The organism is Dokdonia ponticola (assembly GCF_042653865.1).
In the GTDB taxonomy this organism is placed as follows: domain Bacteria; phylum Bacteroidota; class Bacteroidia; order Flavobacteriales; family Flavobacteriaceae; genus Dokdonia; species Dokdonia ponticola.
Genome location: NZ_JBHSFV010000011.1, coordinates 173,014 through 225,816, shown reverse-complemented (window position 1 = coordinate 225,816; position 52,803 = coordinate 173,014). Strand labels below are relative to the sequence as shown.

General features: G+C 37.3%; 44 protein-coding genes and 1 rRNA gene (1 of these 45 only partly in view). 24 read left to right on the top strand and 21 right to left on the bottom strand.

The features are described 5' to 3' along the window. Positions 1-102: ribosomal RNA gene (gene rrf, locus ACFO3O_RS17320) — 5S ribosomal RNA — on the top strand; the annotation flags it as partial. 532 nt (positions 103-634) lie between these two features. On the opposite strand, the gene ACFO3O_RS17315 is transcribed toward rrf, so the two are convergent. From ACFO3O_RS17315 to ACFO3O_RS17305, 3 genes are all read right to left on the bottom strand, one after another. Continuing rightward, positions 635-1,063, bottom strand: coding sequence for a DUF4268 domain-containing protein (locus tag ACFO3O_RS17315; protein WP_379981133.1), 429 nt, complete (start codon positions 1,061-1,063; stop codon positions 635-637). Between the two features lie 93 nt (positions 1,064-1,156). Continuing rightward, a complete protein-coding gene (locus tag ACFO3O_RS17310) occupies positions 1,157-2,119 on the bottom strand; it encodes a hypothetical protein (RefSeq protein WP_379981131.1) in 963 nt (320 codons plus the stop codon). A gap of 117 nt (positions 2,120-2,236) precedes the next feature. Further along, entirely contained in the window at positions 2,237-2,905 is a 669-nt protein-coding gene (locus ACFO3O_RS17305) for a ZIP family metal transporter (RefSeq protein ID WP_379981129.1), read from the bottom strand. An 81-nt stretch (positions 2,906-2,986) separates the two neighbouring features. On the opposite strand from ACFO3O_RS17305, the gene ACFO3O_RS17300 reads away from it, so the two are divergent. Together ACFO3O_RS17300 and ACFO3O_RS17295 are read left to right on the top strand one after the other, a co-directional pair. Further along, a complete protein-coding gene (locus ACFO3O_RS17300) occupies positions 2,987-4,129 on the top strand; it encodes a THUMP domain-containing class I SAM-dependent RNA methyltransferase (protein ID WP_379981127.1) in 1,143 nt (380 codons plus the stop codon). Positions 4,130-4,153: 24 nt separating this feature from the next. After that, entirely contained in the window at positions 4,154-4,999 is an 846-nt protein-coding gene (locus ACFO3O_RS17295) for an FkbM family methyltransferase (RefSeq protein WP_379981125.1), read from the top strand. A 333-nt stretch (positions 5,000-5,332) separates the two neighbouring features. Here the strand turns inward: ACFO3O_RS17295 and ACFO3O_RS17290 are convergent, their stop codons facing one another. From ACFO3O_RS17290 to rlmD, 4 genes are read right to left on the bottom strand one after another with little or no spacing between them, the layout of a single operon-like run. Further along, positions 5,333-5,998, bottom strand: coding sequence for a DUF6048 family protein (locus tag ACFO3O_RS17290; RefSeq protein ID WP_379981123.1), 666 nt, complete (start codon positions 5,996-5,998; stop codon positions 5,333-5,335). 19 nt (positions 5,999-6,017) lie between these two features. Further along, positions 6,018-6,518, bottom strand: coding sequence for a DUF6452 family protein (locus tag ACFO3O_RS17285; RefSeq protein WP_379981121.1), 501 nt, complete (start codon positions 6,516-6,518; stop codon positions 6,018-6,020). Further along, positions 6,518-8,011 carry a TlpA family protein disulfide reductase gene (locus ACFO3O_RS17280; RefSeq protein ID WP_379981119.1) on the bottom strand — a complete coding sequence of 498 codons (1,494 nt, stop codon included), beginning with the start codon at positions 8,009-8,011 and terminating at the stop codon, positions 6,518-6,520. Before ACFO3O_RS17280 ends, ACFO3O_RS17285 begins: the two co-directional genes overlap by 1 nt. 9 nt (positions 8,012-8,020) lie before the next feature. Continuing rightward, positions 8,021-9,433, bottom strand: a complete 1,413-nt coding sequence (gene rlmD / locus ACFO3O_RS17275) for a 23S rRNA (uracil(1939)-C(5))-methyltransferase RlmD (protein ID WP_379981117.1) — start codon at positions 9,431-9,433, stop codon at positions 8,021-8,023. A gap of 107 nt (positions 9,434-9,540) precedes the next feature. Between rlmD and ACFO3O_RS17270 the strand changes: the two genes are divergently transcribed. The 3 genes from ACFO3O_RS17270 to rocD all read left to right on the top strand — a co-directional run bounded on the left by ACFO3O_RS17270 (position 9,541) and on the right by rocD (position 11,899). Then, positions 9,541-10,086, top strand: coding sequence for an RNA polymerase sigma factor (locus ACFO3O_RS17270; protein WP_379981115.1), 546 nt, complete (start codon positions 9,541-9,543; stop codon positions 10,084-10,086). Between the two features lie 8 nt (positions 10,087-10,094). Further along, positions 10,095-10,481, top strand: a complete 387-nt coding sequence (locus ACFO3O_RS17265) for a DUF6768 family protein (protein WP_379981113.1) — start codon at positions 10,095-10,097, stop codon at positions 10,479-10,481. A 137-nt stretch (positions 10,482-10,618) separates the two neighbouring features. Beyond that, positions 10,619-11,899: an ornithine--oxo-acid transaminase gene (gene rocD / locus ACFO3O_RS17260; protein ID WP_379981111.1), complete on the top strand. Its 1,281-nt coding sequence runs from the start codon at positions 10,619-10,621 to the stop codon at positions 11,897-11,899. A 156-nt stretch (positions 11,900-12,055) separates the two neighbouring features. Here the strand turns inward: rocD and ACFO3O_RS17255 are convergent, their stop codons facing one another. From ACFO3O_RS17255 to ACFO3O_RS17235, 5 genes are all read right to left on the bottom strand, one after another. Continuing rightward, positions 12,056-12,436 (bottom strand): DUF2752 domain-containing protein, encoded by a 381-nt coding sequence (locus ACFO3O_RS17255; protein WP_379981109.1) that lies wholly within the window; start codon positions 12,434-12,436, stop codon positions 12,056-12,058. 43 nt (positions 12,437-12,479) lie between these two features. After that, entirely contained in the window at positions 12,480-12,788 is a 309-nt protein-coding gene (locus tag ACFO3O_RS17250) for a CD225/dispanin family protein (RefSeq protein ID WP_379981107.1), read from the bottom strand. 119 nt (positions 12,789-12,907) lie between these two features. Then, positions 12,908-13,228, bottom strand: coding sequence for a CCC motif membrane protein (locus ACFO3O_RS17245; protein WP_379981105.1), 321 nt, complete (start codon positions 13,226-13,228; stop codon positions 12,908-12,910). 21 nt (positions 13,229-13,249) lie between these two features. Continuing rightward, positions 13,250-13,525 carry a DUF2752 domain-containing protein gene (locus ACFO3O_RS17240; RefSeq protein WP_379981103.1) on the bottom strand — a complete coding sequence of 92 codons (276 nt, stop codon included), beginning with the start codon at positions 13,523-13,525 and terminating at the stop codon, positions 13,250-13,252. A 10-nt stretch (positions 13,526-13,535) separates the two neighbouring features. Next, positions 13,536-15,677 (bottom strand): T9SS type A sorting domain-containing protein, encoded by a 2,142-nt coding sequence (locus ACFO3O_RS17235; protein WP_379981101.1) that lies wholly within the window; start codon positions 15,675-15,677, stop codon positions 13,536-13,538. 113 nt (positions 15,678-15,790) lie between these two features. On the opposite strand from ACFO3O_RS17235, the gene ACFO3O_RS17230 reads away from it, so the two are divergent. Further along, a complete protein-coding gene (locus ACFO3O_RS17230; protein WP_379981099.1) occupies positions 15,791-16,351 on the top strand; it encodes a Smr/MutS family protein in 561 nt (186 codons plus the stop codon). Position 16,352: 1 nt separating this feature from the next. Here the strand turns inward: ACFO3O_RS17230 and ACFO3O_RS17225 are convergent, their stop codons facing one another. Beyond that, positions 16,353-17,282 (bottom strand): hypothetical protein, encoded by a 930-nt coding sequence (locus ACFO3O_RS17225; protein ID WP_379981097.1) that lies wholly within the window; start codon positions 17,280-17,282, stop codon positions 16,353-16,355. A gap of 103 nt (positions 17,283-17,385) precedes the next feature. Here ACFO3O_RS17225 and ACFO3O_RS17220 point away from each other — a divergent pair, with 103 nt between their 5' ends. Together ACFO3O_RS17220 and ACFO3O_RS17215 are read left to right on the top strand one after the other, a co-directional pair. Next, on the top strand, positions 17,386-18,549 hold the full coding sequence (locus tag ACFO3O_RS17220) for a cysteine desulfurase family protein (protein ID WP_379981145.1): 1,164 nt from the start codon (positions 17,386-17,388) through the stop codon (positions 18,547-18,549). A gap of 43 nt (positions 18,550-18,592) precedes the next feature. Continuing rightward, positions 18,593-19,129, top strand: coding sequence for a GNAT family N-acetyltransferase (locus ACFO3O_RS17215; protein WP_379981095.1), 537 nt, complete (start codon positions 18,593-18,595; stop codon positions 19,127-19,129). A gap of 24 nt (positions 19,130-19,153) precedes the next feature. Here the strand turns inward: ACFO3O_RS17215 and ACFO3O_RS17210 are convergent, their stop codons facing one another. From ACFO3O_RS17210 to ACFO3O_RS17200, 3 genes are all read right to left on the bottom strand, one after another. Continuing rightward, on the bottom strand, positions 19,154-21,625 hold the full coding sequence (locus tag ACFO3O_RS17210; RefSeq protein ID WP_379981093.1) for a carboxypeptidase-like regulatory domain-containing protein: 2,472 nt from the start codon (positions 21,623-21,625) through the stop codon (positions 19,154-19,156). Positions 21,626-21,629: 4 nt separating this feature from the next. Then, positions 21,630-23,333 (bottom strand): M23 family metallopeptidase, encoded by a 1,704-nt coding sequence (locus ACFO3O_RS17205; RefSeq protein ID WP_379981091.1) that lies wholly within the window; start codon positions 23,331-23,333, stop codon positions 21,630-21,632. 173 nt (positions 23,334-23,506) lie between these two features. Next, positions 23,507-25,135 (bottom strand): acyl-CoA carboxylase subunit beta, encoded by a 1,629-nt coding sequence (locus tag ACFO3O_RS17200; protein WP_379981089.1) that lies wholly within the window; start codon positions 25,133-25,135, stop codon positions 23,507-23,509. Between the two features lie 290 nt (positions 25,136-25,425). Here ACFO3O_RS17200 and ACFO3O_RS17195 point away from each other — a divergent pair, with 290 nt between their 5' ends. The 5 genes from ACFO3O_RS17195 to ACFO3O_RS17175 all read left to right on the top strand — a co-directional run bounded on the left by ACFO3O_RS17195 (position 25,426) and on the right by ACFO3O_RS17175 (position 34,874). After that, complete coding sequence (locus tag ACFO3O_RS17195; RefSeq protein WP_379981087.1) at positions 25,426-25,608, top strand: CAL67264 family membrane protein; 183 nt, start codon at positions 25,426-25,428, stop codon at positions 25,606-25,608. 11 nt (positions 25,609-25,619) lie between these two features. Next, complete coding sequence (tilS, locus tag ACFO3O_RS17190) at positions 25,620-26,960, top strand: tRNA lysidine(34) synthetase TilS (protein ID WP_379981085.1); 1,341 nt, start codon at positions 25,620-25,622, stop codon at positions 26,958-26,960. 563 nt (positions 26,961-27,523) lie between these two features. After that, complete coding sequence (locus ACFO3O_RS17185; RefSeq protein ID WP_379981143.1) at positions 27,524-29,458, top strand: protein-disulfide reductase DsbD family protein; 1,935 nt, start codon at positions 27,524-27,526, stop codon at positions 29,456-29,458. Between the two features lie 6 nt (positions 29,459-29,464). Further along, the gene (locus ACFO3O_RS17180) at positions 29,465-31,303 is read left to right on the top strand and encodes a CocE/NonD family hydrolase (protein ID WP_379981141.1); all 1,839 of its coding nucleotides are present in this window, start codon (positions 29,465-29,467) and stop codon (positions 31,301-31,303) included. Between the two features lie 904 nt (positions 31,304-32,207). Beyond that, positions 32,208-34,874, top strand: a complete 2,667-nt coding sequence (locus tag ACFO3O_RS17175) for an alpha-amylase family glycosyl hydrolase (protein ID WP_379981083.1) — start codon at positions 32,208-32,210, stop codon at positions 34,872-34,874. 131 nt (positions 34,875-35,005) lie between these two features. Here the strand turns inward: ACFO3O_RS17175 and ACFO3O_RS17170 are convergent, their stop codons facing one another. Continuing rightward, positions 35,006-35,617, bottom strand: coding sequence for an outer membrane beta-barrel protein (locus tag ACFO3O_RS17170; RefSeq protein WP_379981081.1), 612 nt, complete (start codon positions 35,615-35,617; stop codon positions 35,006-35,008). 652 nt (positions 35,618-36,269) lie between these two features. Between ACFO3O_RS17170 and ACFO3O_RS17165 the strand changes: the two genes are divergently transcribed. After that, complete coding sequence (locus tag ACFO3O_RS17165; protein ID WP_379981079.1) at positions 36,270-37,808, top strand: YifB family Mg chelatase-like AAA ATPase; 1,539 nt, start codon at positions 36,270-36,272, stop codon at positions 37,806-37,808. Between the two features lie 226 nt (positions 37,809-38,034). On the opposite strand, the gene ACFO3O_RS17160 is transcribed toward ACFO3O_RS17165, so the two are convergent. Both ACFO3O_RS17160 and ACFO3O_RS17155 read right to left on the bottom strand, forming a co-directional pair. After that, positions 38,035-39,816, bottom strand: a complete 1,782-nt coding sequence (locus tag ACFO3O_RS17160) for a YfiR/HmsC family protein (RefSeq protein ID WP_379981077.1) — start codon at positions 39,814-39,816, stop codon at positions 38,035-38,037. Positions 39,817-39,881: 65 nt separating this feature from the next. After that, complete coding sequence (locus tag ACFO3O_RS17155; protein WP_379981075.1) at positions 39,882-42,617, bottom strand: TonB-dependent receptor; 2,736 nt, start codon at positions 42,615-42,617, stop codon at positions 39,882-39,884. A gap of 962 nt (positions 42,618-43,579) precedes the next feature. On the opposite strand from ACFO3O_RS17155, the gene ACFO3O_RS17150 reads away from it, so the two are divergent. The 6 genes from ACFO3O_RS17150 (at position 43,580) to ACFO3O_RS17125 (ending at position 48,765) form a co-directional block, all read left to right on the top strand. Further along, a complete protein-coding gene (locus ACFO3O_RS17150) occupies positions 43,580-43,810 on the top strand; it encodes a hypothetical protein (RefSeq protein ID WP_379981073.1) in 231 nt (76 codons plus the stop codon). Positions 43,811-44,105: 295 nt separating this feature from the next. Beyond that, positions 44,106-45,092: an SH3 domain-containing protein gene (locus ACFO3O_RS17145; protein WP_379981071.1), complete on the top strand. Its 987-nt coding sequence runs from the start codon at positions 44,106-44,108 to the stop codon at positions 45,090-45,092. Positions 45,093-45,217: 125 nt separating this feature from the next. After that, positions 45,218-46,441: an Nramp family divalent metal transporter gene (locus tag ACFO3O_RS17140; RefSeq protein ID WP_379981069.1), complete on the top strand. Its 1,224-nt coding sequence runs from the start codon at positions 45,218-45,220 to the stop codon at positions 46,439-46,441. Positions 46,442-46,449: 8 nt separating this feature from the next. After that, on the top strand, positions 46,450-47,181 hold the full coding sequence (gene pxpA / locus ACFO3O_RS17135; RefSeq protein WP_379981067.1) for a 5-oxoprolinase subunit PxpA: 732 nt from the start codon (positions 46,450-46,452) through the stop codon (positions 47,179-47,181). Further along, positions 47,181-47,906 carry a 5-oxoprolinase subunit PxpB gene (gene pxpB / locus ACFO3O_RS17130; protein WP_379981065.1) on the top strand — a complete coding sequence of 242 codons (726 nt, stop codon included), beginning with the start codon at positions 47,181-47,183 and terminating at the stop codon, positions 47,904-47,906. The genes pxpA and pxpB overlap by 1 nt, the downstream gene beginning before the upstream one ends. Next, a complete protein-coding gene (locus ACFO3O_RS17125) occupies positions 47,896-48,765 on the top strand; it encodes a 5-oxoprolinase subunit C family protein (RefSeq protein WP_379981063.1) in 870 nt (289 codons plus the stop codon). The genes pxpB and ACFO3O_RS17125 overlap by 11 nt, the downstream gene beginning before the upstream one ends. 77 nt (positions 48,766-48,842) lie before the next feature. On the opposite strand, the gene ACFO3O_RS17120 is transcribed toward ACFO3O_RS17125, so the two are convergent. Continuing rightward, positions 48,843-49,148: a hypothetical protein gene (locus ACFO3O_RS17120; protein ID WP_379981061.1), complete on the bottom strand. Its 306-nt coding sequence runs from the start codon at positions 49,146-49,148 to the stop codon at positions 48,843-48,845. A gap of 171 nt (positions 49,149-49,319) precedes the next feature. On the opposite strand from ACFO3O_RS17120, the gene ACFO3O_RS17115 reads away from it, so the two are divergent. The 3 genes from ACFO3O_RS17115 (at position 49,320) to ACFO3O_RS17105 (ending at position 51,854) form a co-directional block, all read left to right on the top strand. Then, positions 49,320-49,682, top strand: a complete 363-nt coding sequence (locus ACFO3O_RS17115; protein WP_379981059.1) for a hypothetical protein — start codon at positions 49,320-49,322, stop codon at positions 49,680-49,682. 704 nt (positions 49,683-50,386) lie between these two features. After that, a complete protein-coding gene (locus ACFO3O_RS17110) occupies positions 50,387-51,190 on the top strand; it encodes a sensor histidine kinase (RefSeq protein ID WP_379981057.1) in 804 nt (267 codons plus the stop codon). Further along, complete coding sequence (locus tag ACFO3O_RS17105) at positions 51,177-51,854, top strand: response regulator (RefSeq protein WP_379981056.1); 678 nt, start codon at positions 51,177-51,179, stop codon at positions 51,852-51,854. The genes ACFO3O_RS17110 and ACFO3O_RS17105 overlap by 14 nt, the downstream gene beginning before the upstream one ends. On the opposite strand, the gene ACFO3O_RS17100 is transcribed toward ACFO3O_RS17105, so the two are convergent. Then, positions 51,849-52,803, bottom strand: the 3' portion of a protein-coding gene (locus ACFO3O_RS17100; protein WP_379981054.1) for an aldehyde dehydrogenase. Its footprint extends 419 nt past the window's final position; 955 of the gene's 1,374 nt are visible here — the last part of the coding sequence; the start codon falls outside the window, past its right edge; its stop codon occupies positions 51,849-51,851. The two genes, ACFO3O_RS17105 and ACFO3O_RS17100, sit on opposite strands and share 6 nt — an antisense overlap.

Below are 52,803 nucleotides of genomic sequence, written 5' to 3'. Positions count from 1 at the left end.
GGTTATAGCGACGGGGCTCACCTCTTCCCATTCCGAACAGAGAAGTTAAGCCCGCCAGCGCCGATGGTACTACAATCGTGGGAGAGTAGGTCGCCGCCTTTTTACGCTGAATTTAATTCAGTGTTTAAGGTTTGATACAGCAATGTGTCAGACCTTTTTTTATGGGGTAAAGTGAAATAGAGTCACGCTTATAGCGTGATTACTTCCTGTAGCTGTGCTATCTGCGTTATACTTGATATCACAGATAGTCAGTAATAGGTCGCCGCTTTGCCTGTCGGTAAGCAGGCTCTTTACGCTGAATTTAATTCAGTGTTTAAGGTATGATACAGCAATGATCAGCTCTTTTTTTATCAGGTAAAGTGAGCCAAAGTTATCTGTTAACGGTTAACAGTGAATAGTGAACTGTGTAAAATGGGAAATATATCACAAATGAGTCACCCTTGTAGCATGATTCATTTCTATGGCTGTGCAATCTGTGTTAGATGGAAATCTTTAATTTGGTTTATAAGGCAGTTCTTCTTTATGTAGATAATTAAACTCTAATAGATGCTTCTAACTACTAGCGAGGCAGGTTTCGCGAAAGCGAAAAAATCTTCAGTAGAGAGTATAAAAAGTAAGTCCGTTTGAAGTCGTATTAAGCCTCTATGTAGTCCTTGTATTCTATAAAAAAGGCTTCTGTCTTACTCATATAAATGTTGAAAAAATCAAATACCTCAGGCCACGTATTCTTGTTATGAATACTCACGTTTTCTAGTATTAGGTAGCAACGAGAGACTATTTTACCACTAGGGAGTAGATAATGTTCATCAAAAATGAGCTCTGAAGAAATATCTTGCAGAAGTAAGTTTTTAAGACTGATGAGTTTATCAAAATAATAAGCTCTATCAATTTCATCAGAAGTAGCACTTTCTATGGCAACGATTGCTTTTTTAGTGTCAAAGTCAAATTTTAGTGAAAAGTCTTTAATACCTGTGTTGTATAAAATCCACTTTCTTGGATATCGTTTTCCGAAAAATATCCAGAATTGTTGCCGTATTTCTTTAGATTGTTCTTTACTAAACATGGCTAATGTGGTATAAGTGTAAAAAAAAATGAGGATTCATTATGTGTGAATCCTCATTTTGAGATAAGTTATGAAACTAGATTAGTGTGTAATTTATAATGCTAGTGTAGTTCCTGTTCTTCCATTCCAAGTCCAAGTTCCAGACATAGTAGGATTGCAACTATCATCTACGTACGCTTCAGGTTGACCTATGAGAGGAATAGGTGTTGTATAGTTAAAACTCCATGTAGCTTCAATACCATTAATCATAGAGGTCTGTCCTCCTGCACTTATTGCGTTTCCAATAATTCCTATAAATGGAACTACAAGCTCTATAATTACAGGTTCTGTTGTTGGTATGGTAACTCCATCTGGAGCACAAGCAACTGCTATATTTGTATCAAAATCTTCTGGAGTATTTACAATTGCAGGATTCATAGAGCCAGCATGGCTTACTGACATGGTTACAATCTCTTGTGTAATTGCAGTTCCGGAAACACCCATAAGTGTTACGGGAGTAGCTATGCTTGTTGCAGGATTTGTAATAAGATCCCAATTTCCAAAGAATGATGGATCAGAATTATCAACATAAGTACCGAGTATTATAAATGGAGAAGCTCCACTTGTTTCTTTAGTTAACACCATGTAGGCTTCAGTATCTGCACTATCCATGATTACGTTAGTCGCTTCTGGATTTGTATAGTCTGCGAAATTTATATCAAAATTTCCACTTTCTCCTTCAAAATGAATAAGATCAGGATTGCTTCTAGATTGTTGTACGCCTGTAAAACTTAATTTTTCTCCATTTACGAGCTCTATAAGTGCTGTGTATCGAGTATCAGCACCTGCATTGATGTATATCTTGCCGTGTAAGTCTTGATTTAAGTGATGTCCAAAGATCCCTACATATTTTCCCTGCGGGGTTTCATCAAATTCTGTTGCAGGTACAAATCCTACCAAGTCTACAATTTCTGGAATGCTCTCGTCTATTGTTATTGTTTGCGTATCACTGGTATCTGTGCTACAACTCATAATGCATATAGCTGCAAAAGCTGCGATAATAATTTTTCTACCCATTTTTTTGTTTTTATTAGTGAGTTTTCAAATTTAGCTTATAATTTAAGATTTACAAATTATATGACGTTTAATTTAAGTATGTAAAAGTGGGGAAATACAGAGTTTCAAGGTACTTTTTTATAAATAATAAGCAATAATGAAACCCAATAAAATAACGCCTAGTTTTGATGCGTTAAATTGATGATTTTTGGAACTTTCAAAGAGGATGGTAGTCGATACGTGTAAAAGGACTCCTACCACAAATGCATTGATAGGTGTTTTATAAGACTCAAGAATAAAAGCTTGTTGATTGATGAAGCTCCCTAGTGGTGTCATTGACGCGAAGACAAGTATAAATATAATAGACTGCCATAACTTCATTTTAGATAGTAACAGAAAGGATGAAATAATAATAGCAATCGGGATTTTATGTACCACGATGCCATACAAAATATGTTCGTTTTCAGAAACAGGGAACCCTTCTATCAAGGCATGAATACATAAACTTACAAAAAGCAGCCAGGGGAACGTTTTAGAATCTTTTTGATGTATGTGTCCATGTTCAGCGCCTTTGGATCCAAATTCGAGTATAATTTGAATAAGCAACCCTGCGATGATATAGATGCCTATTTCTTTATTTTGAACAGCATATATTTCTGGAAGAAATTCAAAAATAGTAGTCGATAATAAAAAGGCACCACTAAAGGAGAGTAATAGCTTAATACCACTGTTGACAGTTGGTTTGAATATGATTGCTATTAAAAATCCAATTAGAACAGCAAAAATAGGTAACAGTAATGCAGTCAAAGGTTATGTGTTTTGTGAGGTTGTGTGGGTAAAATTAATGTATTTTTGCGGTATATGAGTGAACACAGTCAAAACTTTAAGATGGTAGCCAAAACATTTTTTGGTTTCGAAAAGATTTTAGCGAATGAGTTACGTAATCTAGGTGCAGGAAATGTAGAGATAGGGGTGCGTAATGTTTCTTTTGAAGGCGATAAAGGGTTTATGTATAAAGCAAATCTTTGTTGTCGTACGGCTATTAAAATCCTGAAACCTATCGCTGAGTTTCGAGCGATGAATGAAGACGAATTATATCGTCGTGTTCAAAAAATGAATTTACGGGCTTTTATGAATGTCAAGACTACCTTTGCGATTAATGCAACGGTAAGCGGCGACATATTTACACATTCTCAATATGTTGCTTTTAAAGTAAAGGATGCGATTGTAGATAAATTCAGGAAAGAAGAAGATGTACGCCCTGATGTAGATGTAAAGCATCCTGATGTTCGTATTAATGTTCACATACAAGGCTATTGGTGTACCATCTCTTTGGATAGTAGTGGGGCCTCTTTACATCATAGAGGATATAGAACACAAACCAATATTGCACCTATTAATGAGGCACTTGCTGCAGGCTTACTACTTATGAGTGGTTGGGAAGGACAAAGTGATTTATTAGATCCTATGTGTGGGAGTGGCACGATGCTCATAGAAGCAGCTATGATTGCAGCCAATGTGCCTGCCAATTTGAATAGAAAGGAATTTGCCTTTGAGAAATGGGACGATTGGGATCCAGATTTGTATGAGCTTATAGAATCGTCAGCCTTAAAAAAAGTGAGAGACTTTAAATATAAAATTACAGGGTACGACAAAGCTCCTTCTGTGATTAGTAAAGCAAGGGATAATATTAAAAATGCACAACTAGAGGATTTCATCACCGTTGAAGAAGCCAACTTTTTTGAATCCAAAAAAGAAGGAAATGATTTTTTACAATTGGTTTTTAACCCACCTTACGGAGAGCGTTTACCTATTGCTATGGAAGAATTTTATGCTCAAATAGGGGATACGCTTAAAACGAGTTACCCAGGATCTCACGCATGGTTTATTACCTCTAATATGGAAGCCTTAAAACACGTAGGCTTACGACCAAGTCGAAAGATAAAATTATACAATGGAAGCTTAGAAAGCCGCTTTGTCAAATACGAAATGTACGAAGGGAGTCGAAAAGCAAAACATCAAGATTCTTAAAAAAAGCTTATACAGACTATCATCATGAAAAAACTAAAAGTAAAGAAACGCCAATTTAAGATAAAGTTACGTAAAAAGGTATTGGGGCATCATGCTAAGGGGGTTATCTATGATACCGAAAACGGAATGATTCTAGCGCCTATTGATGATTATACGATCGGAAGATATTTAGGGTTTAAAGGCGGATGGAATATTTCTGAGATCAAAGAATTATTAACGTATATCCAAAAAGACGACACCGTGTATGTGTTAGGAACGCACATAGGCACCTTATTGATTCCTATAGGTAAACAATGTAAGACTATCGTTGGGTACGAAGCAAATCCAGATACGTTTGGATATGTTTCAAAAAATGTTCTCATCAACGATTTAGATAACGCAACGCTGTTTAATTATGCAGTGGGTGACGAAGAGAAGAAAATATCATTCCTTAAGAATACACTTAATAGTGGTGGTAGCAAGATCAAACCAAAGACAGATAGTTATCTCTATTCTCATGATAACCCTGATACGATAGAAGTAGATATGATTCGGTTGGATACGCATATTAAAAAAGAAAACCTTCCCGCTCCAGATTGTATCATTGTAGATATAGAAGGAGCTGAATATTATGCATTACAAGGTATGCAGGACATTCTTGCAGGCGCAAAGATGTTGTATATAGAGTATGTGCCACATCATCTTAAAAACGTATCAGGTGTTTCTAACAAAGATTTTATAGATCTTATCGTGCCTCATTTTGACAAGGTGCGCTTTGTAGGAAAGAAAAAAGAAATGAATATAAGTGATTCCCATGAGGAGTTTTTGACCTATTTAGATGCTCTTTTTGCAGGAGAAACCGCTGATGATTTATTGTTTACGAAAGGATAAATATCCTAGCATCGGATTCCGTTTTTTGTAGGTTTTGTTCGCTTTCGCGAAAGCGTACTCCTAATGGATCTCTTTTGCTGAATAATCCAGATGTAATGGCTCCAAAGCTTGGATCGAAATCAAATAATTTCTTTAAGACGAAGCCTTGCAGACTTGCCCCTAGGGTAGTTTATACCATTTACCAATTGAATTTACTGTAATAAAACACCCTTTTTTCCTTTCTATTTCACAAGAAAAAAGAAATCGTAGCTTAGGCTATGCTTTAGTTTTCTTTCTCATATAAAGAAAAAAATTATCCTTTTCTTTTCCAGTAAATTCAATTAATAACTGGTATTACTTTTTAAATATCGGAATGAGATACGAGATGGTATATCCATAGCCTACGCCAAATTTACTAGCATCTGTCGTTTTGCCAAACCCTGGAATGTATACATTTTCAAATCCATCTGGACCTGTTTCGGCGACCCTGTTTTTTATTTGAACATTAAGTCCTAGATACAAATTACTGAATAGCTCTGTCTGAATTCCTAACTGAAATTCTAACCAGGCTGCATTCAACCCTGTAAATTCTCTAGTGTCAGTACGCAGGTCTTCTTCAAAAAAAGTATTTGAAGTAGAAATTGTATAAGAGGTAAGCTCTTGGGTAAATGTAGAAAAACCAGCACGTACTCCTGCGTATATAAGATTGTTCATCCCAAGCCAGTTATTATAGGCATTGTAATTAAAACCAGCTTTGATGTAGGAACCTTTGGAAGTCACATCAATATTAGTAAAGTCATCAACCGTTCGGTTTTCATTGCCTAGCTCGGCAGCGATGTAATAGTTGTTACTAATTCTAAAATCTCCTACAAGTTCAAGACCACTATAATTATCGTCGAGAAAGCTACGTATAGGTTTAGAGAGGTCGATACCTACGCGTAACCCATATTTTTCTTTTTGACTGGAGGTGTCAATTACTGTTGTTTTTTCATTTTCCTGAGCACACATAATAGTACTCATACAAATCATGAGTAATACACTAGAAAAAAATCTGAATATGTGCTGAAGTCTCATCTTCTACCGTCGTGTTTGTTATTAATACTTCTTGGATCCAAAAGTCATCATTTTGAGAACTTGGCGTAGCGTCTAGGGCGTTATAAGTAACTCTAAATCCACATGCTTTACTTATGTATTCTTCTGTACGCACGTATGTAATGGTAAGTCCGTCTATGTTCTCTGGGTTTTCTTCACTTTCATTGTTTGCATTGAGTACAAATAGGAAATCAGTTTGATCTACATTTGTTCGCAATGGGATGGAGATGGTAGACGTGTTAAAGGATAGTCCCACAGTTTCTCCATTCTCTACGACAATTAAGTCGGTGGGTATTTTGGGTTCTGTGGTATTTTCGATATCAAAAAAATCAATCACTAGTAGGGGTGTGACAGGCGTTGCCTCAGCACAGATGTCATCTCGCTCACAAGAGGAGAGGAGTGTACCTATGAAAAGTAGGCTTCCTATTATAGAAAAACGTTTTGTCATTATTCTGCTATTAATCCTGTTAGAATTTCTGAAGTGATTGCTTCACTGGGGCGGTATTCAAATCCAGATGTTACAATCTCTCCTTTTTTATTAATGATGGTATAGGTAGGAAACCCTTGTAAATTTATTTGTTTAAATATAGGTTTACTTTCTTCTTGAGAAAGGAAGTAGTGTTTTCCAGTTACTTTATATTCTGCTATGGATGGTTTCCATAGTTTTTCTTCAGATTGATGGCATAGGTATATGAACTCTACATCTTTTTGGAATTTTTCCTTTAGTTGTGGCGTGCTATTTTTGAACTCATGTTTACAAGGGCCACACCATGTTGCCCAATTATCAATATAAATTACTTTACCTTGAGCATTGGCGATAATCTCATCAAGGTACGCTTCTGGACTTTCACTTTGGAACGTTAATAATTCTGTATCTTCTGGTAATACGGGATTGTCCAGCATATTTTTAACGTTAGTGTAGCGAGATTTTAATGCTATTCCCATAATAGATTCCCCGTATAATGAGTCTAGTATGGGTTGTATGCTTTCATAGTATTCAAGTTGCTGTTGTTCTAAAGTGGTATGGGTCCAATTATTTATCATAAGCTGAGCAAATAACCTATTATTTCTGTTACGATTTAAAATTTCTTTTGTAAAATAAGGGTAAAAATCTTTCCAACTATTTGAGGCATCTGGATATTTTTTATTGGTTTCTTGTCTGATAAAACTTGTATAATCTCTACCAAAATCATAAGAAAGATGTGTATTGATTAGCATCTCTTCTGTAATAGTATTTATGGGTTCTATTACATCGTAGTAATTAGAAGGTAATACAGGATTTTTTTGAGTATACATTCGATATAGTCCCTCATAACTTAATATCCTTGATTTGCTACTCACTATTTTTTCTGCCTTTAGCCAATTTTTTAAAGCTGGTTTTGTTTCTGAATCTACTATGTAGGTGTCAATAAGGTGATCCTTTGCCGTATTGATACTATCGAGATAGGCTCTAAAGGTTTCCGTTGATTTTTCAGATATATTTTTTTGAAAGATTTGATACTCTGGTAATACTTGGGACTGATATTCTAGGAATTGCTGGTTTACTTGCGCATGTGTTCCTTCAATTTTGGTGGCTGTAAGATGGTCTTTTTCATCAGGTATCGATGCATCAAATTGAGTTGTAAATCGATCTCCAGGATGGACAATGAGGCTCATGCTCTTCCCATTATACAGGAAGATGTCTGTAGGGTAGTCAACTGTAAATTCTAGAGTATAATTCCCTAAAGAATCAATAGGAAAATTATATTCAGGTCGTTTCCCAGTAATATAATTAGGGAGTACATATACGCCTTCCTTTGTCCATTTTTCGGGCGAGTAGTTGTCAATTTTTCCTTTGATAATTACGGTATTGTTAGTTTCTTTGGCTGCTTCTGTTGTGGATGTATCAGTAGTACATCCAATGAAGATTAACGCCAAAAGCATCCAGATACTATTTTTCATACTTGCAATTTACCTTTTTTCTAGCAGTACCACATTTTCTACGTGATGCGTCTGCGGAAACATATCTACAGGTTGTACTCTCGTTACTTTGTAGATTTCATCTAGTAACGCAAGATCACGTGCTTGTGTTGCACTGTTGCAACTTACGTAAACTACTTTTTGTGGCGCAATGTTTAAGATTTGTTTAACCACATCTGCATGCATCCCATCTCTTGGAGGATCTGTAATAATCACATCTGGAATTCCGTGGGTAGTAATGAATTGGTCATTAAAGACTTTTTTCATGTCCCCTACAAAGAACTCAACATTCTCAATCTGGTTGCGTTCTGCATTTTCCTTAGCAGCTTCTATCGCATCAGGTACAGACTCTACGCCAATGACTTTCTTTGCTTTTTTTGCCACAAATTGGGCGATGGTTCCAGTACCTGTATATAAATCATATACGAGTTCGTCTCCCGTTAATCCTGCAAAATCTCTAGTGATTTTGTACAATTCGTAGGCTTGTGCAGAATTTGTTTGGTAAAAAGATTTGGCATTAATCTTAAATTGTAAGCCTTCCATCTCTTCAAAAATATGATCTCTGCCATGATAGCAAATCACTTCCTGATCATAGATGGTGTCATTCCCTTTGGAATTAATTACATATAGTAATGAAGTAATTTCTGGGAATTCATCTTTTAAATAATCGAGTAGGAGGGTGCGCTTGGCTACATCTTCTTTAAAAAATTGAACCAACACCATTAATTCCCCGGTAGAAGACGTACGGATCATAAGGGTACGCAACAACCCTTCTTGGTTTCGGGCATTATAAAATGCCATGTCGTTTTGTGTCGCAAAGGCTTTAATTCCGTTGCGTATAGCATTGCTTGGATCTTGTTGAAGGTGACATTTTTCAATATCTAGTATTTTATCCCACATGCCTGCGATATGAAATCCTAGAGCATTTCGGTCTTCGATAACTTCATCGCTTCTTATTTGCTCTAGCGTAAGCCATTTGCTATCAGAAAACCCAAATTCCATTTTATTGCGGTAAAAATATTGGGAAGCACTTCCTGCAATAGGTGTAATTTCAGGTAGTTCTATTTTTCCGATACGCGTCAGATGATTAACAACTTCTTGTTGTTTGTATTCTAGTTGGTATGTGTAGTCCATGTGTTGCCACTTGCAACCGCCGCACACTTCAAAATGTTGGCATTGGGGCTGGGTACGCTTTCGCGAAAGCGTATGCACATGTATCGCCGTTCCTTCGTAATACGACTTACGTTTTTTGGTGGTCTGTACATCGACTACATCACCGGGTACGGCATTATTGATAAAAACGACTTTTCCGTCGGGAGCGTGAGCGATTGCTTTTCCTTTGGCACCTGCATCGGTGACTTCAAGTTCTGTAAAAACTTTGCGGTTTTGTTTTCTTCTAGACATCACGCAAAAATAATAATAGCAATACTATTTCTTACCTTACTATGAAAATAACTTCGTTTTAAAATGAACCTATTTCAAAATTGATCGTCTACATTATAGAAAGCGATATGAAACGATCTAAAAAAATGGAAGATTCCTGGCTGGTAACTCAGTATTGTAATGGTCATCAAAAAGCCATGGCAGTACTCGTAAAAAGGTGGCACCTTCGGTTTTGCAAGCAAGCGTATACATATACTTATGATGCTGACATTGCAAAAGATATCGCCCAAGATACTTGGGTGACTATATTAAAGAACATCCATAGCATAGAGCAACCAGATAAGTTTGGCGCTTGGGGACTCACGATTGTGACTAAAAAATCAATCGATTGGTACCGAAAAAGCAAACGAGTTCAAGAAAAGCAACAGGAAATCCTTTCAGAAAAAGAGACCTTCAATATTGAGGAGATGGATGTTTCAGGAAATCAATTAGAAAAAGAAAAATTGAAAAGAGCCATCGCATCGCTTTCTAAAGAACAACAAAGCGTACTAACCTTATTTTATGTAGAATCGTATGGAATCTCAGAAATAAGTGAGATTTTGAAAATTTCAAAGGGTACTGTAAAATCAAGACTGTATTACGCAAGAGAAAAATTAAAAACAATACGTAAATAGTAGAAATTATGAGAAAAGAATTTGAAGAAGTAGACTTGTTAATAAAAGAAGCATTAACAGAAGAAGAGGCTAAGTTTTATGATGCATTAGATGAACAAAATTTGCTTCAGATGTTTGGGGGAATCTTTGATGGGAAAAACAAATGGATAGTTGTCATGATGAATATTGTGAATGTCACTGTACTTGGACTTTTTGTGTACTGTATTGTGCAATTTTTCAGTACAGAGGTGACCAATGAGCTTATCAAATGGTCTGTTGCAGGTGTGATTTGTATTCTCATCTTATCAATGCTCAAACTATACATGTGGATGCAAATGGATAAAAACAGCATCATTAGGGAGTTAAAACGGTTAGAATTACAAGTTTCTGTCATGTCTTCAAAAGTGTCAGAATGATTTTTTCTCGACATTTAATTTTAGTAACTTGCAATCTCTAGGGATGATTTCTCTCCCCCGCTGAATTTTCGAGCTTTCGAAAGGATAAAGGTACAGTAGGAATTGCATTTTATTAAATTTATTAAACTTTTTAGATTATGGCGACTGTTGATCAACTGACATCAAAAGAAGCAATTGCATTAGAAGACAAGTATGGAGCGCACAATTACCATCCATTACCTGTTGTATTGAGTAGAGGAGAAGGCGTATATGTTTGGGATGCAGAAGGGAAAAAATATTTTGATTTTTTATCTGCATATTCTGCAGTAAATCAAGGACACTGTCATCCTCGCATCGTAAACGCAATGACAGCGCAAGCAAAAACATTGACACTTACTTCACGTGCATTTTATAACGATACCTTAGGTCCTTATGAAAAATATGTCACTGAGTACTTTGGATTTGATAAAGTACTTCCTATGAATACGGGAGCAGAGGCTGTTGAAACGGCTATTAAGCTTGCGCGAAAGTGGGCGTATGAGAAAAAAGGTGTTGCTGAACATGAAGCTCAAATTATTGTATGTGATAACAACTTTCATGGCCGTACTACGACCATTATCTCATTTTCTAATGATGAAGGTGCGCGTAAAAACTTTGGACCTTATACCCCAGGATTTATTAAAATCGCTTACAATGATGTAGATGCTTTAGAAGAAGCATTAAAATCAAGTAAGAATATCGCTGGTTTTCTAGTAGAACCTATACAAGGAGAAGCAGGGGTTTATACACCAGATGATGATTATATGCGTAAGGCAAAAGCATTATGTAATGCACATGATGTTTTGTTTATAGCCGATGAGATTCAAACAGGAATTGCACGTACAGGTGCCTTACTAGCGGTATGTGGTAACTGTACCTGTGAAGGGCATTGTGAGCAACAACAAACCTACGCACGACCTGATGTATTGATTTTAGGAAAAGCCCTTTCTGGAGGTGCTTACCCAGTATCTGCAGTGCTGGCAGATAACGCCATTATGGAGGTGATAAAACCTGGACAACACGGAAGTACTTTTGGAGGTAACCCCATCGCAGGTGCTGTCGCTACTGAAGCATTAGAAGTCGTAAGAGATGAACATCTCGCTCAGAATGCTAGAAAGCTAGGAAATCTCTTCAGAAAGAAAATGAATGAGTACATTGCTGGTAGTACGATCGTCAATCTTGTGCGAGGGAGAGGATTACTGAATGCAATTCTTATCAATGATACAGAAGATAGCTCTACCGCATGGGATATTTGTATCGCATTACGTGATAATGGATTATTAGCAAAACCTACGCATGGAAATATTATTCGTTTTGCGCCACCACTGGTAATGAATGAAAAAGAATTACTAGAATGTGTGGCTATTATTACAAAAACACTTAAAGCATTTGAGAAGTAGTGAGCTGATATAGCTTGCTTTTTTTAATACCAAATAACCGCCTTAGCTATATTAGTTTTAGGTGGTTTTCTTTTTTTATACTGTATATTTTATATGGGTGATTTCTATGTTAAATTTTAGAATGTATGAATATACGCTTTCGCGAAAGCGTATAAATTAAGGAGCTAGGTAGGTAAACGGAGCATACGGGATATTACGCAAAATCCAGTATAGGAAAACAATAATAAGAACTCCGTATGTGAAATAGGATTTATGGCCCAAATTATAATAATAGTTTGGGGCATATTTTTTTGTGAAAATCGCATACGCCTTTGAAATCAGGAGAATGGCAAGGATCACAATGACAATATTATGTTGTAGCGCTTTACCTAAACGAAGGTGTAATAAATCATGCGTTGCTCGCTGACTTCCACAACCTGGGCAGTGTAGTCCTGTGGCTAGATGAAAGAAACATCTTGGAAAAAAACCTTCGCCTTTTGCTGCTTCAGGGTCGTTATAATAATAATATTTAGCTACAAAAAATATAGGTATTACCATAAGGAAATACCCATATTTTACATATCTGTATTTTGTTGTAATCTTAATAACTGTAACTGCTAGCTCCAGAACCTAGAGCAGCAAAAAGTGCTGCGCCATAAATTAACATCGTAAGCCCGATAAGTACAAAACCACCTATAAGCCCAATAAGTCCCCAAAGCTTTGCATTTTTAGAATCGCTTATAGCGCCTTCATAATTTCCGCCTTCCCATTTTGCATTTACCTGGGCTGCATATATAATACTGACCACTCCTGTGATGTTACAGCATAAAAATGTAGTAACAATAGCTAGAATAAGGTAATTGTTTGGTCTCTCTGGTATAGTAGCAGAGGTTGTTGGTTGGTTTTCCATGGTTGTTTTTGTGTTAGTGATAAAAAAATCCTAATTTAAAGTAATATTTTGACTCTAAAAAGGATAGTAAGAAAAAAGCGCCCTAAAGGCGCTTTTTGTATGTGTGGCTACATTTGATATTACATACCTAATTGTTCTTGCATTTGCCTAGATTGTTCCATGATTTCGTCCCATCCTACAGTTGCAATGCGATAAACTGTCCAGATTAAATAAAGAATATTAATTATGAGAGCTACTAATGCAAGAATTTTTGCTGTTTTTATTTGACTATGATTATCATATTGGTCTGGATTTTCAAGTCCCATTTTTTCAGACTTATTAGCCAAGAAGTATGCAATTCCAGCTGGTATGAATCCTATACCTCCAATACAACAACATAGCAATGATACAATACTTAATATAATTGCTAGTACTCCGTTAGGTAATTTTTGTTGTTCCATAATTAGTGTTTAGTTAGTTTATTAGTTTAAAATTTTGATCAAATAACTTACAATGATCGTTGAGACTGTCAATATAGCTAAAAAAATAATAGTTTTATTAGCGTATTTTATAGTTATAAATTGATTGACAAGTAAAAAACCCAGTAAAGCTATCAAAGGATAGATTCCTGGGTACATATAAAATGCGTCTATAAATTCACCTTTAAGGAGTAATGCTGCAGATCGTTGTATCCCACAGCCCATACATTCAAATCCTAAATATTTTTTATTTAGACAAGGAAGCATGTATTCCTCCATAAGGAATAGGTTATCTGTTAGTAATACTTATTTTACGGGACTTTTTCAAGCCTACTTCAGTCATAAAAGAGACTACGTATACGCCAGTGCTTAAGTTGCGTGTAGAGAATGTATAAATATCTTTATTTCCTAAATCTTCACCTGCTAAAACCTCTTTTCCAGTCATGTCATAGAGCATCACATTTGTGATCTCAATGCCATTAGGATTTCTAATTTCTAATTGTCCTGCATTGTTATTCTGAAAGATACTATACGATTCTAAAATACTTTCTGGGATCGTTACACTTAATGATTCTTCTTCTTCCCATGTGGTGTCTTCCTCCCATTCTGTTTCTTCTTCAGTAGTTTCTTCTTCCTCGGTGGTTTCTTCTTCCTCTTCTTCCTCTTCTTCGGAGGTACCTTCTTCTATTTCTCTTGTGAAGCGGATTTCAAATCTTTTTGGATATTCTCCAGCGGGTAACAAGATAATGACACTTTCATTTTGAATATCATGATAGATTTCTGTAGTTGTGTCAAATAAATAAACACCTTCGTAGTTAAAATTTTTGATTTCTCTTGCTCTGAACTGGAATTCAGAAGTTGTGGCAGCTTTTATGGATAATGTCAATGCCTGATACTCGTCGTTTGGCACTGCATTAATGACATACTCATCTTTTTCGTTTATAGAAAAGGTAACGTCATTACTTTGTGTTCCCGCACCTTTTGCATCCATTGCAGGATCGTAGCCTCTGGTTGCATGATCAAGAATTCCCACACCAAGTTCACGCCCGTAGGTGTCATTAATGTTAACTCCTATTTTAAATTGAGAAAAGGAAGTAAAGTTAGTAATGTCTTCATAGTACGTGCCGACTCCCATAGCTTCTACAGGCTCATCTTCTTCATTATTTCTAAAGTCAGAATTGTTTCCTTCTTTTACAAATATTCTCATGTCATTTGTAAAAGTAAATGTGTCGTTACCAGGTGCTTGTGTGTCAGATCCTATGACCATAAATCCTTGGCCTATGGGAGAGAATCTTCTTTCTAAAGTTGCATCACCGTTTCCAATGGGACCCCCTATCTGATTTCCAGCTTCATCATACATAAAGTATTGAGCAGCAACATACATGCCGTCTGAGGCTAATAGTCCCATAGGAGAGTAGACACCATACCCCGCTTGATATTCTTCTATAAAATGTGTTTGAGCCGTTGGGTCACTTTCCCAAAAATAGGCCGTACCGTCTGTGATATCAGAACCTGTAAAGCTTACTGTTTCTCCGTTAGGAAGCGTCGTGTTAAAGGTTCCAGAATTAGAATTCAGTAATAAAAAATAGTTTAAATCTAATGCTGATGGATATGGATTTCCAGTTATCGTTTGTGTATCTGGAAGTACTGTTGCAGTAATAGTACCACTATTAGGTCTTCCTCTAAAGTCAATACGCTGTCCAAGACCATCACCTGCAACACCTAAGTTATTTGGGATTCCATCTCCTGCATCGGTAAGATCAGTTCCTGAGACGCCTTTCATGGTAAAGCCTAATCCGGCGGGTAAAGTTCCTGTATCTTGTACAGGAATAAAATCTGCGGTAGCATTTCCTGCTTCATATCCATAGATCCAAAAAGAAGAAATACTTAAAAAATTAGGAAAAGTAGAGCCGTTAAGTCCTGGAGTATTTAGTGCTGGATTACTATTTGTTTCTGCATCCAAAGGTCCCGCACCATCAGGATCTGCTGGGACAAAAAATACACGTTGTGGAACAGATACAGCACTGGTGGTTCCAGGATCTCTAAACGCAAAAATACCATTTCCAGGAGCCCTAGTAGTACCATCGTTGTTTACTGGAACTCCTACAGGCGAAGCCCATAAATTATAGTCATATTGATTGGTAGTCCCTTCTTGGTATAGTGATATGATTCCTGAACCTTTGTTAAGTTCATCAGATCCTGTAGCGGTACCTTGTAATAACTGCGCCTGATTACGTAATAGGATACTTGGAATATTTACATTATTTATACTGGTTACACTGTTTGTTTCAAGCTCTACGTCTTTATCAACATAAATATACGTGTCATTTACGTATATAAATGATGCATCAGTGGTTGTAGGTGCTACAAACAACTGTGCATTAGCTGTAACACTAAGGGCAGTTAGCATTACAAGAAGTAGGTATTTCATAACTATTTAGTTTAAAACTCTTTCAGTCAAAACTAACTTTTATTTACGTGAAAACCACATTAGAGATCAGGTTTTCGATAGTTTGTTTACTTTTGTCGTTTAAAAACACAATCTTGAGTAAAAAATTCACAATTGGACAATCCATTCAGGTACTAGACGATGATTTGGAAGGAGTTGTCGTTGCGATTGATATGCCATATATTACTATAGAAACTCGGGATGGTTTTGTTATCCGCTTTCGCGAAAGCGAAATTATTCCATCGATAAGCCATACGATTAAAGAACAACTTATCAATGTGTCACGAGAGAAAGGGCTTGAGAAAGAACCTGAGATAAAACGACAAAGGAATCGTGTGAAGCCAAAAGAGCGCAATCTTCCTCTCATGGAAGTAGATCTGCATATTGACAAATTGGTGAAGTCATACAAGCATATGACCAATTATGATATCCTCACCTTACAAATTGATACCGCAGAGCGACAATTGAATTTTGCAATCTCAAAACGCATTCCTAAAATGGTCTTTATACACGGAGTAGGTGAGGGAGTCCTCAAAGAAGAATTGTACTATCTACTCAATAAATATGATGGTATTAAGTTTTATAGCGCCGATTATCAACGATATGGGGCAGGTGCCACCGAAGTGTATATCTACCAAAACGCACAGCGTAACTAGTCTAAAAATCGGGTGTTATTGTAAATGTGGCGTCTGGAGTTCCTTCAAAAGTCCCAAAAGGAACCGTACGTATATCGCGTATCACCTCTTCACCATTTTGATTGCGAAAATCTAAATTTTGAGTATTTATAATGATAATAATATCGTTAAAAGAATAGGTGTGTAATCTATATGCTTCGGTATTTACAGATGTGGTGACCATAGGATTAAGATAGTCATCTAAGATCTCATTATCAGGATCTGAGTTGTCATTACTTGGGTCTAAATCCATATTAGCATCTTCATTAATAGTGAGTACACCATCATTATCATCATCGTTATCTAAGTAATCAAAAATTCCGTCGCCGTCTGTATCACGAGTTAATTCTGTATTGATGGTACCATCACTATTCAAAACGACGCCTTCTTGTCCCGTGGGTACATTATCCCCATCATCATCAAAATCGATAATATTAGGAAGTGAGTCCCCATCAGTATCTAATAAGCCCGTTGGATCTTCTATATCTGAAGCGATTCCGTCACTATCTGCAAAAACACCTTCTGTAATGATGGTAATATCTCCAGAGGTACTTACAAATTCCTCAACAACAATAGGAGTCGCAGGAGGAATAGGGTTACAGAAATAATCACTTGTAGGAGCAGCATCAAACCTCCTGTAGGTAATATTATCATTTCCGTTGAGTTCTATTTCAAGGGTTCTAGAGGCTTCTTCGCCATTACCTGCTCCAAAAATATCATTACCGGTTGTAAATGCTAATGCGATGGTCTCATTATTTGCGGGGTTGATTTTAAAAAACACAAATTGTGCTTCAAAGTCACTACAACGTTCTAGGGTTTGCTCTTCAAAATCAAAAGAAGTGACTATAATATCACCATCATCACAGGAGGCAAAACAAGTAATGGCTATAACCGCAAATAAAAGTTTTTTCATGAAAATGATTTTTAAATAAAAATAGTATAATGAACGACCAAAGTAATGACAAAAATTATTTTATTTCCTTTACATTTGCTTTTTAACAAAACTACAACGTTTGATGAATTCTATTTATTTTGATAACGCTGCTACAACGCAAATGCGTAAAGAAGTAGTAGATCGTATGACAGAAGTGATGCGAGACGTTCCAGGAAACCCTTCTTCCACTCATGTTTTTGGCCGCACGGCTAAAAGCCAAATAGAAAATGCGCGTAAACGTATCGCACAACTTTTTAATGTAACCGCAGGAGAAATTGTATTTACTTCTGGAGGTACAGAGGCAGATAATCTTGTGATTAATAGTGTTGTACGTGATCTTGGTGTAAGGCGTATTATCACATCTCGCATAGAGCATCATGCCGTGCTTCATGCCGCCGAAGAAGTATCAACCTGCCATAAGATTGATTTACAGTATGTGAATTTAAAAGAATGTGGTACACCTGATGAAACGCATCTTGAAGAATTACTAAAAGCAAGTGATGCAAAAACGTTGGTGAGTTTGATGCATGTCAATAATGAAATAGGGAATATGATCGATATCAAGGCCATCGCAACGCTTTGTAAGTCTTATGATGCCTTGGTTCATTCTGATATGGTACAGAGTGTTGGGCATTATGAAGTAGATTTACAAGAAATTCCCGTTGATTTTATTGCGGCGGCAGCTCATAAATTTCACGGACCAAAAGGCGTAGGATTTGCTTTTGTGCGTAAAAATAGTGGCTTAAAACCCCTTATTTTTGGAGGCTCTCAAGAACGAGGCTTACGCGCAGGAACCGAAGCCGTACATAATATTGTAGGTTTGGAAGAAGCCTTACGGATATCCTACGAAAATTTAGAAAAAGAAAGTACCTATGTAAAAGGGCTTAAAACCTATTTCGCCGAAAGGCTACAAAAAGAAATTCCTGCAGTAAAACTAAACGGGAATTGTAGCGATCCAGAAAAAAGTACCTACACACTCCTTAATGTATGCCTGCCCATCGCGGAAGAAAAAGCAGTGTTACTTCTTTTTCAATTAGACATGAAAGGGATTGCCTGCTCTAAAGGAAGTGCCTGCCAGAGTGGCGCCATGGGCGGATCTCACGTCCTCAGGGAAGTGTTAAATGACGAAGATTTTAAGAAACCTAGCTTACGATTTTCATTCTCCATCTACAACACCAAAGAAGAAGTGGATTACGTGGTAGGGGTTCTTAAAGAGTACATCGAAAGTGAAAATATCTTGGCGTAGTTGAGTTTTCTTTTTACGCTTTCGCGAAAATAGCTAATGCATCATGCAAAAAGTAGTCATCCGTTTAGCCAACGTAGCCGATGCTGCTCATATTTCTTATGTAGGGAAAATTACTTTTTCAGAAACCTTTGGACATCTTTTTAGAGCGGAAGACGACTTACGTCACTATTTAAAAACTACGTTTTCTGTTTCTAAAATAACGGCTAGTTTACATAAATCATCTAATGTGTTCTGGGTGGCTTTTGTAGATGAAAACCCCATAGGATACGCAAAACTTAAATTAGATTCCCCTACAGAGTTTGTAGATGCCACATCGATTTGCCAGCTTCAGAAGATATATGTTTTAAAAGCGTTTTTGTCCTTGAAAATAGGATATGAATTACAATCTAGATTACTTACAAAAGCAAAAGAGCTGTCTTATGAATATATTTGGCTTTCCGTACTAAATAGTAACGAAAGAGCGATTCAGTTCTATCAAAAGAATAAATTTGAGATCATAGGAAATCATGACTTTACGATAGGGCAGGAGCACTTTGATTTCTTCGCGATGGGGAAGTGTTTAAACGAAATAACTAGCTAGACAAAGAACGAGACTTGTTAGTCATTACAACTTCATACTCACCCTCACATTAAAGACTCTTGGAGTTAAGAAATTAGGCACCGCAAATTGTTGTCCTGAATTGGCATCACGAACAAAGGTATTGGTGATGGAATTCAGTTTATCAAAGATGTTATAGATTTCAAAACCAGCTGTCAGTTCCTTAAATGGATGTAACCAGTGGCCTTTATCAAATTTCTTTTTATCATCTGCAAACACATAGGAAAGCCCTAAATCGGCTCTAAAGAAATCACGTAATCTTGGAAGATCTTCAAAATCATACGGATCTACATTGCTAGGTGTTCCGCCTGGAAGTCCTGTTTGATAGACCATATTTAGATACACTCTCGCACTTGGAATGGTAGGAATATAGTCTTGAAACAAAAATGCTGCTTTAAAACGTTGATCCGTAGGTCTGGCAATAAATCCTCTGTTGTCCTGGTTTTCTTCAGCGCGTAAAAAACCAACACTTATCCAGCTATCGGTACCTGGGACAAACTCACCGTTAAGACGGGATTCGAATCCATAAATACGAGCGGTTGCATTATTATTGGCGCGGTATCGAATCCGTACATTTTCTAATGTAAAGGTATTGACATTGGTGAGGTCTTTATAAAATAGTTCATTCACCAATTTGAATTTTCCACCCCACATATTAAAACTCCAATCGTGGCCTACTACGGCATGAATTGATTTTTGTGCTTTTACCTCTGGTACGACTTCTCCCGTAGCATTACGCAATTCCCTGTATAATGGGGGTTGTTGATAAACCCCTCCCGAGAGTCTAAACACCATATCGTCATTCCAATCGGGCTTAATGCTAAACTGTGCTCTTGGGCTAAAAACAGCTTGAGAAGAACTCTCTAGATTTTGCCCACTTACCGTCCATTGATGCGCTCTAACACCTACATTAAAAGAAACTTCATTGTCTCCCCAATCAGTACGCTTGGTATATTGCGCATATCCAGAGACACGGTCTATTTGCACATCATTTCGTGCACGTACACTTGTAAAAGGTTCAATAGGTCCGTCAAATGGGTTATAGGGTTGATCATTGGCAAAGTCAGGAAGAAACGGACGTACCGAAAAACCTGCCGAGTCTATAATCTCAAATTCTCGTAATTGATCTCTGATGTCTTCATGGGTATATTTAATTCCCCAATCTATCTGATCTTCGTCTTTTGTATATGTTCCTTTGTGTTCTAAATTGACAAATAAGGCGTCTAGCAGGTTACGTGCACTTCGCAATTGCCCTCCAGCGGCTTGTGTAAATTCGACCTCTCCCAAATCTTCACTTCCAATATTATTATCTGGCACCCCTAATCGATATTGGGCTAGGATATCAAAAAATTCCTGCTCCTGACTATGATAGATAGAACCAATAAGTTTTAGGGTTAAATTTTCATTGACTGTTTGAGTGGCTTTTAAAGCGCCAAAGTAGGTTTCGTATTTATCTTCTTCCTGTCCGTCAAATAAGATTAGGAGTGAAATTGGATCGGCCAATGTTCCAAAATTAGTCTGACGGTTTAAAGGCTCAAAATCATAATCGTTAATCGCAATATTTCCTAAGAAGTCTAATTGGAATTTTTTTGAGAATTTATAAGTAATAAATGTTTGTGCATCGGCAAAAATAGGGTTGATGTTGCTTTCTGTTTGTCTAGAAGAGACCAGCAGACCATTATTACGATATCTTAATCCTGTAATGGCGGTAAGCCGTCCATCTTTAGAAACGCCCTCTACAGATGCAGTGGCGCCTAAAAGACTGGCGTTTACACTGGCACCAAAACCAGTAGGTCTTCTATAGGATATATCTAACACAGAAGCCAATTTATCTCCGTATTTTGCTTGAAAGCCACCAGCACTAAAAGAAACACTTTGGGTTAAATCGCTATTTACAAAACTAAATCCTTCTTGTTGTCCGGAACGGATTAAGAAAGGACGGTATACTTCAATCTCATTGACATACACAAGGTTATCATCAAAGTTTCCTCCTCGTACATTATAATTGGTACTCAATTCATTATTATTATTAACCCCAGGTAGCGATTTCAGTAAATTTTCTACCCCAGGAATAGCCCCAGGTACTTTACGGATTGCTTCGGCAGAAATAGTGACTACACCTTCTTCACGCTCTCGCCTTCTATTGGAAGTGATGACCACCGTAGCGATTTGAGTCACATCTTTTTTGAACACAGGATTGTATTCTATATCCGCATTAGGAGATAGGTTGAAAGTTTGTGTGATATTTTGAAAACCAACATACGAGAACGTAAGTGTTATATCTTGGTTTGCGGGAATTTCAATCATAAAGAAACCATTATCGTTGGTCACTTTTCCATTTGTGGTATATGAAATATTAGCTCCAGGAACAGGGGTTTGATTTTCATCTAAAACAATACCTCTTATCGTTGCTGTTTGACTAAATGCAGTAAAGCAAAAGAGGAAGGTAAGTACAGGTAGGAAGTATCTTTTTTTCAAGAGATTATTTTTTTCTAAAAAATGTTGTCTCAAATGTAGCACTATTTCCTACATTATCCGTGACGATTAGTTTTAAGTTGTTTTCTGTATCAGTAACGATAGTATCGTTAAAATCGTGTATCAATGTCTTTGTTTTATAATCATATTCCATGAGAATAAATTTGCCATTGACGGTAGCACGATAACTTTTGATACCACTATGAACATCTTCTATTTTAAATTTCAGATAGCGATACTTAGACATCCATTTTCCTTTGGTGACATTTTTAGGGGTAATTACTGGAGGTGTTTTATCTATTCCTATAGTATATGTGCCAAAAGTTCTAGTTGCTGTCGTAAGCGTATTATCTTTAATTCGCGTGCTACTATAATAAATATCATCCCCCTTACGATTCAATCTTCCTAAGTATAATTTTTCTCTATCTTCTAGATTATACGCTGATAAATCATAGGTAATCGTAGCGTTTTTATGGAGTGGAGTGTCTTCTTGATGAAAATCAAGAGTATCAGAACTCACCCTAAGATTTAAGAAAGTATCATCGTATAAAGCCCCTTTAGGAATATATACGGTAAATTTCCCTTCTGCATGAGAGAATGGTTGATCTGCATAGGCATAATGATCGGTGACGTTGATTTCTTTTGGTTTGACAAGGGTATCTACTTTTCCCACGATAGGAATATTGATTCGGGTTTCATTGCCTGCATAGTCTTTCACTCTAATAGTGTATTGATACGAAAGGCTATCCTGTATAGATAACATCCCATTGTCTACGTGTTTTTCGTAGATACTCAACGGATTGTTTTTTTCTATAAATAATTTCTGAACTCTATTTTTCTTTTTGATAAAACGTCCATAATCAATCATCCTGTTGAGGTATCGAGTCTCGGCAAAAGAAAACTTATCCATCGTAAGTAAGAAGTTTTCTTCTCCATTTAGGGTCGTTTGTATCTGATAAATCCCATTTTTATTGTTAGCACCATTTTGCTGATCGATGGTGCTGATCCCAAAACCTATTTTTCCCTGAGCGTTTATTTTTCCGGTGACGAAGCTACTATCTTTTTGCATTGTTACTCTAAGTTCTACCGGTTTTTGAGAACGATTGATATAGGAGTTTTCATCTAGCGGATATACAAATACATTACTAACCTTTGGAGGTTTAGTGTCGGCTACGTCTATCCCAAATAAGAACGGATTCATCGGTCTTGCATTGGCATCTCGAATCTCATAATGAAGATGAGGACCGCCGCTACCTCCCGTATTACCACTATAAGCAATCAAATCACCTTGCGATACTGGAATGGTTCCCGACCTAGGGTAGACTTCTATTTCAAACTGCTCTTTTTTGTACTGCTTGTCTTTTATATAGGCTTCTATTTCAGGGCTAAATTTCTTGAGATGTGCATACACAGTACTATATCCATTAGGATGTTGGATATAGATGGCTTTTCCATATCCGTAATGTGATATTTTGATGCGACTCACAAAACCTTCCGCCGAAGCATATACTTTAAACCCTTCCTTTCGTTGGGTTTTGATATCCAATCCGCTGTGAAAATGATTACTGCGCAACTCTCCAAAAGTTCCTGCCATCACAAGCGGAATATCTAATGGATTGGTAAAGTAATCCTTTGGAATGTCTGTTTGTGAAAAACAAAAAACGGTTGAAAAAATAGATAAAATGTATGCTGCTATTCCCCTTTTAATCATAGATTGCTAATGTATATAAACCTTTTTTAAATTAAAACAGCGAATTACGTCTTTTAGTATGGGGGTAAACGCTTTCGTACTTCGGCTACGCTCAGCATAAACTTCTGCGTCACGTTGTTCCTTGAAAGTATAAAAAAGGAAACATTTATTTTTAACGAAAGTCACTCCATTGATCACACCTGAATTACACCTAGATTAAACGGTTTTTCGATAGGTGCATGATCGGCAGCTTCAATTCCCATAGAAATCCATGTACGTGTATCTCTCGGGTCGATGACCGCATCGGTCCAAATACGAGAGGCTGCATAATACGGGGAGATTTGCTCATCATAGCGTGCTTTGATACGATCGTATAATTCTTTCTCTACTTCAGGAGTAATTTCTTTTCCTTGCTTTTTAAGCGATGCCGTTTCGATTTGCAATAACACTTTTGCTGCAGAATTTCCGCTCATTACGGCAAGATTAGCACTTGGCCATGCCACAATCAGTCGTGGATCATATGCCTTTCCGCACATCGCGTAATTTCCAGCACCATAGGAGTTACCAATGATGATGGTGAATTTTGGAACCACACTATTGGAAACCGCATTCACCATTTTGGCACCATCTTTAATGATTCCGCCATGCTCACTTTTACTTCCCACCATAAATCCAGTCACATCTTGTACAAATACTAACGGAATTTTCTTTTGATTACAATTAGCAATAAAACGCGTGGCTTTATCGGCGCTATCCGAATAGATCACCCCACCAAATTGCATTTCGCCTTTTTTGGTTTTTACCAATTTCCGCTGATTAGCCACAATGCCCACAGCCCAACCGTCTATACGGGCATATCCAGTGAGGATACTTTGTCCGTACCCTTCTTTATATTCATCAAATTCAGAATCATCTACAATCCGCTTTATGATTTCGCGCATGTCATATTGATCGGCTCTGGATGCGGGAAGAATTCCAAACATATCCTCAGGATTTTCTTTGGGTAATGCTGCTTCCTTACGATTGTAGCCTGCTTTGGTATAATCGCCTATTTTATCCATTAGTTTTTTAATGGTATCCAAGGCATCTTTATCATCTTTTGCTTTGTAATCGGTCACGCCGCTTATTTCACAATGTGTTGTTGCTCCTCCCAGTGTTTCGTTATCAATACTCTCACCAATAGCCGCTTTTACCAGATAACTACCCGCTAAGAAAATACTTCCCGTTTTATCGACAATGAGTGCTTCGTCACTCATAATAGGTAAATAGGCTCCTCCCGCCACACAACTTCCCATGACTGCAGAAATTTGAGTAATCCCCATACTGCTCATAACGGCATTGTTTCGAAAAATACGTCCGAAGTGCTCCTTATCAGGAAAAATCTCATCCTGCATAGGAAGATATACCCCAGCACTATCAACGAGATAGATGATTGGTAGTTTATTTTCCATAGCGATTTCTTGAGCCCGTAAGTTTTTCTTTCCCGTAATCGGGAACCACGCGCCTGCTTTTACCGTGGCGTCATTGGCCACAATGATACATTGTTTCCCAGATACATACCCTATTTTAATGACAACACCACCACTTGGGCATCCGCCATGCTCTTTATACATCCCTTCACCTGCAAAAGCCCCTATTTCTATACATTTCTTGGGATCATCTACCAAGTAATCAATGCGCTCGCGCGCGGTGAGTTTTCCTTTAGCATGATGTTTTTCAATCCGTTTTTCACCACCGCCTAATTTTACTTTGGCAAGTTTTCTTTTTAAATCAGAAAGTAAAAGTTTATTGTGATCTTCGTTTTTATTGAATTTTAAATCCATAGTACAGAAATAAGCTATTTTAAAGTCTTGGTATATTAAAAATTAGATTTCAAAAAGGACACCGTCTCATTGAATCTTCGAATTTACGAAAATCGTATAGTTTCCCTTCGTTCCATTTATCAAATTTAGCCGATATTTGTATTTCGATCATTTGTTATGTAGATTGTCTCAGAAATTACTTAAAATCCTACACTATATCGTGGTAATTCATGAGGTATACTAAAAGAATACGTTGCTATCAAAGCATGTTGCGAAAGTTTTGAATCACGATGATCACGTAAAATAAAGATATGGGAATGAATAAGAATACAGTGCTCGGATGGGCTACTTTTATTATGATTATTGTTGGATTAGCGCTTATAGCATTAGGAGCTTTCCGATATGATGATGTTGCTGGTTGGGGCTTTGCCTCCGTAGGAATTGGCTTTTTTGCCATTGCTTGGGTCTTTAACGCCCTAAAAGGAAGAGTTTAAGCTTTTGAACTATGTTTCTCCATGCATTTCAGTCTCACGTAAAACAACACTTTCCTTTTCTTACAGAAAACACTCGGCTATTAGCGACTGTAAGCGGAGGCATTGATAGTATTGTCTTAGTACATCTATGTGTTGCTACAGGATTGGATATTGGGATAGGGCATTGTAATTTTAAATTACGCGGTGAAGAGAGTGATGCCGATGCTCTTTTTGTAAAAGAACTGGCTTCAAAGTTCGAAATTCCTTTTCACGAAACTTCTTTTGATACCTACGCTTACGCGAAAAAACATACGCTCTCTACACAAATGGCAGCCCGTGATTTGCGATATGCATGGTTTAAAGAGGTTGTTGCTTCCGAAGCATACGACTATATACTAACAGCACATCACCGCAATGATTCTGTGGAGACGTTTTTGATCAATGCCACACGGGGTACCGGCATCGAGGGACTGACGGGTATCCCTGCTGTTTCAGGACAGGTGTTGAGGTTACTGTTGCCTTTTTCGCGAAAGCAAATTCATCAATATGCTACTGAGAATACCATTACTTGGAGAGAAGATAGTAGCAATGCCTCTGATGCGTATGTGCGTAATGCCATGCGACATCACGTGCTACCTGCACTGGAAATAATTCGTCCTGATGCTACAGATCGTATAGAAGATACGATGACACACCTACAACAATCGGTAGCCTTATTGGAAACCTACACAAAGGAATTAAAAGAACGTTACTTTTATCCTTTAAATAGTTTGACGGGACCAAGTGCTATTTGTTTAGATATTTCAAAACTGAAACAACATCCAAATCCCAAAGAAGTATTGTATGTTTTATACAAAGACTATGGATTTACGAGTTGGATTGATATATATCAATTAGTAGAGGCGCAATCTGGAAAACAGTTATTTTCGGGGACGCATCGCTTATTAAAAGACAGAACAAGCTTACAATTGTATGAGCATCGTAAAGAAGAGCGTAATAAAACGACTTCTTTTGAGATTTTAAATAGCGAAGGTATTTTCCAGGGCGAATATGGAAAAATTGAAATCAAAATTCAAGAGGAAGCTATACCAACAACACCCAACCAAATCAGTGTTGATAGGGAAGCATTACATTTTCCGTTAATCATTAGACACTGGGAAGCAGGGGATTATTTTTATCCTACAGGGATGGAAGGTAAAAAGAAAGTTAACAAATATTTTAAAGATGAAAAGCTATCTTTGGTAGCCAAAGAAAATACCTGGTTGCTATGCGATCAAAAAGGAATCATCTGGATACTCGGGCATAGAGCAGATAGACGCTATAGCGCACACGAACACACAAAAAAACGATTAAAAATCACCTATTCAATATGATGCGTAAAACGCTTACATTCCTCGGAATATTCATCTTTACGACCACACTTTCTGTAGCACAAAGTTTAGGAGGAGGACAAGCCTTTGGAGAAGGTCAAAAATTTGATCCTGTTAAATGGTCTGGTGAGATAGAAAAGAAATCTGAGACTGAGTATATATTACATTACGATGTAGAAATTGAGAAAGATTGGCATGTCTATAGTCAGTTTACACCAGAAAATGGTCCCAACCCATTGCAATTTGAGTATTTGCCAGAGAATGATGCTACCTACACACTAGATGGACCCGCTTCAGAAAGTCCAACACATCGAGAATACAGTGATATTTTTGAAGTAGATGAGGTTTTCTGGAAAGATACAGGTAGATTATCTCAAAAGATTATTCTTAAAGATCCAAAAACGCCTTTTGTAAAAGTGATTATAAAACACCAAACGTGTAAAGAGGTGTGTATCAATCAGGAGTTTTATGTTGTACTTGATCTCATAAAAAATGAAGTGAAAGTATTCACTAAATATGATGCTTTTGAGGATTATCAAAGTGACAAGAGTGCAGATAAAAATAAGATACAAGGCTTTAATAGGTTATCAACTTTTGGAGGGGGAAACAAATACGATCCTGTAAAGTGGTCTGGAACAGTTGAGAAAACTTCAGATACTAGATATATATTACATTATGATGCTGTTATCGAAGCTGGATGGTATGTCTATGCTAAAGACACACCAGCTGGAATGCCTCTTAACCTTGAATTTATAGATAATGGTAAAGGAGTCAATCTTGTAGGAGAGATTATAGAATCAGAAACAAAAACGGCCTATGATGATATTTTTGAAGAAGATGTTATCAAATACGTAGGGAATACGCCTCAATTAGTACAGCAGGTTCAAACGGAATTAGAAATAGTGAAATCTATTCTTACATACCAGGTATGTAAAGAGGTTTGTATTCAACAAGATTTTTATGTGGTACACGATCTTAAAAAGGAATTGGTACGGTTTTTTACAAACTACAATGATTTTGAAAACTACGGACATAAAGCTAGTTCATTAGAAAAAGAGAAGAAACCAGAAAAGAAAGAAGAAAAGGGCTTATGGCTTTTATTTTTCCTTTCTTTCTTAGGAGGCCTTGCAGCGCTATTTACGCCATGTGTATTTCCGATGATCCCTATGACGGTGAGCTTTTTTACAAAGCAAAGTAAATCACGTGCAGAAGGCATCAAAAATGCCATTATCTACGGACTGAGTATCATTATAATTTACGTAGTTCTAGGGTTGGCGGTAACAGCTATTTTTGGAGAAACTGCTATTGTTGAGGTTTCTACAAGTGTCCCTTTTAATATTGCCTTTTTTGTATTGTTAGTCGTATTTGCGATTTCCTTTTTGGGTGCTTTTGAAATTATGTTACCCCAATCATGGGCTACTAAAGTAGATAGTCAAGCAGACCGTGGTGGTCTTATCGGTATCTTTTTTATGGCATTGGCACTTGCAATTGTTTCTTTTTCTTGCACAGGGCCTATCGTAGGAACTGCGCTTGTGGAGTCTGCAACCAAAGGTGGTATTGCACCTATCATAAGCATGCTCGGTTTTTCACTAGCAATTGCTTTACCGTTTGCTTTATTTGCTATGTTTCCAGGGTGGTTAAATTCATTGCCAAAATCGGGTGGCTGGCTAAATACGGTAAAAGTAGTTTTAGGATTTTTAGAATTGGCACTTGCTTTCAAGTTCCTTTCCAATGCAGATCTTGTCGCACAAACTAATATCTTAGAACGCGAAGTTTTCTTGGCCATCATTATAGCTATTTTGGTGGGCTTAACCATCTATCTTTTTGGAAAACTCAAACTACCGCATGATAGTGACATCAATCATATTTCTGTAGGCCGTCTTTTGTTAGGGTTAACCACACTTAGTCTTGTCATTTATATGATCCCAGGATTATGGGGTGCACCATTGAAATTGATTAGTGGATTCCCACCTCCTATGAAAAATAGCGAATCTCCATACGGTATAGGAGGGAAGTCAGCGATAGTTTCCTCAGAAAAAGAAATTCCGGATCATGCCGAGTTAGGGCCTCATGATTTATTATCATTTACAGATTATGATGCGGGTGTTGCGTATGCCAAAAAAGAAAATAAAGCCATTCTTCTTGATTTCACGGGCTATGCGTGCATTAATTGTAGACGCATGGAAGAACGTGTTTGGTCAGATCCCAAGGTATTGAATATATTACGAAACGATATTGTTTTGATTTCGCTTTACGGGGATTCTAGAGAAGAACTGCCAAAAAGCGAACAAGGGGTGAGTGCCTCTGGGCGTCGTATTAAAACTGTTGGAAATAAGTGGAGTAATTTCCAAATAGAAAAGTACGGGATTTTAGCGGCTCCTTATTATGTGTTGCTCGATCACGATGAAAAAGAATTGAATACCCCCGTCTCCTATACACCAGATATTAATGAATATTTGGTATGGCTTAAAGAAGGAATAACACGATTTAATAATAACTAATTTATGATGAAGAACCTATTTGTAGTACTGTTTGTTTTTGCTTTCGCGAAAGTGTACACCCAAGAAACCTACGATGTAAAAGCACATTACAACAAACAAGAAGTGGCTATTGAGATGCGTGATGGTATCAAATTACATACGACCATTTATTCACCAAAAGACACCTCAAAGACGTATCCTATCGTGATGCAACGTACGCCTTATAGTTGTCGTCCGTATGGAGAAGATCAGTTTCGATCTAAGATCGGTCCTAACAAATATATGATGGAAGACGGGTATATTATTGTGTACCAAGACGTCCGTGGGAGATGGATGAGTGAAGGGAAATATGATAATATGCGAGCCTTTATTCCCAATAAAAAGGATAAAGAGGTAGATGAAGCCAGTGATACTTATGATACCATCGATTGGTTGGTGAAGAATGTAGCCAATAATAATGGTAATGTCGGTACGTGGGGGATATCCTACCCTGGGTTTTATGCAACCTACTCCCTGTTGAGTGAACACCCAGCCTTAAAAGCAAGCTCGCCACAGGCGTGTATCGGGGATTTCTTTTTTGATGATTTTCATCATAACGGCGCTTATTTATTAAGCTATTGGAGAGCCACGGCTTTATTTGGATATCAAAAAGAAGGACCTACCAAAGAAGCTTGGTATCAGATGCCAAAGTTAGATAGCGATGATCAGTTTGATTTCTTTTTGAAAACGGGACCTTTATCAAACCTAGATGCTTATTATGATGAAACCAATGAATTCTGGACACAACTCAAGGAACATCCTAATTATGATGAATTTTGGCAATCAAGAGGGATTATCCAGCATTTGCAGGATATTAAACCAGCGGTGATGACTGTAGGCGGACTTTTTGACGCCGAAGATTTATATGGCCCTTGGGAAACGTATAAAAATATAGAAAAGCGAAGTAATAACTACAATACAGTGGTTTTTGGACCGTGGAGTCATGGAGATTGGGCACGAAATAAAAAACGCCAAGCGGTAGGGAATGTCTATTTTGGAGACGATATTTCTGATTATTTTCAGAAAGAATTAGAAACGAAGTTCTTCAATCATTTCTTGAAAGGAATGGGAGGAAATGAAAATCTATTGCCAGAAGCACACATCTTTGATACGGGTAAAAAAGAATGGAAATCATTTGATGTGTGGCCTCCGAAGGCAGCTATGAATGCTACCTTTTATCTAGATGATAATAATAGATTATCAGGAAGTCCATCGACAAAAAACGGTGCAGAAACTTTTGTAAGTGATCCTGCCAATCCAGTGCCATATGCAGAAGGAAAGAAAATGGTGTTTACCCCTCGTAAATACATGAGTGACGATCAGCGTTTTGCAGCTAAGAGAGATGATGTATTGGTGTATGAAACGCCTGTTCTTGATGATGATGTCACACTTGCTGGAGAGATCATGGCAAAGCTAGAAGTGATGACAACAGGATCGTCTGCTGATTGGATTGTAAAGGTGATCGATGTATATCCAGATGATGTACCCAACACAGAAGAGACAGAAGAAGGAATGCAAATGGCGGGCTATCATCAGATGGTGCGCAGTGAAGTGATGAGAGGTCGTTTTAGAAGAAGTATGTCACGTCCAGAACCTTTCGTACCAGGAAACAAAGAAGAGGTATTTATAAAACTACAGGATGTATTACACACATTTAAGAAGGGACATAAAATACAGATTCAAGTACAGAGTACATGGTTTCCGCTGATTGATTTAAATCCGCAAACCTATGTAGACAATATCTTTAAAGCAAAGAAATCTGATTTCACCAAAGAAACGCATACGGTTTTTCATACCTCTAGAATCTCATTTAGTATTCTACGATAATAAGGATCGAATTGTACAAAAAAAGCGCACTTTTAAGTGCGCTTTTTTTTGGCATATGCCCTAAAACGGAAAAACACCCTGCAAGATTGCAGGATGCCTTTCACCCCCTAAATTATAGTTGTGTATCCCTTAACAAATACACAAACAACTATATTAATGTTAAAGATTTACTTTAATTTTTGAAAAACATCCCGCAATAAAGCGGGATGCATTTCACCCCTAAATTAAATGGTATTGTGCGTTTCTATTGTCTTTAAACACTCAAAAAGAACAGCACTTCCCCCATTTGATGAATCTAAACTAACCCTTGCTTATTTATAGAATAAAAGTATGCTATGCATATATCTTAGGAAAGGGGTAAACCCCCCTTTTTTTGATTTTTTTCCGTATTCAAAGCAGTGTAATTTAGGGTATTTATATTTTATTAACATAATTTTAAGAAATAAAAACACTTTATCGGTGATTTGTTTTTTTTGACGATTAGATAAAAACACAGATGTGTGTGGTAAATCGATAAAATGCACCCTTTATTTCTTCACTATTTAAGCTTATCATAGCACTTAGGAATTGTATCTAGTATTGAAGTTTATTCTTATGATTTGTAAGATGAATAGCTACATTCTTTTTTATTCTGAAATTCTTAAAATATAACTGAGTCAAATTATTACGAATTTGACAACTTTTACGATAACGTTTTCGTAAGTAAATTCCGATAAGGGTATTGATTTCCAATATGTTAAAAATTAACGTAAAATGTAAATTTCTTTATATCTCAATAGTGTAAAATGGAACTTTAGAGTAACTTTAGATAGATTTATGTATCACGTTATTAGTTCTTTAAAAGAGTCGGTAACTGATAAAAATCATCATATTTTAATCTATTAATTATATAATCCCCCAAATTATGAAAACAACAAAATTTTTATCCTTTTTATTTTTAGTACTTACGTACCTATCTAGTCTAGGTCAAAGTAGAGACATTCCTTTTGTATGGGAAAATGCGACCGTTTATTTTGTATTGACAGATCGTTTTGAAAATGGAGATCCGTCCAATGATTTTTCATACGGACGGCAACAGGATGGTGGTCCATTACGAAGTTACTTAGGTGGCGACCTTCAAGGTCTTATTAATAAAATTAATGAAGGCTATTTTGATGACTTAGGTGTCAGTGCTATTTGGTTGACACCTCCTTATGAAAACATACACGGCTCCATAAATGTAGATTCTGGAAAAAATTATGCTTTTCATGGGTATTGGACAAAAGATTGGACGGCCATAGATCGTAATCTGGGTACCGAAGCCACCTTTCAGACACTGGTAGACACGGCGCATGACCACGGGATTCGTATTGTCATGGATGTGGTATTAAATCACGTAGGACCCGATAACCCAGAGGACGAGTCATGGCCTAATGATTGGGTGCGAAGAGATCCAACGTGTAACTTTAATGGTCCACAAGGAACCATCCCTTGCGAACTTGTTGATAATCTCCCAGATATATTAACCGAAAGTAATGCACCCGTAAACCTTCCACAATGGTTATTAGATAAATGGGAGAATGAAGGTAGAAAAGCACAAGAATTAGCTGAGTTAGATGCTTTTTTTAATCGAACTGGGTATCCAAGAGCACCGCGTTTTTACATTATAAAATGGCTTACCGATTATGTGCGGGATTATGGGGTAGATGGTTTTCGAGTGGATACCGTAAAGCATGTAGAAGAATCTGTTTGGACAGAATTAAAAACAGAGGGTTTAATTGCGTTACAGGATTGGAAAGGTGCCAACCCTCAAAAGAAAGTAGATGATCAACCGTTCTGGATGACAGGAGAGGTGTTCAATTATTTTGCGCTAGGCATGCAGCGTGTGTTTAATGGTGATGGATTTAATGTCGATTATTATAATAACGGCTATGAAAACCTAATCAACTTTGATTTTCGCTTTGTCGCCAATCAAGGGTTGGAAAGTATATTTTCTAGCTATAATAATTTATTGCAGAATCAGCTAGGAGGTGCTTCCGTTATGAATTTTCTTGCCAACCACGATACAGCTGAAGTCTTTGATATTAACCGAACCCGAACCTTCGAAGCGGGTACAAAACTTTTATTGTCTCCTTCTACAGCGCAAATTTATTATGGAGACGAGACGGCACGAACCTTAACTCCAGGTGGCGGAGCCAGTGGGGATGCAACGTTACGTTCTTTTATGAACTTTGGGGATTTGAATAACGCAAACTCATTAGCTTCCTTAACCTTATTACATCACCAGAAAATAGGGAAATTTAGAAGAGAGCACGTATCTGTGGGTGCTGGAGTTCACACCAAACTTCAAGATACACCATATACATTTAAAAGAGAATTTGATAACGGAGTGTTATCTGATAAGAGTTTGGTGTACACAGGCAATGATGGCGATTTTCAAAATGCACTGAATCTATTCAATCTTTGGCCTGACGGGACAGAACTCACTGATTATTTTTCAGGAAATACAGCGATAGTAAGTAATAATACTGCCGACTTTAATAGTCCGTTTGGACTTGTTTTGATTGGAGAAGCCTTTGATGGAAATATCGTTACACCTCCATCTTCCTTTACTGTGAGAGCTAAAAACCCGTTAGATTGGAATGAGTTAGACGTTTATGTGTATAATACGGCTACCAATAGTGTTCTTTCAGGAACCAGTGGATGGCCAGGACAATCAATGACACTTATTTCAGGAAGTACAGTGTGGTATGAATATGAAATTAATATTCCAGCAGGAGTGAGTGCGAATACCATCGGACTCGTATTTAACAATGGAAATAACGGAAGCCAAACTGTAGATCTTTTCAGAGATAGGGATGGCTGGTTTGAATTTACCTCAGGAGGGGCAATGCGAACAGGGACGTGGTCAGATGTTTGTCCTTCAGATTGTCCAGGGACTTCATCAAATACCTATCGTATTTATGCCCACAAACCCAATGATTGGGGTACGATTAGCGGATATACCTTTAATACTACTCAAAATAGTGTATTATCAGGAACCCCAGCGTGGCCAGGGCAGCAAATGACAGCGCTTCCTGATACAGCCAATTGGTTTTTTTATGACATTACACTACCGTCAGGGGTAAGTAATTCCGAAATTGGACTTGTATTTAACAATGGAAATAATGGAAGTCAATCTGTTGACTTACTCAGAGATCGTGAAGGCTGGTTCAATTTCACATCGGGAGGTGCTGTGCGTAATGGAAATTGGAACGATACCTGTCCTTTTGATTGTCCGACACGAAGCAACATTCCTAATGAAACGGTTTCTAAGGATAAAAATCAAACCCTTACGGGCTTTAAATCTGCCATTACTACCTATCCGAATCCTTCCAATGGAAAAGGCGTGATTGCGATTCCATTGTCACAATCAGAACAGGTAACAGTGTTTATTTATGATAGTTATGGACGTTTGATTAAGGAATATAAAGAGCAACAATTTAATGCAGGCACCGCACTCATTGATTATGAATTGAGAAGTTCAGGGCTGTATTTTTATAAAGTAGTCATGGGATCACAGACTAAAGTCGGTAAGATCATGGTGAAATAATTATATAAAAAGAATACATGATTCATAAAAACCTGTGAGGCTTGCTTCACAGGTTTTTTTAATAAAGCTCAAGGCGAAAAGTTGGTAAGGCGTATTCAAGTTGGGACGTCGAACTCAAGTTAAGATAGTTCTTATAGTTGAATTAAATACGTTATATAAGCACCAAATCTGTTGGTGTTAATGGTATTGTTTTCGACTTCTATTATTGAATCACTAATATCAGCTAGTCCTAATTCATTAAGAATCTCAAAACGTATAATACCACTGGAAGAAAGTGTGTATTCGATACCTAAGGAAGCTCCAATACCATAATCGAAACTTTTTACTAAAATATTTTCTTCATCGGTGATAAAAGAAATAAAAGGACCTGCATTTGCATGAAAACGAAAATCACCAGTACTTCTATACCCCAAGTAAACTGGGATTGTAATAGTAGATATATTGATAGACTGTCGGCTACTTTGAATAATATCAAAGTTACTTAGTGGAATAAAGGTCGCAAATTCTACTTCTTTCTTACCGTAAGAAATACCACTCCTTAGATACATGTGATCCCCAAAATTTTTCTGAATTTCCATTCCATAAACAATAGATAACTGACTTTTAATATCATCAGGAATAAATTCGCCCCTAAAATCTCCAAAACCTCCGCCTAATGTAAAACCAATGGTAAAATCACTTTGGGCATTCATGTAAAATGTGCTTAATAGCACTACAGATAAAATTAAAAATCGTTTTTTCATAGCTATTTCATTGAGTTTATATGGCAAATGGATGCTATAAACTTACATTAAAGTTCTGCAATACTACACATATTAATCCATACCATACACTTATTGGTTAGTCTACTTCGTAAATAGTTTGTGTGTTGTAGATCCTCTTTTTCACTGATAACTTTATCAAAAGTGAGGTTGTCGAAAATCACAACTATCAGAGTAGACAAAAGGCGGAACTGAAAAGCCTACACAATAGAGTAAGAAAATTTTAAAATGAATTAAGATGTTAAAATCAATTTCAAACTTAGGAACAGTTTTATCTAAATCTGATCAAAAAGCCATTGCGGGGGGACACATGCAATGTAACTGGGCAGACGAAATTTTACAATGTTGGGGTGTTCATCCTTATACTAGATGCTTTTGTGTGCCAAAACCTATTGGACCAGGGGATGAGGTAGCAGGATAGTCTCATCTAATTTTTAAAAATGTAAGAAACCGCAAGTTTGTTGATAAACAACTTGCGGTTATGAATTATAGATAGTACACTAAAAAGCTATTATTTGCTATCAATAGTAATGAATGATGTGTAAAACCTTAAAAAGAAATCCTATATTTATACCTTTATAATCAGTGAGGTATAGAGCTGCGCATATTTCTATCTTACACTAACAAGATGTATATGTTAACCAAAGTTTTTGGTAGCGCAGTCTTTGGTGTAGATGCCACGACTATTACCGTTGAAGTCAATGTAGATAAAGGAATCGGATACCACTTGGTAGGATTACCCGATAATGCCATTAAAGAAAGTAACTATAGGATTGCCGCTGCGCTTCAGAATAATAGTTATAAAATTCCCGGAAAAAAGATCATCATCAACATGTCTCCTGCCGATATGCGTAAGGAAGGTTCTGCCTATGACCTTACGCTCGCCACAGGAATTCTAGTCGCTACAGGACAAATAAAAGGCGATGCCATTGCTGACTACATCATTATGGGCGAACTCTCCTTAGACGGAGGACTACAACCCATCAAAGGCGCTTTGCCGATAGCCATTACCGCAAGAGAAGAAGGCTTCAAAGGTTTTATTCTACCCAAACAAAATGCCAAAGAAGCCGCTATTGTCGATGGACTTTGCGTATACGGCGTCGAAAACATAAGTGAAGTCATTGCTTTTTTTGATAAAGAGGTGCCGTTAGAACAAACAGTCATTGATACACGAGCCGAGTTCTATAAAAGTCTGGATCATCCTGAATTTGATTTTGCCGATGTCAAAGGACAAGAGTCTATAAAACGCTGTATGGAAATCGCCGCAGCAGGCGGTCATAATATTATTCTGATCGGTCCTCCAGGGTCTGGGAAGACCATGATCTCTAAAAGGCTTCCTAGTATTTTACCACCGATGAGTTTGAGAGAGGCGCTGGAAACGACAAAAATTCATAGCGTTGCTGGGCGCGTGAAAAATAACCAAGGCTTGATGAGCGAACGACCGTTTCGATCGCCACATCATACGATTTCTAACGTCGCTTTAGTCGGTGGTGGCAGTTATCCGCAGCCAGGTGAAATCTCCCTTTCTCATAACGGCGTTTTGTTTCTCGATGAGTTACCAGAGTTTAAACGCGAAGTCCTTGAAGTCATGCGACAACCCTTAGAAGACCGCGAAGTCACGATTTCTCGCGCCCGTTTTACCGTGACCTATCCGAGTAGTTTTATGTTGGTGGCGAGTATGAATCCGAGTCCAGGTGGGTATTTTAATGATCCCGATGCCCCTGTGACGAGTAGTCCCGCCGAGATGCAACGGTATTTAGGAAAGATCAGCGGACCGTTGTTGGATCGTATTGATATTCATATTGAAGTGACACCCGTGCCTTTTGAAAAGTTGAGCAGTGAGCAAAAAGCTGAGTCGAGTGTAGAGATCCGGAAACGGGTGACCGCAGCAAGGGAATTACAAGTAGTCCGCTTTCGCGAAAGCGAAGCCACCAACTACAACGCTCAAATGAATGTCAAGCAAATCCGAACGTATTGCGCACTCGATGACGCCTCCAAACAACTCCTCAAAACCGCCATGGAACGTCTGAATCTCTCCGCTCGTGCCTACGATCGTATTTTGAAAGTAGCACGCACCATTGCTGATCTAGCAGGAAGTGAAACCGTCACGGGTATGCACATCAGCGAAGCGATACAGTATCGTAGCTTGGATAGAGATGGGTGGCTTGGTTAATTATGGTCAGGGCACTGAGTGATTTTGTGACTTAAGGAACAACATCGTATCGAAGTGTGGATTGGTTTTCTGTTAGATCACTCAGTTGGACACCAATTACAAATTGTCGCCAGCGTGGGGATACACGTTTTTATAGTAGTTTATGAATAATACATATACCCTTTAGCGAACCTACCTCGCCGGCAGGCAGGAGCGCACAACAATAAAAACAAAACTACACCAACAATCAAACAGGCAACGTAAACGAAAACGTACTCCCAAACCCAGGTGCACTCTCCACCGAAATACTTCCACCATGGGCATGAACTATTTTCTTGCTGTGTGCGAGGCCAATGCCAGAACCTTCATAGGCTTCGTCGGCGTGTAGGCGTTGAAAAATAGTAAAGATCTTTTCTTGATGCTCGGTAGGGATGCCAATACCATTGTCGGTGACATTAAATGTATGGTAGTACTGATCAGGAAAAGCCGCATCTGCATCTTTGGAATACGAAATCTTGATCACAGGCGTAGTCGTTGCTTTCCTGAATTTAATCCCATTGGCAATCAGGTTCTGAAACACCAATCGCAACTCTACTTTGGAGGCCATGACAGCCGGTAACGGATCAATGTCAAAAACCACTTGATTCTTTTGAATAACAGTGGCTAAATCCTTTTGAAGATCACGCAAAAGTGCATTGCAATCTACCAGCTCTACGTCCCGCATAGCCCCTAATTTGGAATGTTGTAACAAGGTTTCAATCAAAGAACGCATACGGGTGCTAGACGCATCCATATACTCCAAATTCTCTAAGGTCATCGCATCAAGAGTATCTCCACTTTCTTCTTTGATGAGCATGATCAAACTAGAAATGGTATTCAGTGGTTCCTTCAAATCATGGCTCGCGATATAGGCAAATTGTTCTACCTCATCATTTTTTAGCGCTAACTTTTTGGCCTGTGTACTTATTTCTTTATTCTTAGCCATTAGGGTAGTGCTAAGTGCTCGTTTTTTACGGTAATTAATATAAAAATAGATCGCTCCCAACAGCAGCAGGCCAGTGATGGCGATCAACAAGTAGTTGATTTTTTTTTCGTTGGAAATGATCGCTTGTTGAGTATCTATAATCGAGGTTGCTTCACTAATTTCTTCATTCTGTTCAGCCAAAAGTGCTTCTTGTAGGTCAAGCTTTTGAGTACTCTCTTCAATTTGCTCTTGTTGGGTTTTTAAGAATTGGATTTGATCCCTGATCTGTTTTTCAAGAACTTTTTCGAGGGCAACTTTATCCTCATATTTTTGTTCCTGTAATTGATTCATCGATAGTAATATGTCGATGGAGTCTAATTGCTTTTTGAAATCTAGCTCTTTAGTTTGCAAGCTTTTTTCTTGTTGATAGATCGTATCCTTTTGCGTTGCTAAAATATCTTCTTGACTTTTAAGTAAGGTGTCTTTTTCTAATAACTCTTTGGTTTTGTCGGCTAAAATAGCTTGTTCTTTTTCGAGTAAGGATTGTGTGTTTTTAAACAGCGCTTTCCATTTTTGAACAGAAGTGACAGCATTTTGGGAGAGCGACGGGGCTACCGTAAAGTTCTCTGCTGTGAGTAATGATAGGTTGATCTCATACTCAAACGAAGAACCGACATTCACCATGTTAATCATGGACGCATTATAGGCATAATCCTCAGAAACTAATAAGATGTTTTTCCCTTTTATAGACTGTAGGATATATTCAATGGCGTAGTTAAAGCGGTTATTGACATAGAGGATTTGAATATCCCCAATATCTTTGACTTTGGAATAGGTTACTACCTTCACTGGTTTTCCATCAATGCTTCGTTGTTGAGCCATGGCTTTTACATCGATGGCCGTTCTATCGGGACCTAAAACGCCAATGGTGACTTCTTTAAAATCGGTTGCGTTGGGCCAAGCTACTTGATTTCCAACATTAAAAATAAAAATAGCGCGTTGTAAACGTTCCACCTGTTTGTTTTCGGTGTTTTGGGCGTGTACATAGCTTACGCTTTGCATCATAAGAAAGAATACAAACAAAGTCTTTACCGTGTATGAAGTATGTCTCAATATCTTTTGGCTCTTCATTATAAGCGTAATAATAATTTAAGAAAGAAATTAGAACCGCTCACGCCAAACTGTTGGACACGTCTGCTATACACAAAGCTTCCATTACTGGTGTTTGCTTCGTGTGTGTGTTTGTCGGGATACACATTAAAGATGTTATTACCGCCAACAGTGAAAATAATGTTTGTATTGGCTTGATAGCTTAGAGTGGCATCTGTGATCAGCTTTGGCGTAAATACTTGATCTCTGGATTCTACAAGACCTGTATAGTTATTAAGCACCCAATTGTTAGGATCCCCATCATCAGGATGTAAAAAAGTGACATCTCCAAAATAGGTATTACTTAGCTGTGCTTTGTATTTTTTCCATTCGTAGGAAACACTTGAATTCACTTTATAATTAGGTTGTGCTTTTTCTACACGGGCAATTTCTTCTCTGTTAAACAAGACATCTTCTTGCCCAATAAGAGAAGAGGATACCTTGATGGGACCGACTACTTTAGTTTCCGTAAGATTGGCTGCTAATGAGACATTGAGCACACCATCACCTAATTGATCTTTATAAAATACAGCAACATCACCTCCATTGGTTTTTGAATCGATAGCGTTAGTTAAGAATTGTGCAGCGCCTACATTAAAGGGGCCTAAAATGTCTTCATAGCCTTCAGAAAACCTTCCTGAAAGCACAATACGATCCTTGATGTTAATTAGGTAATAGTCCAAGCTAAAGGTAAGTTTTGTGCCTAATTTACCGTTGAGACCTGCGCTAAAATGTCTAGAGGTTTCCGCTCGAAGTCTGTCAATTCCAAAAGCCTCTCTCGCTACAGCACTCTCATTGTTAAACGTCCCTACTTGTACAATGGTGTTATTAATGAATTGCGAACTAATATTTTGAAAATAGACTTGATGTAATGAAGGAGCTCTAAACCCTTTAGAATATGCTGCCCTAAAACTTAAATTGTCACTAAAACGATATCTACTCGCTACTTTGTAAACGCCTTGGCTTCCAAAATCATTAGAAGACTCAAATCGACCGCCTACGCGAACTAAAAAGTCATCAGTCAGATTTGCGTCAACATCTACGTATCCAGCAGAGTTACTTCTGAATCGACTTAATTCATTTTCAGGTTGAATTCCTGGAAATACTTGCGCTCCCGGAATACGTGGACTTTCTTCACCGTTTGTATCTATAAAGGTTGCACCTCCATCTACATACGATGCTTCTTCCCCTGCGATGATTTGATAATTCTCAACACGTAATTCGGCTCCAAAAGCCAAGTTTACTCCTTTAAAATAGTCAAGAGGCTTTGAGATATCTAAGTTGGTGGTGTTTTGATTATACAAAAAACCTCCCGAGTAAAACGTACGAGGCGATGTAATGCCCAAAGAGGCATTGTTTGAATTATTAATGGTGTAATCTATTCGGTTATTTCCAATGGTGTGGCTAAAGTCAATATTAAAACCATTTTTGATTCCTTTAATACCTAAGACCACTGCATCGTCTTGAATATCGGTTAAGATCTCTGGCGAAAACCCATTAGGGAAAAGGGATAAAACCACACGATCTTCATCTTTTGGGAATCTATAAAACCCTTTTGATTTTCCTTCTCGGTAGTTTCTACCTCCGTGTACATAAATCGTCGCATTAGGAGACATTTTAAATTCCCCATTAAAATAGAGCGCAAGATTTTGAGTTTCGGCATTCCCGATTTCCATGACGCGTCTGTTATCATATCCCGTTTGACTAAAAAAATCATTTTCTTCAATTAATATAGCATCTTCAATAGGATCCTCACTATACACAAGACCGGTGTAGTCTCCTGCTCTGTTGGTAGCGTTTCTATTTCGATATTCGGCGGTGACATTCACGTAGCCATTATTTCCTAACTTTAATCCAAAATTCCCTGACGAATAGTTCTCAAAACCATCCCCTTCGCTATTGATCAACACTCTATTATCGATATCAATAACTTCCGTTTGCTTTTTTAGAATGATATTAATCACCCCAGCAATCGCATCAGATCCATATTGCGAAGTGGCACCTTCTCTTAAGATTTCAATACGTTCAATCGTTGCTAGTGGAATTGCATTAAAATCGGTTCCGACACTTCCTCTTCCTACAGTACCATTGACGTTGAGTAATGAACTACTATGCCTTCTTTTCCCATTAATAAGCACTAAGACTTGATCAGGTCCCAAGCCGCGTAATGTCCCAGGATCTATATGATCAGTTCCGTCTGCAATGGTTTGATGTGTGGAGTGAAATGAAGGTACTAAATAATGAAGCACCGTACTTAACTCTAAGCCTGCTGCATTTTCTAACATTTGAGGTGTAATAATATCTACGGGTGATGAGGTATCCAACCCAGATATAGGATTTCCTCTTGTACCCAAACTAATCGGTTGGTCTATAGAGAAACCTGTTTCTAATAAAAAATCAGCTTGTACGGTTTCTCCTACTTTCACAGACACTTCTTTTGCGTCTTTTATATACATCACAAAATGAGCTTGTATGATATAGGTTCCTTCGTCTACAGAAAATTCATAGACGCCGTTTACATCGGTGGTGGTCACTTGCGTAGTTCCTTCAATACTCACGGTAGCTCCAGGAAGTGCCCCAAATTGATCAGTAATAGTACCTGTAATTGTAGCTCTCGTTTGTGCCTGTATTGTGACAATGGTAAGTAGGGTACATAGGAAAAATAGTAACCTTTTGTTAATAAAAGATACTGTAGGTAAGTTCAAGTAGGTCGTCATATAAAATATAGGGATTTTTATATAAATAATAGGGATTTGGGTAATGGGTATGTACTACGTTTATATTCGATGTTAAGGGGCTATGATCGTCTATAAAAAGTTTTGGGGCTAATTTTTAGATGAATTTGATGCAAGTTACTATAAGTTCTTTTAGGATAAATAGAAAGTGCGGTCATTTTATTTTTAAGTAAATTTAATCGATAAAATGCAAATAATGACGATAAAACGCATTTTATTTCATTTTTGATGCTGAAAAGAGTACATAAAGACATATTCCTCTTTTGGGTCTTGCTTAGGTATACAATGGTGTTCGCTTTCTTGCCTACCGGCAGGCAGGCGCGAAAGCGAATACAGAATGAAAAGTGGTTAGGTGGGTGTTGAGGAAATTAGGAAGTATTTGCTATTAAATGATGTAGTTTTCTTCTTTATTTCACGATTTATTATACTAGATAAAAAAGTTTTCAACAAAAAAAGTTTGTATGTAAATGTCATTGTATTTGTATCAATACAACTTATTTGAAAAAAGGATATATATCAATTTGTATTAATGTAATACTTAGTATAAAAACCAAAGCATAGCACGAATCTTCATTGTTTATAAATTAATATTCTAATCTTATAAATCCTATTTACCTTGGCTATCAAGTAGGTGTAAATTTTAATTAAAATCTAGCTACGTGTTGTCCATTTATATGTTAAGATTCTATAGAATCATTGAGATCGTGAGCCACGCTAAAATCACTAAATAGCTATGAAAATACTTGTTTTTAAGGTTTTAGGGGTTTTTCAATTGATGTCCATTTAAGATTCTATCAGATACATTAGCTTTATGCCATTAAGGTCTATTTGATTGAAATGGTTATAGAATTATAATGTATAATAAGTTTGATTAGTCTTGATGGTAAAGGTGTACTTTACTAAGTTAAAGTTCCTTTATATTTTGCAGTTATAAATAATAAATTATGGGAGAGATTAAAGAAATTGTTGAAGTAATCGGATTAGATAAAGATGTATTAATTCTAATCATTATATTGTTTACGGCATTTATGTTTTATTTAATTCAACTAAACGTATCCAACAAAAAAACAAAGTATGCCAATGGTCAAGTCTTAAGATTGATGAAAGGAATGCCATTAATGGGGCTATTAAATATTATTCGAGATTGGATTAAAAGCAGAAAAAATACATCTTAATAATTTATATTAGATTTTGGCAAAACAATATAAAAGTGAATCAGTTTACTTATTATATTTAGGTTTATTTAAGGATTCGTTTCTTTTTAATTTCAGTCATTCAACTAAACTCTTCCAGTAATATACAGTTCGCTTTCGCGAACCTGCCTGCCGGTCAGGTAGGAGCGTAAAAAGCATAACCCCATTTCTAAACCATAATTACCCACTGAAACGTCTGTAAGAAAATAGGTGCACCTGTTGACACTAAGCAATTTATACTATCTTTAGAACACGATACCATTCTAAATACAACATCATGGAAACAAAATTTGGGTTTACATCACTCACTATTTCAGAATTTGAAACGTGGATCAAGCAGCAACACGTCGCAAGAACTGTGTTGTTTATTCAACAACATCATACTTTTTCGCCAAGTTACATTCACTTTAAAGGAAATAATCATTTCAGCATGCAAAACGGTATGAAAAATCACCACGTCAATAACAATGGATGGAGTGATATTGGACAGCATTTCTCTATTTTTCCAGATGGAAAAATCATGACAGGAAGAAGCCTAGAGCGCTCTCCAGCCTGTATTTTCGGGAATAATAGTAATGCAATTTGTATCGAAAACATTGGCTATTTTGATACGGGACAAGATGAAATGACTTCGGTGCAACGCGATAGTATTATACGTGCCACCGCAGCACTTTGTGAACGTTTTGACATACCTGTATCAACCGACCGGATTGTCTACCATCATTGGTTTGATTTAAGTACAGGCGCCCGCACCAATGGAACAGGAATTACAAAAAGTTGTCCGGGTACTAATTTCTTTGGAGGGAATACCCTTGCCGCTTGTGAGCAACACTTTTTGCCTCTTATCGCAAGTTCCATTGGTGGCCAACCCATTACAGGAACAATCCCTCCTTCCATAATAGGCTACGGAACGGTTACAGCCGATGTGCTAAATATTCGAAAAGGAGCTAGGTCTACATTTGATAGGATCGGAGAAACAACTCTAGGGTCTATTGTACGGATCTACGAAGAGAAAAATAATTGGTACAGAATCTCAAAAAGCAACCAAGAATGGGTGTACAGTAATTACGTTAAAGATGTAAAACGCGCTACTGTAAATGCCGATGTACTTAATGTGCGGAGTGGTCCTTCTACACGATTTCATGTCGTGGGATCTGTCGTTAAAAATCAAGAAGTGTTTGTGTATGAAACGGATGGAAACTGGTCAAAAATCAGCATTGATGAACAATGGGTGTCTAGTCGATTTCTAAATTTCACGTCTTAAAGTATCTATAGTTTTTACATTGATTTAGAAGTTCTGGCCATCACGAAAAATGATTTTACAAAAAGAAAGATGATGAATGGATAGGATTTTTATACATTAGACATTGATAACCGATCCTTCGTCTAGTGAAAAAAAAATACTCAATTTCTGGTCCTGGTGTGCTCATTGCGGCTGCATTTATTGGACCTGGCACTGTGACTACGTGTACCATTACAGGCGCTTCTTTTGGATTTACCTTGATATGGGCCATGGTACTCTCCATCATCGCGACTATTTTTTTGCAAGAAATGGCAGCACGTATTGGTCTAGTGACCAACAAAGGACTCGCCGAAGTCATCCGTTCTCAAATTAAAAGACCCAGTATTCGCTTATTTGCAATTCTACTTATATTAAGCGCTATTGTTGTTGGCAATGCAGCCTATGAGGCAGGCAATATTAGTGGTGGTGTACTAGGGATAGAAGCTTTAGGCGCTTCGGGTTCATTTGAAGTCGGGTCACTAACAGTTAATGGATGGAGTATAGGTATAGGAATCCTTGCGGCAATTATACTTTATATAGGGAGTTACAAAGTCTTAGAGCGTATTTTGGTAGGATTGGTGCTTTTTATGAGTGTTGCTTTTATTATTACGGCGATGGTTACAAAACCAGATATCGTAGCTGTTTTAAAAGGCAGTTTTGTGCCTTCATTTCCAGAAGAAAGTATTTTTACCATTATCGCGTTGGTGGGAACCACGGTAGTTCCTTATAATCTTTTTCTGCACGCCTCTTTGGTGACTGAAAAATGGAATGGAACCGAGGCACTTCCTATCGCAAGAAAAGATACCATTGTGGCTGTTATTTTGGGAGGTTTTGTTTCGATTGCTATTATTGTTTGTGCGGCAGCGATACAAGGACAAGAAATTTCAAATGCAGCAGATCTCGCTAAGAGTTTAGAACCATTATTTGGAGAATATGCCCGCTATTTCGTCGGTATTGGGATGGGAGCCGCAGGATTAACATCAGCTATTACAGCACCGTTAGCAGCAGCTTATGTGGTACAAGGATGTCTGGGTTGGGAGAAAAATATCAAGTCTACTAAGTTTAGATGGGTGTGGGGAGGTATTTTATTTTTAGGAATTTTCTTTTCCTCATTCGGCTATAAACCTATCGATATTATCCAATTTGCGCAAGTAGCCAATGGAGTCTTACTTCCTATTGTTGCGGGATATTTAATTTGGTTGGCCAATAGAAAACAACTTTTAGGCACTTTTGTCAATAAACCTTGGCAAAATATCATCAGTATTCTTATTTGGTTTATTGTCCTTGGATTAGGACTTAAAAGTATTCTAAAAGTATTTGATATTTTATAGAACAGAACATGTATAGCATAGATCTTAATAGCGATGTAGGAGAAGGAATCGGTAATGAAGCTCAATTACTGCCGCTTTTAAGTTCTTGCAATATTGCGTGTGGCGGTCATGCGGGAACAGATACCATCATCCAAGAAACCATTCAGCTTGCCATAAAACAAAACGTAAAGATAGGTGCACATCCGGGGTATCCAGATAAAGAGAATTTTGGCAGAACTATATTAGACATATCTCCTACAGCATTGCGAGACAGCCTCACAGCACAGATACAGAAAGTAAAAAATTTCGCCGAAAGGCAACACCAGAAATTACACCATGTAAAAGCACATGGCGCATTATACAATCTTGCCGCAGTCGATGCTGACATCGCACGTTTGATCATTGCAGTAGTTCGAGAAATAGACGATCAACTTGTGCTATACGTACCCTATCATTCCAAACTCCAAGAGGAGGCAAAAAATCAATTGCAGGTGAAGGTAGAGGGCTTTGCAGATCGCCGTTATAACGCTGATTATACCTTGGTAAGTAGAGCTTTGCCCAATGCGGTGATTCGTGACGCAAACAAAGTACTTGCACATATTATCCCGATGATCACACAACAGCAACTCCATACGGCAGAAGGTGAGACTCTGCCATTTCATATTGATACCTTATGTGTGCATGGCGATACACCAGCAGCATTTCAAATGCTAAAAAAGATTCATCAAGGATTACAAAAGCACCAAATATCCCTACGCTAATGCACTATCTAGATATTCGTATTTTCAAAATGGGAGACTATTCTTGGGGTATCCAATGGCAGTACAAGCCATCACGGGAGCTTTTACAGTTTCTACTGGCTGTAAAAGAAAATTTATCAAAAACCTTTGTTGCTGAAATTATCCATACCTATACTGAGATTTTACTTAAAAATGTGGAAGAGGAAGGTTCTGAAAAAGATATAAAAGACCGCTTTCGCGAAATCATAAACAGTACGCATCCACTGTTGTCTGAAAAGCCAAGAATTCATCGGATTCCAGTCTGTTACGATCCATTGCTGGGTGATGACATCGAATCCTTTTTAAAAGCGAAATCTCTCACTTTAGCCCAGCTGATTGAGATGCACACCCAACCCTTATACACTGTATATTTTATGGGTTTTTTACCAGGGTTTCCTTATTTGGAAGGGTTGGATAAGCGTTTACAGATAGATCGTAAAGCCATTCCCTTGCAAAAAGTACGCAGAGGAAGTGTCGCCATAGGAGGGAAGCAAACGGGAATTTATCCCCAAGACAGCCCGGGTGGATGGTATATTATAGGACACACACCAGTGACATTATTTGATGTAACTAGAAAAATACCTTCGATATGTAATGCAGGAGATTATATTAAATTTGATGTAATTACGCTACAAGAGCATCAGTTTTTAGTCGAAAAAGCCTTATGCGGAAACTTAGCACCCACCACTGAAGTTTATGAAGGATAGTATTATCATAAAGCGTACAGGTTTTTATACGACAATTCAAGACCAAGGACGTTTTGGATATGCGTCTGTGGGAGTGCCAGAAAGTGGCGCTATGGATAAAAATGCGATGCTACTTGCCAATGCACTAGTGAATAATTCAGAAAATGAAGCTGTATTAGAATTTACTTTAGTGGGGCCTACGATCGAGTTTCATTGCGATCGACATTTTGTAATCACGGGAGGAATTACCCTTGCAACACTTGATCAACAAGTCATTCATAATCATACCGTTTATTTAGGGCGTAAAGGACAAACCTTAACACTTACCAAAATTACAGAAGGCTGTCGAGGATATGTTGCTATTGCGGGTGGATTTCAAATTCCTGAGGTATTGGGAAGTAAAAGTATGTATGCGCCTATTACAAGGGAGGGATATATACATCAATCCATCGAAATTCCTATCGGAATATCTGCTTATGGAAACGCGAAAGGGGCTCGCATAAAATTAGGTAATATACAGGGTGACACTTCGTATCTGAAGAAAAATCAAATACACGTATATAAAGGTCCAGAATACGATCTTTTAGAAGCGCATCTTCATGCATACATCACAGAAACATCGTTTCTAATTTCAAAATTATGGAATCGAATGGCGGTACAGCTTGAAGAAACTGTAAAACATAACACACCTTCTATACGTACAGGTCCTGTGATACCTGGTACGGTTCAATTAACTCCCTCTGGGCGTTTGGTGATATTAATGAAAGACTGTCAGACTACAGGTGGGTACCCACGCGTATTACAGCTTTCAGAAATTGCCATACACGTTCTCGCTCAAAAAAAGCAAGGTGATTGCATCTCTTTTTTACTCGATAATTGAGATTAAATTTTCCAAGGCTTGCCTCGAAATCAAATGGTATTTCTTTAAAATGCTTTGAGGGCTTGCCCCGAAGTAGTTTATTTGTTGATTAAAATACCGTGCTGTTCTGTGACTGTGTCACTAAGTAATTGGATAACATCTCCTTTACCAAGGATGTCTTCTGTGCGTTTTGCCTCATCTTTTAGTTCTTTATGAGAAGAAATTGTATCCCATAAGTTATGGATGTAATCGGCATAATCAGATTCATTGTTCCATTCAGGGATTCCTAGGCGTCTTCCTTTGGTATATAATTTTCTGATTGTTAGTTTGCAAAATGTAATAGTAGAATGCATAATGTTAGGTCTTTTTGCATTTAATCGTTCTGAATTTGAGGCTCTTCCCATGCTATTATTGTCTAAATATAGGAAATCATTTCATTTCCGTAAGAATTTTACAGCTAAAATATACAGGAAGACCGTAATTGAAATACGTATTTTTACCTGATTTTGTGGAAACCTACTTGCACAAGCTGTTATATTTTCCTACATTCATCACTTAACTTTAATTATTTACTTATGGCAAAACCAGACAAATGCATTACACCTCAGGATGCAGAAAAGTTGTTTACGCATTGGAGCAATACAAGGGGAGAAGGTATTAGAGCTCATATCGGAGAACAAGATACATGCGAATTTACATTGAGTATTTCAGAGTTACGGGAATATTTAGATTATGTAGAAAGTGAGTCAAAAGACCAAGGGATTTCAAACCCTGGTGTGCGTTTGTACTTTGGTGCGTATAATGATGATAAATCAAAAAAAGCAACTTTTTTTCTAGCACCTACGATGGGAGAAGGTAAGGATGCTGAGAATAATTACAAAACAGATCCATGGAATATACAGCATGGAGGTATTCCACCTAAAACTTATCAACCTTAAAGTTTTTAATTATTGAATTCTTTTTTTAATACTTTATTAAGTGTTCAGGTACTGTTTGAAGTTGTAGCTGCGCTAGTAGCTACAACTTCTTACATTTTTATTACAGAGCTCAAGATTAAATCATTTAAGTATTTTACAATTTATTTGTGGTTGGTAGTTCTCGTTGAAATAATAGGCGCGTCTACACTTTTAATTTGTCCATTGAAAATTGATGAACTTACTTTTTTTGTCAATAATCCTAAATGGCTATCTAATTATTGGTTTTACAATATTTATTTAATAATTTCTTTTGGTTTTTTTACATATTACTTTAGAGAACAATTATCTAAAAAAAAGCATAAATTCTTTTTAAAGTATAGTCTCTTATTATTTGTAATCATAAGTATAATATATGCTGTTAATACTCCTTCTATTTTTGAAGTTTACTTGAAGCTAGTTAATATATCTGGTTTGATATTGCTGACTATATCAATTTTTTTGTATTATTTTGAAGTGTTAAACTCGGATAAGGTTTTAGTTATTGGGAATTCATTTCCATTTTTTGTTTCTATAGCTGTTTTTTTATGGTATATCATAGTAATGCCACTTATTTTAAGTAGTGAGTTTTTTGTTTCAGAGGAGGTAGTTTTTGTAGAGTTTTACACCTTAATAATAGATTACGCAGGTAATTTCCTTTATGGAATGTTTATATTTGGCATCATAAAATGTTACTGGTTCAACAAATCTCAAAGCATGAAGTCCTCCTCGTCGCCTACTTTATCATAGTCGTCGTAGTGCTTGTTGTGCTTTTTATTCTCTTCTTTTATACGTTTCAACGCCGTAAAAACAAATTACTTATAGAAAAAGTAGTCGCTCAAAAGGAATTTGAGAGCACATTAATTCAAGCAGAAAATGAAATACAAGAAGCGACACTCAAAAATGTAGGGATGGAGCTTCACGACAATGTGGGGCAACTCCTATCTGTTGCTAAAATGCAATTGCGTTCTGGACTCTCTCAACTAGAGGATGATAAAAAAGAAGCCTTTGCAGAAGCCCTAGAAACCGTAAATTTAAGCCTTACAGAAGTCCGCCAACTTTCCAAAATAGTCAATGGCGAAGTCCTTGCCAATTTAGACTTACAAGATGCCATACAAGTAGAAATAGATCGATTAAATCGGTTTTCTCATACCAATGCTACATTTTCTTTAAACGGATCACCTATTTTTATAGAAGAAAAAGAAAAAATTATTATATTTAGGATTGTTCAAGAATGTTGTAGTAATGTCATTAAACATGCTGATGCTCAGAATCTTGATATTCGTATATTTTACGAGGAGGCAAGCCTTCAAATCATGATAAAAGATGATGGAGTAGGATATGATACACATACAAATACATCAGGTTCAGGACTTATTAATATGCAACGTAGAGCAGAAATGATTAAAGCGCAACTCGTAGCCCATAGTAAGCAAGGACAGGGAACAGAAATAACACTAACTTACCAACCACCCATATATGAGACCGCTTAAAGTAGCCATAGTTGATGACCATATACTTTTCGCGAAAGCATTAAAGACCTTAGTTTCTGGATTTGAAGATACGTATGTCGTCTTTGTGGCCAAGAATGGTAGGGAATTTATAGAATATATTAAAGACAATAAAGAACCGCCAGACGTCGTGTTACTAGATGTACAAATGCCCATTATGAATGGACTAAGCACCATGGCGTGGCTAAAAGATAATCGTCCAGAAATTAACGTCATTGCTATCACAATGGAAGATGATGAAGAGACCATTTCTAATATGGTCTTCTTTGGGTGTAAAGGCTATCTTCTCAAGGATGTAGAGCCAAAACGGCTTAATGAATCCATCATCAAAGCTAGTAAAGGAGAATTTGTGTACAACGAAATTGTAGATGTACCCTTTCGTAAACAAGCCTTAAATGGGATCTCTAACGAAGCCGAAGCCGAAGTCAATAATCATCGAAAATTCCAATTAAAAGAAACCGATCAAGAGTTTTTAAATTATTTGTGCGGTACCGATTTAGGCTATAAAGAAATAGCCAACCGTATGAATTTAAGCCCCAAAACCATAGAAAATAGACGAGCAGATTTATTCAGAAGACTAGGCGTTACTTCTAGAGTTGGCGCTGTTATTTATGTAATGAAACATAAACTTATCGAGCAATCATAACCATCGCATCACAATTTTAAGTAATGCATTTTTTCCTTTATAAGGCGCATATCTAAAGGGGAGATCCAACCAGTTTCCTTTTTTTACCACAGCCTTTGCATGACTAAACGTTAAGAAACTATACTTACCGTGATAATTTCCGATACCACTGTGACCAACGCCGCCAAAGGGTAATTTTTCGTTTATAAAATGAATAATAGTGTCATTAACGGCACCACCGCCAAAAGAGAAACGCTCTAAAAACCAATTTGAAAAAGACCGCTTTCGCGAAAAAATATAACCAGCCAACGGTTTTTCATAACGATCAATAATAGCTTCGATATCGGCTTTGGTTTGATACGGAATCACAGGTAAAATAGGACCAAAAATCTCATCTTTCATCGCTAAATTATCCAAACTAGGGTGGTCAATGATAGTAGGCGCTATATACAATTGATCACGATCTGTATCTCCACCCACAGCAATAGAAACATCCTCAAGCATGCTGGTAAGTCTGTCAAAATTCTTTTCATTGATAATTCGCGCAAAATCAGGAGATAGCTTTGCATCATCTCCGTAGGCATTCTCTATTTCTTTTTGTAATGTCTGTAAAAAAGCTTCTTTTACACTCGCTTCTATAAGAACATAATCAGGAGCAATACAGGTTTGTCCAGCATTCAAAAACTTTCCCCATACAATCCGCTTTGCAACCAATCTAATATTGACAGATGCATCAATCACGCAGGGGTTTTTCCCACCCAATTCTAGCGTTTTGGGTGTTAGATGTTTGGCAGCAGCCTTTGCTACAATTTTTCCGACAGTAACACTTCCTGTAAAAAAGATATAATCCCATTGTTGTGACAGTAATTCGGTGGTTTCAGGAACAGCACCTTGCACAACAGTTACATATTCTGGAGGGAATACTTCATGAATAATAGTTTCTAAAATAGCACTTGTTGCAGTTGTGAGT

What these genes read in the sequence shown, in the direction of transcription:
- ACFO3O_RS17315 (WP_379981133.1), bottom strand. Translation starts at nt 1,063, where the DNA reads ATGTTTAGTAAAGAACAATCTAAAGAAATACGGCAACAATTCTGGATA.
- ACFO3O_RS17310 (WP_379981131.1), bottom strand. Translation starts at nt 2,119, where the DNA reads ATGGGTAGAAAAATTATTATCGCAGCTTTTGCAGCTATATGCATTATG.
- ACFO3O_RS17300 (WP_379981127.1), top strand. Translation starts at nt 2,987, where the DNA reads ATGGTAGCCAAAACATTTTTTGGTTTCGAAAAGATTTTAGCGAATGAG.
- ACFO3O_RS17295 (WP_379981125.1), top strand. Translation starts at nt 4,154, where the DNA reads ATGAAAAAACTAAAAGTAAAGAAACGCCAATTTAAGATAAAGTTACGT.
- ACFO3O_RS17290 (WP_379981123.1), bottom strand. Translation starts at nt 5,998, where the DNA reads ATGAGTACTATTATGTGTGCTCAGGAAAATGAAAAAACAACAGTAATT.
- ACFO3O_RS17285 (WP_379981121.1), bottom strand. Translation starts at nt 6,518, where the DNA reads ATGACAAAACGTTTTTCTATAATAGGAAGCCTACTTTTCATAGGTACA.
- ACFO3O_RS17280 (WP_379981119.1), bottom strand. Translation starts at nt 8,011, where the DNA reads ATGAAAAATAGTATCTGGATGCTTTTGGCGTTAATCTTCATTGGATGT.
- rlmD (WP_379981117.1), bottom strand. Translation starts at nt 9,433, where the DNA reads ATGTCTAGAAGAAAACAAAACCGCAAAGTTTTTACAGAACTTGAAGTC.
- ACFO3O_RS17270 (WP_379981115.1), top strand. Translation starts at nt 9,541, where the DNA reads ATGAAACGATCTAAAAAAATGGAAGATTCCTGGCTGGTAACTCAGTAT.
- ACFO3O_RS17265 (WP_379981113.1), top strand. Translation starts at nt 10,095, where the DNA reads ATGAGAAAAGAATTTGAAGAAGTAGACTTGTTAATAAAAGAAGCATTA.
- rocD (WP_379981111.1), top strand. Translation starts at nt 10,619, where the DNA reads ATGGCGACTGTTGATCAACTGACATCAAAAGAAGCAATTGCATTAGAA.
- ACFO3O_RS17255 (WP_379981109.1), bottom strand. Translation starts at nt 12,436, where the DNA reads ATGGTAATACCTATATTTTTTGTAGCTAAATATTATTATTATAACGAC.
- ACFO3O_RS17250 (WP_379981107.1), bottom strand. Translation starts at nt 12,788, where the DNA reads ATGGAAAACCAACCAACAACCTCTGCTACTATACCAGAGAGACCAAAC.
- ACFO3O_RS17245 (WP_379981105.1), bottom strand. Translation starts at nt 13,228, where the DNA reads ATGGAACAACAAAAATTACCTAACGGAGTACTAGCAATTATATTAAGT.
- ACFO3O_RS17240 (WP_379981103.1), bottom strand. Translation starts at nt 13,525, where the DNA reads ATGGAGGAATACATGCTTCCTTGTCTAAATAAAAAATATTTAGGATTT.
- ACFO3O_RS17235 (WP_379981101.1), bottom strand. Translation starts at nt 15,677, where the DNA reads ATGAAATACCTACTTCTTGTAATGCTAACTGCCCTTAGTGTTACAGCT.
- ACFO3O_RS17225 (WP_379981097.1), bottom strand. Translation starts at nt 17,282, where the DNA reads ATGAAAAAACTTTTATTTGCGGTTATAGCCATTACTTGTTTTGCCTCC.
- ACFO3O_RS17220 (WP_379981145.1), top strand. Translation starts at nt 17,386, where the DNA reads ATGAATTCTATTTATTTTGATAACGCTGCTACAACGCAAATGCGTAAA.
- ACFO3O_RS17215 (WP_379981095.1), top strand. Translation starts at nt 18,593, where the DNA reads ATGCAAAAAGTAGTCATCCGTTTAGCCAACGTAGCCGATGCTGCTCAT.
- ACFO3O_RS17205 (WP_379981091.1), bottom strand. Translation starts at nt 23,333, where the DNA reads ATGATTAAAAGGGGAATAGCAGCATACATTTTATCTATTTTTTCAACC.
- ACFO3O_RS17200 (WP_379981089.1), bottom strand. Translation starts at nt 25,135, where the DNA reads ATGGATTTAAAATTCAATAAAAACGAAGATCACAATAAACTTTTACTT.
- ACFO3O_RS17195 (WP_379981087.1), top strand. Translation starts at nt 25,426, where the DNA reads ATGGGAATGAATAAGAATACAGTGCTCGGATGGGCTACTTTTATTATG.
- tilS (WP_379981085.1), top strand. Translation starts at nt 25,620, where the DNA reads ATGTTTCTCCATGCATTTCAGTCTCACGTAAAACAACACTTTCCTTTT.
- ACFO3O_RS17180 (WP_379981141.1), top strand. Translation starts at nt 29,465, where the DNA reads ATGAAGAACCTATTTGTAGTACTGTTTGTTTTTGCTTTCGCGAAAGTG.
- ACFO3O_RS17175 (WP_379981083.1), top strand. Translation starts at nt 32,208, where the DNA reads ATGAAAACAACAAAATTTTTATCCTTTTTATTTTTAGTACTTACGTAC.
- ACFO3O_RS17170 (WP_379981081.1), bottom strand. Translation starts at nt 35,617, where the DNA reads ATGAAAAAACGATTTTTAATTTTATCTGTAGTGCTATTAAGCACATTT.
- ACFO3O_RS17165 (WP_379981079.1), top strand. Translation starts at nt 36,270, where the DNA reads ATGTTAACCAAAGTTTTTGGTAGCGCAGTCTTTGGTGTAGATGCCACG.
- ACFO3O_RS17160 (WP_379981077.1), bottom strand. Translation starts at nt 39,816, where the DNA reads ATGATGCAAAGCGTAAGCTATGTACACGCCCAAAACACCGAAAACAAA.
- ACFO3O_RS17155 (WP_379981075.1), bottom strand. Translation starts at nt 42,617, where the DNA reads ATGACGACCTACTTGAACTTACCTACAGTATCTTTTATTAACAAAAGG.
- ACFO3O_RS17150 (WP_379981073.1), top strand. Translation starts at nt 43,580, where the DNA reads ATGGGAGAGATTAAAGAAATTGTTGAAGTAATCGGATTAGATAAAGAT.
- ACFO3O_RS17145 (WP_379981071.1), top strand. Translation starts at nt 44,106, where the DNA reads ATGGAAACAAAATTTGGGTTTACATCACTCACTATTTCAGAATTTGAA.
- pxpA (WP_379981067.1), top strand. Translation starts at nt 46,450, where the DNA reads ATGTATAGCATAGATCTTAATAGCGATGTAGGAGAAGGAATCGGTAAT.
- pxpB (WP_379981065.1), top strand. Translation starts at nt 47,181, where the DNA reads ATGCACTATCTAGATATTCGTATTTTCAAAATGGGAGACTATTCTTGG.
- ACFO3O_RS17125 (WP_379981063.1), top strand. Translation starts at nt 47,896, where the DNA reads ATGAAGGATAGTATTATCATAAAGCGTACAGGTTTTTATACGACAATT.
- ACFO3O_RS17120 (WP_379981061.1), bottom strand. Translation starts at nt 49,148, where the DNA reads ATGGGAAGAGCCTCAAATTCAGAACGATTAAATGCAAAAAGACCTAAC.
- ACFO3O_RS17115 (WP_379981059.1), top strand. Translation starts at nt 49,320, where the DNA reads ATGGCAAAACCAGACAAATGCATTACACCTCAGGATGCAGAAAAGTTG.
- ACFO3O_RS17110 (WP_379981057.1), top strand. Translation starts at nt 50,387, where the DNA reads ATGTTACTGGTTCAACAAATCTCAAAGCATGAAGTCCTCCTCGTCGCC.
- ACFO3O_RS17105 (WP_379981056.1), top strand. Translation starts at nt 51,177, where the DNA reads ATGAGACCGCTTAAAGTAGCCATAGTTGATGACCATATACTTTTCGCG.